This window comes from Corynebacterium nasicanis (assembly GCF_042658165.1).
Classification (GTDB): domain Bacteria; phylum Actinomycetota; class Actinomycetes; order Mycobacteriales; family Mycobacteriaceae; genus Corynebacterium; species Corynebacterium nasicanis.
On sequence record NZ_JBHSQE010000009.1, the window covers coordinates 275,809 to 331,718 of the forward strand.

52 protein-coding genes, 4 tRNA genes and 1 other RNA gene (2 of these 57 only partly in view) are annotated in these 55,910 nt (G+C 68.2%); 33 read left to right on the plus strand and 24 right to left on the minus strand.

What is annotated here, in order from left to right; genetic code table 11:
* The 3 genes from mgtE to ACFPUZ_RS10005 form a co-directional block, all read left to right on the plus strand.
* Positions 1–828, plus strand: the 3' portion of a protein-coding gene (gene mgtE / locus ACFPUZ_RS09995) for a magnesium transporter (RefSeq protein WP_377001767.1). The gene continues 531 nt to the left of window position 1, outside the view; only the last 828 of its 1,359 coding nucleotides appear in the window; its start codon lies off the left edge, out of view; it ends in the stop codon at positions 826–828.
* 248 nt (positions 829–1,076) lie between these two features.
* Positions 1,077–2,681, plus strand: a complete 1,605-nt coding sequence (locus tag ACFPUZ_RS10000; protein WP_377001768.1) for an SLC13 family permease — start codon at positions 1,077–1,079, stop codon at positions 2,679–2,681.
* 84 nt (positions 2,682–2,765) lie between these two features.
* Positions 2,766–2,838 (plus strand) — tRNA-Arg (locus ACFPUZ_RS10005).
* A 65-nt stretch (positions 2,839–2,903) separates the two neighbouring features.
* On the opposite strand, the gene ACFPUZ_RS10010 is transcribed toward ACFPUZ_RS10005, so the two are convergent.
* The gene (locus tag ACFPUZ_RS10010; RefSeq protein ID WP_377001769.1) at positions 2,904–3,911 is read right to left on the minus strand and encodes a prephenate dehydrogenase; all 1,008 of its coding nucleotides are present in this window, start codon (positions 3,909–3,911) and stop codon (positions 2,904–2,906) included.
* A 37-nt stretch (positions 3,912–3,948) separates the two neighbouring features.
* On the opposite strand from ACFPUZ_RS10010, the gene ACFPUZ_RS10015 reads away from it, so the two are divergent.
* The 6 genes from ACFPUZ_RS10015 (at position 3,949) to tgt (ending at position 9,131) form a co-directional block, all read left to right on the plus strand.
* A complete protein-coding gene (locus tag ACFPUZ_RS10015; RefSeq protein WP_377001770.1) occupies positions 3,949–4,446 on the plus strand; it encodes a tRNA adenosine deaminase-associated protein in 498 nt (165 codons plus the stop codon).
* A 41-nt stretch (positions 4,447–4,487) separates the two neighbouring features.
* Complete coding sequence (locus ACFPUZ_RS10020; RefSeq protein WP_377002255.1) at positions 4,488–4,919, plus strand: nucleoside deaminase; 432 nt, start codon at positions 4,488–4,490, stop codon at positions 4,917–4,919.
* 67 nt (positions 4,920–4,986) lie between these two features.
* Positions 4,987–5,196, plus strand: a complete 210-nt coding sequence (locus ACFPUZ_RS10025) for a CsbD family protein (RefSeq protein ID WP_377001771.1) — start codon at positions 4,987–4,989, stop codon at positions 5,194–5,196.
* Between the two features lie 61 nt (positions 5,197–5,257).
* A tRNA-Ser gene (locus ACFPUZ_RS10030) sits at positions 5,258–5,345 on the plus strand.
* A 103-nt stretch (positions 5,346–5,448) separates the two neighbouring features.
* A complete protein-coding gene (locus ACFPUZ_RS10035; RefSeq protein WP_377001772.1) occupies positions 5,449–7,890 on the plus strand; it encodes an MMPL family transporter in 2,442 nt (813 codons plus the stop codon).
* Positions 7,887–9,131, plus strand: a complete 1,245-nt coding sequence (tgt, locus tag ACFPUZ_RS10040) for a tRNA guanosine(34) transglycosylase Tgt (RefSeq protein ID WP_377001773.1) — start codon at positions 7,887–7,889, stop codon at positions 9,129–9,131. The genes ACFPUZ_RS10035 and tgt overlap by 4 nt, the downstream gene beginning before the upstream one ends.
* Here the strand turns inward: tgt and ACFPUZ_RS10045 are convergent.
* The gene (locus tag ACFPUZ_RS10045; protein ID WP_377002256.1) at positions 9,125–9,772 is read right to left on the minus strand and encodes a queuosine precursor transporter; all 648 of its coding nucleotides are present in this window, start codon (positions 9,770–9,772) and stop codon (positions 9,125–9,127) included. The genes tgt and ACFPUZ_RS10045 overlap by 7 nt on opposite strands.
* Before the next feature lie 206 nt (positions 9,773–9,978).
* Between ACFPUZ_RS10045 and ACFPUZ_RS10050 the strand changes: the two genes are divergently transcribed.
* The 4 genes from ACFPUZ_RS10050 to aqpZ all read left to right on the plus strand — a co-directional run bounded on the left by ACFPUZ_RS10050 (position 9,979) and on the right by aqpZ (position 13,822).
* On the plus strand, positions 9,979–11,619 hold the full coding sequence (locus ACFPUZ_RS10050) for a Rib/alpha-like domain-containing protein (RefSeq protein ID WP_377001774.1): 1,641 nt from the start codon (positions 9,979–9,981) through the stop codon (positions 11,617–11,619).
* 70 nt (positions 11,620–11,689) lie between these two features.
* On the plus strand, positions 11,690–12,595 hold the full coding sequence (gene gluQRS, locus ACFPUZ_RS10055) for a tRNA glutamyl-Q(34) synthetase GluQRS (protein WP_377001775.1): 906 nt from the start codon (positions 11,690–11,692) through the stop codon (positions 12,593–12,595).
* A gap of 22 nt (positions 12,596–12,617) precedes the next feature.
* The gene (locus ACFPUZ_RS10060; RefSeq protein WP_377001776.1) at positions 12,618–13,046 is read left to right on the plus strand and encodes a PAS domain-containing protein; all 429 of its coding nucleotides are present in this window, start codon (positions 12,618–12,620) and stop codon (positions 13,044–13,046) included.
* A gap of 20 nt (positions 13,047–13,066) precedes the next feature.
* Positions 13,067–13,822, plus strand: coding sequence for an aquaporin Z (aqpZ, locus tag ACFPUZ_RS10065; RefSeq protein ID WP_377001777.1), 756 nt, complete (start codon positions 13,067–13,069; stop codon positions 13,820–13,822).
* Positions 13,823–13,974: 152 nt separating this feature from the next.
* On the opposite strand, the gene ACFPUZ_RS10070 is transcribed toward aqpZ, so the two are convergent.
* Positions 13,975–14,063: transfer RNA gene (locus ACFPUZ_RS10070), tRNA-Ser, on the minus strand.
* Positions 14,064–14,197: 134 nt separating this feature from the next.
* Here ACFPUZ_RS10070 and ffs point away from each other — a divergent pair.
* The 5 genes from ffs to ACFPUZ_RS10095 all read left to right on the plus strand — a co-directional run bounded on the left by ffs (position 14,198) and on the right by ACFPUZ_RS10095 (position 18,568).
* An RNA gene (ffs, locus tag ACFPUZ_RS10075) (signal recognition particle sRNA small type) lies at positions 14,198–14,294 on the plus strand.
* 79 nt (positions 14,295–14,373) lie between these two features.
* Positions 14,374–15,645, plus strand: a complete 1,272-nt coding sequence (locus ACFPUZ_RS10080; RefSeq protein ID WP_377001778.1) for an aspartate aminotransferase type Ic — start codon at positions 14,374–14,376, stop codon at positions 15,643–15,645.
* A 1-nt stretch (position 15,646) separates the two neighbouring features.
* On the plus strand, positions 15,647–16,165 hold the full coding sequence (locus tag ACFPUZ_RS10085; RefSeq protein ID WP_377001779.1) for a suppressor of fused domain protein: 519 nt from the start codon (positions 15,647–15,649) through the stop codon (positions 16,163–16,165).
* Between the two features lie 18 nt (positions 16,166–16,183).
* Positions 16,184–18,196 carry a DNA polymerase III subunit gamma and tau gene (locus ACFPUZ_RS10090; protein ID WP_377001780.1) on the plus strand — a complete coding sequence of 671 codons (2,013 nt, stop codon included), beginning with the start codon at positions 16,184–16,186 and terminating at the stop codon, positions 18,194–18,196.
* Between the two features lie 48 nt (positions 18,197–18,244).
* Complete coding sequence (locus ACFPUZ_RS10095; RefSeq protein WP_377001781.1) at positions 18,245–18,568, plus strand: YbaB/EbfC family nucleoid-associated protein; 324 nt, start codon at positions 18,245–18,247, stop codon at positions 18,566–18,568.
* A 1-nt stretch (position 18,569) separates the two neighbouring features.
* On the opposite strand, the gene ACFPUZ_RS10100 is transcribed toward ACFPUZ_RS10095, so the two are convergent.
* Entirely contained in the window at positions 18,570–19,232 is a 663-nt protein-coding gene (locus ACFPUZ_RS10100; protein ID WP_377001782.1) for a DUF6891 domain-containing protein, read from the minus strand.
* Positions 19,233–19,324: 92 nt separating this feature from the next.
* Here ACFPUZ_RS10100 and recR point away from each other — a divergent pair, with 92 nt between their 5' ends.
* Entirely contained in the window at positions 19,325–19,981 is a 657-nt protein-coding gene (gene recR / locus ACFPUZ_RS10105; RefSeq protein WP_377001783.1) for a recombination mediator RecR, read from the plus strand.
* On the opposite strand, the gene ACFPUZ_RS10110 is transcribed toward recR, so the two are convergent.
* The 4 genes from ACFPUZ_RS10110 to ACFPUZ_RS10125 all read right to left on the minus strand — a co-directional run bounded on the left by ACFPUZ_RS10110 (position 19,978) and on the right by ACFPUZ_RS10125 (position 24,276).
* Positions 19,978–21,114 carry an HNH endonuclease signature motif containing protein gene (locus tag ACFPUZ_RS10110; RefSeq protein WP_377001784.1) on the minus strand — a complete coding sequence of 379 codons (1,137 nt, stop codon included), beginning with the start codon at positions 21,112–21,114 and terminating at the stop codon, positions 19,978–19,980. The genes recR and ACFPUZ_RS10110 overlap by 4 nt on opposite strands.
* A 100-nt stretch (positions 21,115–21,214) precedes the next feature.
* Entirely contained in the window at positions 21,215–21,979 is a 765-nt protein-coding gene (locus ACFPUZ_RS10115) for a type 1 glutamine amidotransferase (protein WP_377001785.1), read from the minus strand.
* A complete protein-coding gene (locus ACFPUZ_RS10120) occupies positions 21,972–23,237 on the minus strand; it encodes a Mur ligase family protein (RefSeq protein ID WP_377001786.1) in 1,266 nt (421 codons plus the stop codon). The genes ACFPUZ_RS10115 and ACFPUZ_RS10120 overlap by 8 nt, the downstream gene beginning before the upstream one ends.
* Positions 23,238–23,253: 16 nt before the next feature.
* Positions 23,254–24,276 (minus strand): exonuclease domain-containing protein, encoded by a 1,023-nt coding sequence (locus tag ACFPUZ_RS10125; RefSeq protein ID WP_377001787.1) that lies wholly within the window; start codon positions 24,274–24,276, stop codon positions 23,254–23,256.
* An 86-nt stretch (positions 24,277–24,362) separates the two neighbouring features.
* On the opposite strand from ACFPUZ_RS10125, the gene ACFPUZ_RS10130 reads away from it, so the two are divergent.
* Positions 24,363–24,989, plus strand: coding sequence for a MerR family transcriptional regulator (locus ACFPUZ_RS10130; protein WP_377002257.1), 627 nt, complete (start codon positions 24,363–24,365; stop codon positions 24,987–24,989).
* Here ACFPUZ_RS10130 and leuA read toward each other — a convergent pair.
* Positions 24,986–26,833 carry a 2-isopropylmalate synthase gene (gene leuA / locus ACFPUZ_RS10135; protein WP_377001788.1) on the minus strand — a complete coding sequence of 616 codons (1,848 nt, stop codon included), beginning with the start codon at positions 26,831–26,833 and terminating at the stop codon, positions 24,986–24,988. The two genes, ACFPUZ_RS10130 and leuA, sit on opposite strands and share 4 nt — an antisense overlap.
* Before the next feature lie 799 nt (positions 26,834–27,632).
* On the opposite strand from leuA, the gene ACFPUZ_RS10140 reads away from it, so the two are divergent.
* Positions 27,633–28,730: a hypothetical protein gene (locus ACFPUZ_RS10140; RefSeq protein ID WP_377001789.1), complete on the plus strand. Its 1,098-nt coding sequence runs from the start codon at positions 27,633–27,635 to the stop codon at positions 28,728–28,730.
* On the opposite strand, the gene ACFPUZ_RS10145 is transcribed toward ACFPUZ_RS10140, so the two are convergent.
* The gene (locus ACFPUZ_RS10145) at positions 28,731–29,585 is read right to left on the minus strand and encodes a DMT family transporter (RefSeq protein ID WP_377001790.1); all 855 of its coding nucleotides are present in this window, start codon (positions 29,583–29,585) and stop codon (positions 28,731–28,733) included.
* 128 nt (positions 29,586–29,713) lie between these two features.
* Here ACFPUZ_RS10145 and ACFPUZ_RS10150 point away from each other — a divergent pair, with 128 nt between their 5' ends.
* The 3 genes from ACFPUZ_RS10150 (at position 29,714) to ACFPUZ_RS10160 (ending at position 33,764) form a co-directional block, all read left to right on the plus strand.
* Positions 29,714–30,979 (plus strand): aspartate kinase, encoded by a 1,266-nt coding sequence (locus ACFPUZ_RS10150; protein WP_377001791.1) that lies wholly within the window; start codon positions 29,714–29,716, stop codon positions 30,977–30,979.
* Between the two features lie 29 nt (positions 30,980–31,008).
* Entirely contained in the window at positions 31,009–32,040 is a 1,032-nt protein-coding gene (locus tag ACFPUZ_RS10155) for an aspartate-semialdehyde dehydrogenase (RefSeq protein WP_377001792.1), read from the plus strand.
* A gap of 155 nt (positions 32,041–32,195) precedes the next feature.
* Positions 32,196–33,764: a Rib/alpha-like domain-containing protein gene (locus ACFPUZ_RS10160; protein WP_377001793.1), complete on the plus strand. Its 1,569-nt coding sequence runs from the start codon at positions 32,196–32,198 to the stop codon at positions 33,762–33,764.
* A gap of 62 nt (positions 33,765–33,826) precedes the next feature.
* On the opposite strand, the gene ACFPUZ_RS10165 is transcribed toward ACFPUZ_RS10160, so the two are convergent.
* Positions 33,827–34,384 (minus strand): RNA polymerase sigma factor, encoded by a 558-nt coding sequence (locus ACFPUZ_RS10165; RefSeq protein ID WP_377001794.1) that lies wholly within the window; start codon positions 34,382–34,384, stop codon positions 33,827–33,829.
* A 143-nt stretch (positions 34,385–34,527) separates the two neighbouring features.
* Here ACFPUZ_RS10165 and ACFPUZ_RS10170 point away from each other — a divergent pair, with 143 nt between their 5' ends.
* The 3 genes from ACFPUZ_RS10170 to ACFPUZ_RS10180 all read left to right on the plus strand — a co-directional run bounded on the left by ACFPUZ_RS10170 (position 34,528) and on the right by ACFPUZ_RS10180 (position 37,471).
* Entirely contained in the window at positions 34,528–36,078 is a 1,551-nt protein-coding gene (locus tag ACFPUZ_RS10170; protein ID WP_377001795.1) for a catalase, read from the plus strand.
* A 117-nt stretch (positions 36,079–36,195) separates the two neighbouring features.
* On the plus strand, positions 36,196–36,837 hold the full coding sequence (locus ACFPUZ_RS10175) for an Ltp family lipoprotein (protein ID WP_377001796.1): 642 nt from the start codon (positions 36,196–36,198) through the stop codon (positions 36,835–36,837).
* Between the two features lie 49 nt (positions 36,838–36,886).
* On the plus strand, positions 36,887–37,471 hold the full coding sequence (locus ACFPUZ_RS10180) for an Ltp family lipoprotein (protein WP_377001797.1): 585 nt from the start codon (positions 36,887–36,889) through the stop codon (positions 37,469–37,471).
* 1 nt (position 37,472) lies between these two features.
* On the opposite strand, the gene ACFPUZ_RS10185 is transcribed toward ACFPUZ_RS10180, so the two are convergent.
* Genes ACFPUZ_RS10185 through ACFPUZ_RS10210 form a run of 6 tightly spaced genes read right to left on the minus strand, consistent with a single transcriptional unit; the run spans position 37,473 to position 43,349 of the window.
* Positions 37,473–37,817 carry a Na+/H+ antiporter subunit G gene (locus ACFPUZ_RS10185; protein ID WP_377001798.1) on the minus strand — a complete coding sequence of 115 codons (345 nt, stop codon included), beginning with the start codon at positions 37,815–37,817 and terminating at the stop codon, positions 37,473–37,475.
* The gene (locus tag ACFPUZ_RS10190; protein ID WP_377001799.1) at positions 37,817–38,089 is read right to left on the minus strand and encodes a cation:proton antiporter; all 273 of its coding nucleotides are present in this window, start codon (positions 38,087–38,089) and stop codon (positions 37,817–37,819) included. Before ACFPUZ_RS10190 ends, ACFPUZ_RS10185 begins: the two co-directional genes overlap by 1 nt.
* Positions 38,086–38,505, minus strand: coding sequence for a monovalent cation/H+ antiporter subunit E (locus ACFPUZ_RS10195; RefSeq protein ID WP_377001800.1), 420 nt, complete (start codon positions 38,503–38,505; stop codon positions 38,086–38,088). The genes ACFPUZ_RS10190 and ACFPUZ_RS10195 overlap by 4 nt, the downstream gene beginning before the upstream one ends.
* Position 38,506: 1 nt before the next feature.
* Positions 38,507–40,030 carry a monovalent cation/H+ antiporter subunit D family protein gene (locus ACFPUZ_RS10200; protein ID WP_377001801.1) on the minus strand — a complete coding sequence of 508 codons (1,524 nt, stop codon included), beginning with the start codon at positions 40,028–40,030 and terminating at the stop codon, positions 38,507–38,509.
* Positions 40,030–40,407, minus strand: a complete 378-nt coding sequence (locus ACFPUZ_RS10205) for a cation:proton antiporter subunit C (RefSeq protein WP_377001802.1) — start codon at positions 40,405–40,407, stop codon at positions 40,030–40,032. The genes ACFPUZ_RS10200 and ACFPUZ_RS10205 overlap by 1 nt, the downstream gene beginning before the upstream one ends.
* Positions 40,404–43,349, minus strand: coding sequence for a DUF4040 family protein (locus ACFPUZ_RS10210; RefSeq protein WP_377001803.1), 2,946 nt, complete (start codon positions 43,347–43,349; stop codon positions 40,404–40,406). The genes ACFPUZ_RS10205 and ACFPUZ_RS10210 overlap by 4 nt, the downstream gene beginning before the upstream one ends.
* Before the next feature lie 120 nt (positions 43,350–43,469).
* Between ACFPUZ_RS10210 and ACFPUZ_RS10215 the strand changes: the two genes are divergently transcribed.
* Positions 43,470–44,855 carry a hypothetical protein gene (locus tag ACFPUZ_RS10215; protein WP_377001804.1) on the plus strand — a complete coding sequence of 462 codons (1,386 nt, stop codon included), beginning with the start codon at positions 43,470–43,472 and terminating at the stop codon, positions 44,853–44,855.
* A gap of 8 nt (positions 44,856–44,863) precedes the next feature.
* Here the strand turns inward: ACFPUZ_RS10215 and ACFPUZ_RS10220 are convergent, their stop codons facing one another.
* The 4 genes from ACFPUZ_RS10220 to ACFPUZ_RS10235 form a co-directional block, all read right to left on the minus strand.
* The gene (locus ACFPUZ_RS10220; RefSeq protein WP_377001805.1) at positions 44,864–46,162 is read right to left on the minus strand and encodes an amidase; all 1,299 of its coding nucleotides are present in this window, start codon (positions 46,160–46,162) and stop codon (positions 44,864–44,866) included.
* 8 nt (positions 46,163–46,170) lie between these two features.
* Complete coding sequence (locus ACFPUZ_RS10225; RefSeq protein ID WP_377001806.1) at positions 46,171–47,283, minus strand: iron-containing alcohol dehydrogenase; 1,113 nt, start codon at positions 47,281–47,283, stop codon at positions 46,171–46,173.
* Positions 47,284–47,422: 139 nt separating this feature from the next.
* A complete protein-coding gene (locus ACFPUZ_RS10230) occupies positions 47,423–48,373 on the minus strand; it encodes a VOC family protein (protein ID WP_377001807.1) in 951 nt (316 codons plus the stop codon).
* A gap of 352 nt (positions 48,374–48,725) precedes the next feature.
* Entirely contained in the window at positions 48,726–49,349 is a 624-nt protein-coding gene (locus ACFPUZ_RS10235) for a TetR/AcrR family transcriptional regulator (RefSeq protein WP_377001808.1), read from the minus strand.
* A 154-nt stretch (positions 49,350–49,503) separates the two neighbouring features.
* Here ACFPUZ_RS10235 and mhpA point away from each other — a divergent pair, with 154 nt between their 5' ends.
* Positions 49,504–51,105, plus strand: a complete 1,602-nt coding sequence (gene mhpA / locus ACFPUZ_RS10240; RefSeq protein ID WP_377001809.1) for a bifunctional 3-(3-hydroxy-phenyl)propionate/3-hydroxycinnamic acid hydroxylase MhpA — start codon at positions 49,504–49,506, stop codon at positions 51,103–51,105.
* Between the two features lie 184 nt (positions 51,106–51,289).
* Here the strand turns inward: mhpA and ACFPUZ_RS10245 are convergent.
* Both ACFPUZ_RS10245 and ACFPUZ_RS10250 read right to left on the minus strand, forming a co-directional pair.
* Positions 51,290–51,366, minus strand: a tRNA-Pro gene (locus tag ACFPUZ_RS10245).
* 73 nt (positions 51,367–51,439) lie between these two features.
* Positions 51,440–52,348, minus strand: a complete 909-nt coding sequence (locus ACFPUZ_RS10250; RefSeq protein WP_377001810.1) for a metallophosphoesterase — start codon at positions 52,346–52,348, stop codon at positions 51,440–51,442.
* A gap of 35 nt (positions 52,349–52,383) precedes the next feature.
* Between ACFPUZ_RS10250 and ACFPUZ_RS10255 the strand changes: the two genes are divergently transcribed.
* Entirely contained in the window at positions 52,384–52,857 is a 474-nt protein-coding gene (locus ACFPUZ_RS10255) for a GatB/YqeY domain-containing protein (protein WP_377001811.1), read from the plus strand.
* A 12-nt stretch (positions 52,858–52,869) separates the two neighbouring features.
* Here the strand turns inward: ACFPUZ_RS10255 and ACFPUZ_RS10260 are convergent, their stop codons facing one another.
* Positions 52,870–55,224 carry a transglycosylase domain-containing protein gene (locus tag ACFPUZ_RS10260; RefSeq protein ID WP_377001812.1) on the minus strand — a complete coding sequence of 785 codons (2,355 nt, stop codon included), beginning with the start codon at positions 55,222–55,224 and terminating at the stop codon, positions 52,870–52,872.
* Positions 55,225–55,371: 147 nt separating this feature from the next.
* Between ACFPUZ_RS10260 and ACFPUZ_RS10265 the strand changes: the two genes are divergently transcribed.
* The 3 genes in view from ACFPUZ_RS10265 to ACFPUZ_RS10275 are tightly spaced (at most 24 nt apart) and all read left to right on the plus strand, a layout consistent with a single transcriptional unit that may run on beyond the window.
* On the plus strand, positions 55,372–55,707 hold the full coding sequence (locus tag ACFPUZ_RS10265) for a WhiB family transcriptional regulator (RefSeq protein WP_377002258.1): 336 nt from the start codon (positions 55,372–55,374) through the stop codon (positions 55,705–55,707).
* 24 nt (positions 55,708–55,731) lie between these two features.
* Positions 55,732–55,887, plus strand: a complete 156-nt coding sequence (locus ACFPUZ_RS10270; RefSeq protein ID WP_143337501.1) for a DUF4177 domain-containing protein — start codon at positions 55,732–55,734, stop codon at positions 55,885–55,887.
* On the plus strand, positions 55,887–55,910 hold the start of the coding sequence (locus ACFPUZ_RS10275) for a RidA family protein (protein ID WP_377001813.1). Its footprint extends 438 nt past the window's final position; only the first 24 of its 462 coding nucleotides appear in the window; the start codon lies at positions 55,887–55,889; the stop codon falls past the right edge of the window. Before ACFPUZ_RS10270 ends, ACFPUZ_RS10275 begins: the two co-directional genes overlap by 1 nt.

The following is a 55,910-nucleotide window of genomic DNA, read 5'->3' on the forward strand; positions in this document are numbered from 1 at the left end:
ATCACGCGGGACCGGAAGCTCGTGGGCGTCACCTCGCTGCGGGACCTGTTCACGGCGGAGGGGGCCACGCCGGTGACCGATCTCATGGTCACGCCGGTGTTCGCGCACGCGCAGGACGAGGAGGAGGCCACCGCCCGCTGGTTCGTGCCCCTGGACATGCTGGCGATGCCGGTGGTCGACGAGTCCGAGCGGCTCGTCGGCATGCTCACCTTCGATGACGCCGCCGACATCCTCGAGGAGGCGGATTCCGAGGACACCGCCCGTTCCGGCGCCCACGAGCCGCTGCAGCAGCCCTATCTGTCGACGCCGCTGGTGAAGATCGTGAAGTCGCGCATCGTGTGGCTGCTGGTGCTGGCGGTGTCCGCGCTGCTCACCGTCCAGGTGCTCGACACCTTCGAGGACACCCTCGCCGCGGCGGTGGTGCTCAGCCTGTTCATCCCCCTGCTCACCGGCACCGGCGGCAACACGGGCAACCAGGCGGCGACGACCGTCACGCGTGCCCTCGCCCTCGGCGATGTGCGTCCCCGGGACGTCGCCGCCGTGGCGTGGCGCGAGATCCGGGTGGGCTTGCTGCTCGGCGCGGTGCTCGGCGCGCTGGGTTTCGTGCTGGCGACGCTCGTCTACGGCCTCGACATCGGTCTGGTCATCGGGTCGACCCTGCTGCTGGTGTGTACGTTCTCGGCGACGGTGGGCGGGGTCATGCCGATCATCGCCAAGAAGGTGGGGGCGGATCCGGCGGTGTTCTCCAACCCGTTCATCTCGACGCTCTCGGATGCCACGGGTCTCATCATCTACTTCCTCATCGCCAAGTCGGTGCTCGGGCTCTAAGGAGCCCCGCTCTGCGGGGTCACCCCCGAATTAGTTCCCACTCCCCCCGGACAGGGGGGAGTTTCTCTTTGTTGGGGGCATGTTTCGCCAGGTGAACGTGGGATTTCTCAGTTCAGTGGCCTGCCGCACAGGATTGGCCAATTGTGTGGCCTTCCATTTATGTAGCACATAGGAAGTGCTTTCTTATGAGGCGAGTACTTCACACATTCCTGTCCACAAACACACAGCAGAAGGATCGTGCACCCACCATGAGCACTCCTCACTCCGACGTGGAGACCCGAAAGGACGAGGTCCAGGTCGAGCCGACCCCCGGCGACCTCACCGAGTCCCGCGATCCCCGCGAGTGGTACCGCCAGGCGTTCGGTATCATCCTCGGCCTGGCCCTGGCGGCCCTCGTCTTCTTCCTCTTCCCCAACAATGCCGCGGAGACCGTCCTGCAGTCCTCCGGCGCGGACCCCGAGGTCGAGTACAACCACATGGCGATGCGCATCGTCGCGGCCACCACCATCTGGATGGCCGTGTGGTGGATGACCGAGGCCATCCCCCTGGCCGCCACCGCCCTCATCCCCATCGCGGTGTTCCCCCTGGCCAACGTCGCCACGTTCGCCCAGGTCGGCTCCCCCTACGCCAGCGCCACCATCTTCCTCTTCCTCGGTGGCTTCCTCCTGGCCCTGGGTCTGCAGCGCTGGAACGTCCACCGCCGGATGGCTCTCGCTGTGGTCATGGCCGTGGGTACCAGCCCGAAGCGCCTGGTCCTCGGCTTCATGATCGCCACCGGCTTCCTCTCCATGTGGGTGTCCAACACCGCGACCGCCGTTGTCATGCTGCCCATCGGCCTGTCCGTGCTCTCCCTGACGGCCGGCCTCGTCGGCGGCATGCGCAAGCAGAAGAAGTTCGCCACCGCCCTCATGCTGGCCATCGCCTACGCGGCGTCGATCGGCTCCCTGGGCACCCTCATCGGTACCCCGCCGAACGCCCTGCTGGCCGGCTACATGAGCGAGGCCCACGGCGTCGTCATCGGCTTCGGCCAGTGGATGATGGTCGGCGTGCCGGTGGCCGTGGTCTTCACGATCATCGCCTGGCTCGTCCTGGTCACCGTGTTCAAGCCGGAGATGGACGAGATCCCGGGCGGCCGTGAGCTCATCCGCGAGGAGATCAAGAAGATGGGTCCCTGGACCCGCCCGCAGATCCTCGTGACCATCATCTTCGTCGCCGCCGCCCTGTCCTGGGTGTTCATCCCGCTGATCATGGACTGGACCGGCTCCACCCTGGCCTACAACGACGCCATCGTCGGCGTCATCGCCGGCCTGCTGATGTTCACCATCCCCGCCGACGGCAAGACCGGCGTCCGCCTCCTCGACTGGAAGACCGCCAACGAACTGCCCTGGGACGTCCTGCTCCTCTTCGGAGGCGGCCTCTCGCTGTCCGCCATGTTCACCAACACCGGCCTGTCCCTGTGGATCGGTGAGGTGGCCAAGGGCCTGCAGGTCCTGCCCACCTTCCTGCTCATCGGCGCCGTCGCCCTGCTGGTGCTCGTGCTCACCGAGTTCACCTCCAACACCGCCACTGCCGCGACCTTCCTGCCCATCATGGGTGGCGTCGCCGTCGGTATCGGCCTCACCGGGGCCACCGAGATGAACGTCCTGCTGCTCACCATCCCGGTCGCCCTGTCCGCCACCTGTGCGTTCATGCTGCCGGTGGCGACCCCGCCGAACGCCATCGCCTTCGGCTCGGGCTACGTCAAGATCGGCGACATGATCAAGGGCGGTATCTGGCTCAACCTCATCGCGGTTGTCCTCATCACCCTGGCGTCCTACTTCATCGCCGTGCCGGTCTTCGGTCTCATCGTCTAAAACGGCTGTGAGCTGCTGATTTGTCGCTTCCGACAGCTGCCGTGTAATGTTACTTTTCGTTGCACGGCAGCAGCCGGACAGCAAGCGCCCGTAGCTCAACGGATAGAGCATCTGACTACGGATCAGAAGGTTGGGGGTTCGAATCCCTCCGGGCGCACAACAGGACCGGCCACCGCAAGGTGGCCGGTCTCTTTGCTTCTCGACGCCCCGCCCGACCGGGGCCTAGAAAATGTCGATCCGCGCGCCCAGCGACTCCGCCTGCACCAGCTGCCCGACCCACCCGGCGGCGCCGGGGTGCAGGCGCAGCAGCGGCCGGGAGGAGATCTTCACGGGGGAGACGGATTCCCCGCGGGCGCCGTGGCGGGCCTCGAAGCGAACGCGGGCGGCGTAGCCGGCGTCGGCCAGCTGGGAGATGTCGGGGCGGGGCTTGGCGAGGGAGGCGCGGGCGTCGTTAAGCAGGTCGAGCGCCTCGTCGAGGGCGGTGACGACGGCGTCGGCGTTGGTCTCGCACATGGCGCGCACCAGCGAGGGCTGGGTACCGGCGACGCGGGTGGAGTCGCGGAAGCTGCCGGCGGCGAGGGACTGGGCGAGGGCGCCGCCGTTGTCGCCGACGATGGCGAGCACCTCGGCGAAGACGTGGACGAGGTGGGAGATGCGGGCGACGGCGGCGTCGTGGTGTTCGACGCGGGCGGGGATGGCGTCGGCGCCGACGGCGCGGATCATGAGGACCACGTCGGTCCACAGGGAGATCCATTCGTCGGAGGCGTCGGGGGCGTGGTCGTAGGTGATCACCCAGGCGGCGCGGGTGAACAGGCCTTCCTGGGAGGCGGACCAGCCGGAGTCGGCGGTGCCGGCCATGGGGTGTCCGCCGACGTAGCGGTCCTGCAGGCCGCGCTCCTTCACCAGGGTGTACACCTCGGATTTCACGGAGACGACGTCGGTGAAGCCGCAGGAGGGGGCGTGGTCAACGATGGCGTCGAGCATGCCGGGGATGGCGGGCATGGGGGCCGCCATGACGATGAGGGCCTTGTCCTGCTCGGCGCGCTGCAGGGTGGCGATGAAGTCGTCGGAGGCGTCGAAACCGGCCTCGCGGGCGGCGCGGGCGCCGGCGCCGGAGCGGTTGTAGCCGTACACGTCGACTCCGCGGGCCGCGAGGTCGCGCAGGAGGGAGCCGCCGATGAGGCCCAGGCCGAGGATGCAGATGGGGCGGGTAACGTTCGTCGAGGTCACCTGACAAGTGTCCCACAACGCGACTAGTCTCACCGGTATGGAACACGAGGAGTACGGCCCGAGCTTCGCCGTCACCGTCACGCGTCTCGACGGTCAGTGGCAGGTGCGCGCCTACGAGGATGATTTCTCCTCTCTGCAGACCTCCGTCCGGGCGGTGCGCGCCCTGCGGAGCGAGGGTCCGGCGTTCGCGTTGCTGTGCGTCGACGACGACTATTTCGTCATCGTCCGCCCCACGCCGAACGGTGTGCAGGCGCTGGTGTCCGACGCGACGATGGCGGTGGACGATGATTTCGCGGCGGAGATCCTCACCGAGCTCGACGCGGAGATCCCTGATCTCGACCCGGATGAGCTCGATGACGTCGACGGGTGGCCGGACGGGGATTTCGAGCTGCTCACCGATATCGGCCTGAGCGAGGAGGTGCTCGGCGTCATCGCGGACGACGATGACCTGTGGCCCTCCCAGCAGCTGTTGCGGATCGCGGAGGAGCTGGGCTTCGCCGAGGAGCTCAGCGCGGCGGCGGGGCTCGAGGATTGATTCTGCCCCCCGAGAGTGGTCTGGTCCGGGCGGAGCGCCTCATGCGGCGCGCGCTGGAGGTGGCGCGGACGACGCCGGCGGGGGACGTGCCGGTGGGCGCAGTCCTCTTCGGCCCGGACGGCAGCGAACTGGCGGCCGCGACGAATCGGCGCGAGGCCGATAGTGATCCCACCGCGCATGCGGAGGTGCTGGCGATTCGGAGGGGCGTCGAGAAGCATGGCGATGCGTGGCGCCTGAGCGGCTGCACGCTCGTGGTGACACTCGAGCCGTGCACGATGTGCGCGGGCGCGGTGTTGGGCGCGCGGGTGGGCGAGCTCATCTTCGGGGCGTGGGAGCCGAAGACCGGCGCCTGCGGCTCGCTTATCGACGCCGTCCGGGCCCCCGGCCAACTCCATCGCCCGGAGGTGCGCGGCGGGGTGCTCGAGGAGGAGTGTGCGGCGCTGCTGGCGGGCTTCTTCGAATCGTTACGGTGATGTTATGCGCGGTCCGGCATGTGTCATTACAGTGGGACGCACATCACACCTACAGAAAGGTCATGACATGAGCATCGGTGACAAGGCAGAGAAGCTCGGCGGCAAGATCAAGGAGGGTGTCGGCAAGCTGACCGACAACGAGCGCCTCGAGGCCGAGGGCAAGGCCGACCAGACCAAGGCCGACATCAAGGAAGGTGTCAAGGAGGCCGGCGACAGCGTCAAGGAGGCCGGGGACCGCATCCTGGGCTCCGCGCAGGACGCCAAGCGCGAGCACTAATTTGGCAGGCCGCGACACGCTCGTTTAGTCTTGACCGAGGTCGTCTCTTCGACCCGAACAAGGTGGCGTGTCCGAGCGGCCGAAGGTGATCGCCTCGAAAGCGATTGTTGGGTAACCCCCAACCGAGGGTTCAAATCCCTCCGCCACCGCAGCTGAAGGCCCCGACTCCCGGTCGGGGCCTTCGTTCATGTCCGGGGTGCTCGGTAGACTGGCCGTGTTTGGTTGTCTCCCACCTGAGGAAGCCCATTTACCGTGGCTAAATTTCTGTTCAAGCTGGGCCGTTGGTCCTTTCACCGCAAGTGGATCGTCATCCTCCTGTGGCTGGTGACGCTCGCCGGTGTCGCCGGCGCCGCCGCCGCGCTGCAGAAGCCCTTCTCCAACGAGTTCTCCATCGGCGGCACCCCCTCGATCGACGCGACCAAGCTCCTGGTGCAGAAGTTCCCCGAAGGGGGCAACCCCGTCAACGCGGCGAGCGTCACCGTCGTCTTCGCCGCTCCCGAAGGGGAACAGCTGGCGGATCCGGAGAATTCGGCGGCGATCGACCGGGTGGTGGACCACATCCGGGAGACGCTGCCGGACCTCACCGGCACGGAACGTTTCGGCAACCCCGTCGTCGTCTCACCCCAGCTCCAGCAGGGGATCATCGACCAGATGACCGCCCAGGGGCTGCCCGAGGAGACCGCCCGGGATGACGCCTACAACCTGCGGATGCTCTCCGACGACGGCCGGATCGGCTACACCACCTTCACCATCGACGTCGCCTCCTCCATGGACGTCACCGATGAACACCGCAAGGTGGTCAACGCCGCCATGGACATGGGGCGTGAGCAGGGCATCGAGGTCGAGGCCGGCGGCGCCGGTTTCGGCGACCCCATCACGGTGAAGACGACGAGTGAGATCATCGGCCTGGCGATCGCGTTCGTGGTGCTCATCGTCACCTTCGGTTCCCTCATCGCCGCCGGGCTGCCCGTGCTCACCGCGGTCATCGGCGTGGGTATCGGCGCGCTGGTCATCATGATCGCCACCGCCTTCGTCGAACTGAACAACATCACCCCCGTCCTCGCAGTGATGATCGGCCTGGCCGTGGGCATCGACTACGCCCTGTTCATCCTCTCCCGCTACCGGGCGGAGAGGGAGCGGATGCCCGCCGACGAGGCCGCCGGCATGGCCGTGGGCACCGCCGGTTCCGCCGTCGTGTTCGCGGGTGCCACGGTCATCATCGCGCTGGCGGCGCTGACCATCGTCAACATCGAGTTCCTCACGGCCATGGGCCTGTCGGCGGCCTTCACCGTCTTCGTCGCCGTGCTCGTGGCGCTCACCTTCATCCCGGCGCTGCTCGGGGTGCTCGGCGACCGCACCTTCAGGTGGCGCGTGCCCTTCGTGGCCGGCAACCGCAGGCGCCGCCGCGCCCGGCCCACCATGGGCAACCGCTGGATCCGCTTTGTGCGCCGCGCCCCCGGGCTGGTCATGGCCGTCGTCGTGCTCTCCCTCGGGGCGATGACCTACCCCGTGTTGTCCATGGAGCTCTCGCTGCCCTCGGACTCCACCTCCAACCGCGACACCACGCAGCGCAAGTCCGCCGACCTCATGGCCGAGGGCTTCGGGGCCGGCGTCAACGCGCCCTTCCTCGTCATCGTCGACGCCGACAACGTCAACCCGGACGCCCCGGCCCTGGCGCCTCTCGTGCAGGCGCAGGGGGAGTCGGTGGATCGTCGAGAAGCGGCGGAGACCAGCTCCTACCTGTACACCGTCGGCCAGCTGAAGAACGTGGGCGGGGTGCGCCACGCCCAGCTCATCGACATGAACGCGGACACCAACGCCGCGCAGATCCTGGTGACCCCCTTCACCGGGCCCGACGAGCAGTACACCATCCAGGTCTCCCACGCGCTGCGCGAACAGGGTGAGCAGATCGCGGACGCCACCGGCGCGGACATCGGCCTCACCGGCCTGACCGCCGTGCAGATGGACATCACGGAACGGCTCTCCGGCGCGATGCCGATCTACCTGGGCATCGTCGTCGGGCTGGCGATCTTCCTCCTGCTCGGCGTGTTCCGTTCGGTCATGGTGCCGCTCGTCGCCGGGCTCGGGTTCCTGTTGTCGGTGGGCGCGGCCTTCGGCCTGACGGTGCTCGTGTGGCAGGAGGGGCTGTGGGACCTGGTGAACACCCCCGCGCCGCTCATCTCCTTCATGCCCATCTTCCTCATCGGCGTCACCTTCGGCCTGGCGATGGATTACCAGGTATTCCTGGTCACCCGCATGCGGGAGCACTACATCAACCTGCGCGTGAAGGCCCACGCCGACCCCGACCCGGACGTCCCGCGTTCCGTGTCCCGCCTCGACGCGGTGGAGGAATCCACCATTGTCGGTTTCACCCGCGGCGCCCGCGTGGTCACCGCCGCCGCGCTCATCATGATCGCGGTGTTCATCGCGTTCATCGACCAGCCGTTGCCCTTCATCCAGATCTTCGGCTTCGCCCTCGGTGTCGGCGTCTTCTTCGACGCCTTCTTCATCCGCATGGCGCTCGTGCCGGCGACGATGTTCCTCCTGGGCAACGCCACCTGGTGGATCCCCCGCTGGCTCAACCGCCTCATCCCCCGCATGGACATCGAGGGCACCGCCCTGGAGAAGGAGTGGGAGGAAAGGCACGCCGCTGAACTGCAGCATCGCAAGGAAATGGAGAAGGTCACCCCATGACGGACCTGTCATTCACGCTCGGCACCGAACTCGCCTCCGGCCCCGGCCGGCACGGGCGCACGGGTGTCATCCACACGCCCCACGGGGACATCGCCACCCCGGCGTTCATCCCGGTCGCCACGAAGGCCACCGTGAAGACGCTCACCCCGGAGCAGATCACCCAGACCGGGGCGCAGGCGATCCTGTCCAACGCCTACCACCTCTACCTGCAGCCGGGCGCCGACATCGTCGACGAGGCCGGGGGAGTGGGGCGTTTCGAGAACTGGTCCGGCCCCACCTACACCGATTCCGGCGGATTCCAGGTGATGAGCCAGGGCGTGGGCTTCCAGAAGACCCTCACCATGGAGCAGAAGGACGGCCAGGACTGGGGCCGCGAGAAGAAGAACATGGCGCGCGTCGACGAGGACGGCGTCGACTTCGTCAGCTTCATCGACGGCTCTCGGCACCGCTTCACGCCCGAGATCAGCATGCAGATCCAGCATCAGCTCGGCGCGGACATCATCTTCGCCTTCGACGAGCTGACCACGCTCATGGACACCCGCGCCTACCAGGAGGCCTCCGTCGCCCGCACCCACCGCTGGGCGGAGCGCTGCATCGACGAGCACAACCGGCAGACGCAGCTGCGCACCGGTCGGCCGTTGCAGTCGCTGTGGGGCGTCGTCCAGGGCGCGCAGTACGAGGACCTGCGTCGCCAGGCCACCCGTGATCTCGTCTCGCTTTCCGACGCCCGCGTCGCCGCCGGGCAGCGTGGCTTCGGGGGCTACGGCATCGGTGGTGCGCTGGAGAAGGAGAACCTGGGCACGATCGTGGGGTGGGTGTGCGATGAGCTGCCCGTCGATAAGCCCCGGCATCTGCTGGGCATCTCCGAGCCGGACGACATCTTCACGGCCGTCGAGGCCGGGGCGGACACCTTCGACTGCGTGGCGCCCACCCGCCTGGCGCGCCGGGGTGGTGTGTACACCCTCGACGGGCGGCTCAACCTCGTCAACGCCGGGTTCAAGAGGGATTTCCGGGGCATCGACGAGGAGTTCGGCGGCTACGTCTCGGAGAACTATTCGCGGGCCTACCTGCGGCATCTGTTCAAGGCGAACGAGTTCCTCGGGATGACGCTGTGCACCATCCACAACCTCAGTTTCATGATCCGGCTGGTGGACAACATCCGCGCGTCCATCGAGGGCGGGTACTTCGAGGATTACCGCGCGGAGTTCATGGGGCGTTACTACGCCAGCAAGCGTCAGTAACCCTCGCGCTTTTTCACCCAGCCGATGACGGCGTAGGTCACAGGCAGGAGGGCCACCTCGATGAGCGTCTTCCAGAGGAAGCCGACGACCACGTAGTTGAGGAGGTCGGAGGCCGTCGCGATACCGATGACCGGGGCGGCGATGAGGCAGAACAGGAGGGTGTCGCCGAATTCGCCGACCACCGTCGAGCCGATGAGGCGGGCCCACAGTGATTTCTCGCCCGTGCGCTCCTTGATCTTCACCAGCACCCACGAGTTGAGCAGCTGCCCCACGAGGTAGCCGGCGAGCGAGGCCAGCACGATCTGCGGCACGAGGCCCAGGACGTGGGCGAACTCGGACTGGGAGGGGTAGAAGTCGGCGGCGGGCAGCCAGATGGCCACGTAGAAGGAGACGACGGCCAGCAGGGTTACCGCGAAGCCGGTGAGGATGGCGCGCCGGGCGGCGCGGAAGCCGTAACACTCGGCGAGGACGTCGCCGAGGACGTAGGCGAGCGGGAAGAGGAAGAAGGCGCCGTCGGTGATGAGCGGGCCGATGGCCACGCCCTTGGTGGCCAGGATGTTGGAGATGAGGAACACCGCGACGAAGAACGCCACGATGATCGGGTAGTAGGTGCGTTGCAGGGGGATGACACGGGCGGTCATCCCCTGCCCAGGTGCGGGTTCGGTGTTAGTCACGGGGGAGATCGTCGCATACCGGTGGGTGTCGGCGCGACTACCCCCGGAGGACACTTGTTATGTCCAGAGTTTCTGCAGTAGGTAACTACTTTCCGCGGCGTCTTGCGGGGGTGAGTCTGTAGAAAGGCTGCGGAGCCGGGGAAATTGATCGGACATTGATCCATAATGTCTGCATGATTTTCTCCCGCTCTGTGGCCGGCGTAGCCGCCCTCGCCCTGGCTGCCACGACAGCCCTCACCGCCCCGGCCGCCTCCGCGCTGCCGACCACCCCGGTCACACCGCCCAACGGAACGGCCGGGACCTGCGACGTGACCCTGTCGACCAAGTCCAACGTGCCGGGATCCGCCGGTGGGCAGAACCTCAAGTCGATCCCCGGGACCCTCGCCATCGGCGTGCAGAATTGGGCGACCGGTGACGCCCCCGGATTCCGCCCCTTCATCCGGGCGGTCGGTAACGCCGAGCGGTGGATGACCGACACGAACGTCTCCTTCGTCACCACCGGTGGGGAGGGCACCTACTCGGTCCGACCCCACAATGATCCGCTGCCGGCGACCCTGTTCACCGTCCCGATCAGCCACGCCTTCGACCCGGTGCCGGGTGCCAACGGCAACTTCACGGCCGATCTCGGGGACTTCAACGCCCGGGCCGTGGGCTGGGGTGCGCACCAGACCAGCGCCGCCCTGTGGTACGTGCAGGGTCCCGCTGGGGCGCTGGCCAACGGCGCCTCGGTCGACGGGGAGTTCACCGTCACCACCACCCTGCTGCCCTGGCCGCAGGAGAACGCCGACTGCCAGCCGCTCGGGGTCGCCGCTGACGCCCCGCGGACGGTCGTCGCCGACAACTCGCCGCAGGACACCGGTGCCCGCGTGACCGAGGGTGACGCCACGGACCACGCCCGCATGAGCGGCATCGTCTATCTGCCCGGCACGGACACCCCGGTCGAGGGGGCTGTCGTGACCGTCAACCCGGACGGCACCGTCTCCGTCTCCCTGCCCCCGGCGGCCCGCGCCCTCGGCACCGCGCTGGAGATCCAGCTGCGCGCCAACCCGCGCGAGGACGACGCCCAGTGGGAGGCCTACAACGTCTCCTGGAACGTCGGCGAGCGCTTCACGGTGAACCTCGGCGACCAGGCGGCGGCACACAACCCCGGGTACCGCCACGCGGTGACCCACCCGGCGGTGGCGATCACGCTGCAGCAGAACTACGACCTCACCATGCCGGCCGGCACCGTCTACGAGATCGTGGACGCGCCCCAGACCGACCCGGTCTCCGACGAGTGGACCTACGTGGTCGACCGCACCACCGGTGCCCTCACCGTCACCCCGCCGGCAGGCGCGAAGGTCGGCGACTACATCGTCGTGCCCGTGCGCGTGACCTACCCCGACGGCACCAGCGAGACCATCGACGGACACGTGACGGTCGTCGAGCCGGGCACCGCCCCGGGTGGCGATGACGGCAGCTCCGTGGACGGTCGTTGCATCGCGACCGCCGGGGCCGTCATCACCCCGCTGGTCCTGCTGGCCCCGCTGGCCGCCGCCTCCCAGATGGAGATCCCCGGGGTGTCCCCGCTGATCCGCCAGCTGCAGGCGCAGCTCCAGCGCGCGAACACCGACCTGCAGCGCGGCCTCGGTATCCACAACCCGGAGATCGTCCGCCTCGTGGAGCAGATCAACGGAGCCCTCGGCCCGGATGCCGTCCGCATCCTCGGCGGAGCGGGCGTCGCCGCCCTCAGCCTGCTGGCCATCGGCGTCATCGCCGACGCCTGCCTCCCGGGTGAAGGTGGATCCTCGGGATCCTCGCTCTCCAGCGAGTAGGTTTCGCCCCTGACCGACCCGTCCACGCAGCAGCGTGGGCGGGTTCCGTCATTCCCGCTACCCTGGAACCATGAGTGAGCATGCCGGCCGTTACGCCCCGTCGCCTTCCGGAGACCTGCACTTCGGCAACCTCCGCACCGGACTCATCGCCTGGCTCTTCGCCCGGCGCACGGGCCGGACGTTCCTGCTGCGGGTGGAGGACATCGACACGCAGCGGTCGACGATCGACTCGGCGCACCGCCAGATCGACGACCTGCTCACCCTCGGCCTGACCTTCGACGGCGACATCCTCTATCAGTCGGAGCGCTTCCCGGCGTATCAGCGGGCGCTGGACATGCTCACCGCGCGCGGCCTCGTCTACGAGTGCTACTGCTCGCGGAAGGACATCCAGGATTCGGCCCGCGCCCCGCACACTCCCGCCGGGTCCTACCCGGGGACCTGCCGGGACCTGTCGGAGGGGGAGCGGGAGCAGCGGCGGCAGGCTCTCGCGCAGGAGGGGCGCACCCCGGCGCTGCGCCTGCGTGCCGACGTCGACGAGTTCACCATCCGCGACTTCTACCACGGCGACTACACCACGGAGGTCGACGATTTCGTCCTCCGGCGCGGCGGGCAGGCCCCGGACTGGGCCTACAACCTGGCCGTCGTCGTCGACGACGGGTTCCAGGGCATCGACCAGGTCGTGCGCGGCGATGACCTGCTCTCCAGCACCCCGCGGCAGGCCTATCTGGCGACCCTGCTGGGTCTGGAGGTGCCCGAATACGCCCACGTGCCGCTGGTGGTCAACGCGCAGGGCCAGCGCCTGGCCAAGCGGGACGGCGCCGTGACGCTGCGGGAGATGCTTCTCGACGAGCCGGTGCACCGCGTCGTCGAGAAGCTCGCCGCCTCGCTCGGCTACCCGGGCGTGAACACCCTGCTCAAGCTGCGGGATGCCTTCGATCCGGCGGATCTCCCGCGCGAACCCCTGGTGTGGCGCTGATCACTCGCGTAGATTTATCCGTATGAACCAGGAGAAAATAGCCGCGCGTATCATCGCCGACACGCTCGACGCGGTCATCTACTGCGACCGCTCAGGTGACATTCAGCTGTGGAACGCCGGGGCGGAGCGCATCTTCGGGTGGACTGCCGCAGAGGCGGTGGGCCGCAACCTCGACCTCATCATCCCGGAGAAGCACCGCGCGGTGCACTGGCAGGGGTGGGAGCGGGTCATGGAGACCGGCGAGACCCGCTACGGCGCCACACCTCTCGCCGTGCCTGGCCTGCACAAGGACGGCTCCACCATGTCGCTGGAGTTCACCATCACGATGCTTACCGATCCCACCGGCCGCATCGAGGGCATCGCCGCCATCCTCCGCGACGTCTCCGTCCGCTGGCAGCGCGAGAAGGAGCTGCGCGCGCGTGTCCGCGACCTGGAGTCGCGGAACTCTTAACGGGGACTAAGATCCCCGTCATGCAGAAAAACCTCGTTCCGCGTCTCGCGGCAGAATTCCTCGGGACCTTCGTCCTCGTCTTCGGTGGCGCCGGCAGCGCCATCTTCGCCGCCTCCGTCCTCAGCGGCGACAACCCGAACGTCAACATGGGCATCGGCTTCCTCGGCGTCGCCCTCGCCTTCGGCCTCACCGTGCTGACCATGGCCTACGCCGTCGGCCACATCTCCGGCGGCCACTTCAACCCCGCCGTCACCCTCGGCGCCGTCCTCGCCGGGCGCGTCGAGCCCGCGGCCGTCGTCCCCTACTGGCTGGCCCAGCTCGTCGGTGGCGTGGCCGCTGGCGGTGTGCTCTACCTCATCGCCTCCGGCAAGGAGGGCTTCTCCGCCGTTGAATCCGGCTTCGCGACGAACGGTTACGGCGACCTCTCCCCGAACGGCTACTCCCTGGCTGCCGTCCTCATCGCCGAGACCGTGCTCACCGCGATCTTCCTCTACATCATCCTCGGCGCCACCGACCGCCGCGCCCCGCAGGGCTTCGCGCCGGTCGCCATCGGCCTCGCGCTGACCCTCATCCACCTGGTGTCCATCCCGATCTCCAACACCTCCGTCAACCCGGCCCGCTCCCTCGGCGTCGCCGTCTACGCGGGTTCCGAGCCCCTCATGCAGGTCTGGGCCTTCTTCCTCGCCCCGCTGCTCGGCGCCGCCATCGCTGGTGTCACCTACAAGTTCATCTTCCCCGACCAGTCCGATCACCTCCTGGAGGAGATCGGTTCCTAGGTACCCGGCGGCCGCCGAGCTGACATCGCCTGAGCGTTTCCCCAGGAGGGGGCTGAATTCGGGCGTTGAAGTCAGCCCGGCGGGCGGACCCGGCAAAGAGTCAGGCCCTCACCGGGAACAACTTCCCTGGTGAGGGCCTGACTCAAAACACTTGGCGGAGGATGTGGGATTTGAACCCACGAGGGTATTGCTACCCGCACGCGTTCCAGGCGTGTGACATAGGCCGCTAGTCGAATCCTCCTGAGCACTGCAACCGTGGTCGCTGTGTTCTCGTGAAACAGTACACAACATCGGGCCGGAAACACAAATTGCAGGTCAGGGGCGTCGATAAGCGGCGCAGTTGGCTCCCGCGGGCCGGGATGGGTTAGAGTTGTCCGCAGGATCCCGTGCGGCGTTTATCTTGTGAACTCCCCCAGGGCAGGAATGCAGCAAGGGTCAGCGAGCTCTGACGGGTGCGCGGGATCCCCTTTTTGATTCGGGGGAATCTCATTGGGCGCGAATAACGTCTACCATTGTGGCCGAACACTCCCGATGGAAAGCAGGCCCTTCTCGTGACGCTTCTCGACTTCGAATCCGACCGCCTCGCCGACTTCGCGGCGCAGGTCCGCGCAGATTACGACGATCTTCAGGCCAGGAACCTCAAGCTCGATCTCACCCGCGGTAAGCCCTCCTCCGAGCAGCTCGACTTCTCCGAGGCACTGCTGGCGCTGCCCGGTGAGGGTGACCACCGGGACGCCGCCGGCGCGGATGTCCGCAACTACGGCAACCTCGAGGGCATCCGCGACATCCGCGCGATCTGGGCCGAGGTCCTCGGCGTCGAGGAGAGCCTGCTGCTCGCCGGCGACTCCTCCTCGCTGAACATCATGTTCGACCTCATCAGCTGGTCCTACGCCTTCGGCAACAACGATTCCCCGCGCCCCTGGAGCGCGGAGGAGAAGGTCCGCTGGATTTGCCCCGTCCCCGGCTACGACCGCCACTTCACCATCACGGAGCAGTTCGGCTTCGAGATGGTCACCGTGCCCATGCTGGAGGACGGCCCCGACGTGGAGGCCATCCGCGAGCTGGTGCAGGATCCGCAGGTCAAGGGCATGTGGGCGGTGCCGGTCTTCGGCAACCCCACCGGCATCACCTTCTCCGAGGAGGTCTGCCGCGAGCTGGCCGCGATGGAGACCGCCGCCCCGGATTTCCGCATCGTGTGGGACAACGCCTATGCCGTGCACACCCTCACCGATGAGTTCCCCCCGATCCACGATGTCGTGGGCATGGCCGCCGCGGCCGGGAACCCCAACCGTTTCTGGGCCCTGTCCTCCACCTCGAAGATCACCCTGGCCGGCGCGGGCGTGAGCTTCCTGTACTCCTCGCGGGAGAACCTCGACTGGTACCTCTCCGTGGCCGGGGTGCGCGGCATCGGGCCGAACAAGGTCAACCAGCTGGCCCACGCCCGCTACTTCGGGGACGCCGAGGGCGTGCGCGCCGTCATGCGGAAGCACGCCGGTTCGCTGGCCCCGAAGTTCACCCGGGTCCTGGAGATCCTCGAGCGTCGCCTCGGCGAGTACGACGTGGCCCGCTGGACCACCCCGCAGGGCGGGTACTTCATCTCCCTCGACGTCATCGACGGCACCGCCTCCCGCGTGGTGGAACTGGCCAAGGAGGCCGGGATCGCGCTGACGGGCGCCGGTTCCTCCTTCCCGCTCAAGGACGACCCGAACAACCGCAACATCCGCCTGGCGCCGTCGCTGCCGCCCGTCGAGGAGCTGGAGGTCGCCATGGACGGCGTGGCGACGTGCGTGCTGCTGGCGGCCGTCGAGAAGCTCGGCGCCTGACATGAACCGCGCGGACACCGTCCACTGGATCGGTCAGCTCATCCCTGGTGAGCTGGACGTCGCCGAGGACTCCGCCACGGCGGATCTCGGCGACGGGCAGACGGTGGCGGTGACCCTCGGTTTCGCGGATGTGGACACCGGGCTCGTCTCCGTCGACGAGGGGCTCGACGTCCGCTCCGAGCTCGTCGTCGTCGCGCGCGCGGAGGCGGAGACGTTGCGGGGGGTGCTGCGCGCGGCCGTCGAGAAGCTCACGAAGGCCGGGGGGATCCTGCCCGCCCAGCCGGGGACGATGCTCCCGGGGCTCGTCGAGACCGGCAGCGTCGAGCACGCGCTGTTCGTCCCGCCCTATCTGTGGGGCGGGGAGACGCCGCGCGTCACCGAGGAGGAGCGCCTGACGGTGCTGCTCCAGCTGGTCATGCTCACCGACGCCGAGTACGCCTTCGCCGTCGAGGAGGGTCCGGGCGCGCTGCAGCAGGCCCTGGGAGAGGCCGGGATCGATCTTCTCGACTGGCACCGCTAGCCGGGTAAGGTTGGCGCCGTGGCTCTCTACCGGAAATACCGTCCCGCCTCCTTCGCCGAGGTCGTCGGCCAGGAGCAGGTGACCCGCCCCCTGTCGGTGGCCCTCGACTCCGGCCGCATCAACCACGCCTACCTCTTCTCCGGGCCGCGCGGCTGCGGAAAAACGTCCTCGGCGCGCATCCTCGCCCGCTCCCTCAACTGCATCGAGGGCCCCACCTCCACCCCCTGCGGTGTGTGCCCCTCGTGCGTGGCGCTGGCCCCCGGAGGGTCGGGCAACCTCGACGTCACGGAGCTCGACGCCGCCTCCCACCGCGGCGTCGACGACATGCGTGAGCTGCGCGATTCCGCCATCTTCGCGCCCGCCGAGTCCCGTTACCGCGTCTTCATCATCGACGAGGCGCACATGATCACCCGCGAGGGTTCCAACGCGCTGCTCAAGATCGTCGAGGAGCCGCCGGAGCACCTCATCTTCATCTTCGCCACGACGGAGCCGGAGAAGGTCATCGGCACCATCCGTTCGCGCACGCACCACTACCCCTTCCGCCTGCTCACCCCGCAGTCGATGCGCGGGCTGCTGCAGCGCACCGTGGAGGCCGAGGGCGTGCACGTCGACGACTCCGTGTACCCGCTGGTCATCCGCGCCGGCGGGGGATCGCCGCGCGATTCGCTCTCCATCCTCGACCAGCTCATCGCCGGCTCCGGCCCCGCGGGCCTGACGTACGAGACCGCGTTGCCGCTGCTGGGCGTCACCGACCTCTCGCTTATCGACGCCGCCGTCGACGCCCTCGCCACCGGCGACCGCGCCGCCCTGTTCCAGACCGTCGACGACGTCATCGAGGCCGGCCACGACCCCCGCCGTTTCGTCGAGGACCTCCTCGAGCGCCTCCGCGACCTGCTTATCCTGCAGGCCGTGCCCGACGCCTTCGACCTCGGGCTTGTCGACGCCTCCACCGATCGCGCCCCCGTCCTCTCCGCCCAGGCCGGCGGATTCACTGGCGCGCAGCTCGCCCACCTCGCGGCGACCGTCAACGAGCGCATCGCCGACATGCGCGGGGCGACGTCCCCGCGCCTGTTGCTGGAGATCCTCTGCGCCCACCTGCTGCTGCCCGCCGCCCCCGTGCAGGGCGCCGGGATCGTGGCCGCTGCACCGGCACCGGCACCGGCGCCTGCTCCCGCTGCGGCCCCGAGCGAGGGCAAGATCTTCGAGCGTCCCTCGGTGCGTCGCGCCAGGGAGGAGGCGGAGAAGCAGGCGCCCGCTCCCAAGCCCGAGCCCGAGCCTGCGCCCAAGCCTGAGCCTGCCGTCGATCCCGTCGAGGCGATCCGTTCCCGCTGGTCCGCCATCCGCGAGGAGGTCAACCGGCAGAACAAGGTCGCCGCGATCATGCTGGCGGAGGCCCGGGTGCTCGGCATCAAGGACGACACCCTCGTGCTCGGGCACAACACCGGGGCGCTGGCGGAGCGGCTCAATGCGGAGTCGAATAATGCGGTGATCGCGTCGGTGGTGTCGGCGGAGGCGCGCCGGGAGCTGAAGGTCCATTGTGTCATCGGTACCGACGCCAAGGCCGCGGGTTTCACCCCGACTCCGAAGAAGGAGACGTGGAATCCGCAGACCCCGGAGCCCGCACAGGAGAGCCCCGAGCCGCCTGAGGAGCCCGAGAGTCCGGCCCCCACTGAGCCCGGCCCGTGGGGGAAGCCGCGGGCGCTCGGCGGAACGGTCGCCGCAGCGGTCGTCGATACGCTGGCCCCCGCGCCCACGGTGACCGAGCCGGACAGCACGCCCTCCTGGCAGCGGATTGCCGAACGTGGGCGCGCCAACGCCGCCCGGCAGGCCCCTGTCGAGGAGGTTCCGCTGCCGCCGGAGCCGATGGACGATCACGAGGCTCCGCCGGAGGAGCCGACGCGGGCGTCGAGAAGCGAGGAGGAAGAGGAGATGCTGCAGGCGGCGCAGGAGCCGGGCACCCTCGACCGGCGGGACGCGACGACGATCGCGGTGGAGCTGCTGGCGCAGGAACTCGGCGCGCGTCGCCTGTGAGTCGGTAGACTTGCCGACGTCGAACTCAACCCCACGAAAGGCATTCTCATGACCCAGCCGGATATGTCCCAGCTCCTCGCCCAGGCCCAGGAGATGCAGGCCAAGCTGCAGCAGGCGCAGGAGGAGATCCTCGCCACCGAGGTCACCGGTGAGGCCGGCAACGGCCTCGTCAAGGTCACCATGACCGGTGGCGGCGTGGTCACCAACGTCGTCATCGACCCGCAGGTCGTGGACCCGGAGGACGTGGACACCCTGCAGGACCTCATCACCGGCGCGCTCCACGCGGCGCACGAGCAGGCCGGCAACCTCGCCGCCGAGAAGATGGGGCCGCTGTCCCAGGGCGGCGACCCCTTCGGCGGGATGCTGGGCTAAATCAGATCGACGCGAAGAAGTCGACGTCGGTGAGCAGGATCCGGGTGGACAGCTCCTCGTTCCACTCGACGCCGATGCCGTGTCGACGCAGCAGGGGGATGACCTCGTCGCGCATCAGCGCGACGGTGAGGCGCTCATAGGTGGCGGACTGCTCCGCCTCGCTGAGCGCCTCCCACTCTTCCTCGCTGAGGTACGCGCCGAGGAACACGCCGTACCCGATGTAGGTGGCACGGTCCGCGACGAGCCGCTCGGTGTCCTGCTCGTGGTAATAGACGAATCCGCGGGCCCCGGGCTGGACGTCGAGCTCCTCGCCGATCTCGGCGTGGCCGCAGGTACCGCAGCAGGAGAAGTCCTCGCGGGCGATGACGCCGATGGTGGCCAGCTCCGCGAACGCCTCGGTGAGGCGCGAGGTGGGCCGGGCGCCGAGATCCGCCAGCTGTGCCCGGCGCCACGCGATGAGGGAGTCGACGTAGGCGGCGGCCTCGTCCTCGTCGACGTCCGGCGCCTCGTCCTCGACGGCGTCGAGGTAGGCGGCGGCGTCGGATTCGCCGCGCACGAGCAGGGACCAGAAGTGGTCCTCCAGAAACTCGCGGGTCTCCTCGTCGGCGGGCCAGTGGGCGGGGATGTCGAGGCCGGAGGGTCGGGTGTTCCAAGGGTGCGTCATGGTGCGCATTCTGCCACGGCGGGGCGGGTGCTGCCGGGCGTGTGCCGGGCAGGCACTATCCTCGTAGCGGACCACCGAAGAAAGGGCTCGACGTGTTTGAAGGACCGCTGCAGGATCTCATCGACGAGCTCTCCCGCCTGCCCGGCGTCGGCCCGAAGAGCGCGCAGCGCATCGCCTTCCACCTGCTGGCCGTCGAGCCGGACGACATCAACCGCCTCACCGCCGCGCTGGAGGCCGTGCGCGACGGCGTGAGCTTCTGCCGCATCTGCTGCAACGTCTCCCGCCAGGAGGTGTGCCGGATCTGCGCCGACTCGGGCCGGGACCGTGGGATGATCTGCGTCGTCGAGGAGCCGAAGGACATCCAGGTCATCGAGCGCACGGGTGAGTACCGCGGCCGCTACCACGTGCTGGGCGGCGCGCTCGACCCGCTGGCCAACGTCGGCCCGAAGGACCTGCACATCACCGAGCTGCTGCAGCGCATCGGCGGGGTCATGCAGGACCGCGAGCTCGCGGACTCCACCCCGGACACCCCGCTTTTCGACGCCGCCCCCGTCATCCACGAGGTCATCCTCGCCACCGACCCCAACACGGAGGGCGAGGCGACGGCCTCCTACCTGGGGCGCCTGCTCAAGGATTTCCCCGACCTGGTGGTCTCCCGCCTGGCGTCGGGCATGCCGTTGGGCGGGGATCTCGAATTCGTCGACGAATTGACCCTGTCCAGGGCTCTCAGTGGGCGACTGCAGATTTAGGCGTTGTTGAGGAGTCCCATGGCGGAGAGTTTCCGGATGGGGTGGATGTTGGCCCGTGGTGGCCCGCCATCCGGTGGGTGATGCAACACCCCACCCGGGTGGCGTTCCAAACGGCCGTGGCGGGGCGGGGCGTCCGGGTCATCATCGTTACGCGCGTTATGCACCTTGCAGGCCATCGACATGTTCTTGATGTTGGTCTCCCCACCCTCCTTCCAGGCTTCCAGGTGATGCACCTGGCAGAAATCAGCTGCCGTCGTACACCCGGGTACGGGGCACAGGATCGTCTCCGCGGCCAGCAGCATGCGCTGCTTGAAGGTGGCGCTGCGTTGGTTGCGGTAGAGATCGACCGGGCCTTCGACGGGGTCGTAGATACCGACGAACCCGTGGGTGGCCATCTCATGGGCCACCAGCTCCGCACCGGTGATGGTGGTGCCATCAGTCAACCCGAACACCGTGTCATCGCCCTCCCGGCGCAAGACCTTTGCGTAGTCGGGTACGGCCATGACGACATGCGGGGCCAAGGGTTGATTGGTGGCCTCCCCAGTGCTGCCCATGATGTGGGAGTAGAGAGCATCGGCCATGGCCTGCTCGTGGCTCAACCCCTTATCCGCTGCCCGCAACGCAGAAGCCGTCGGTGTGAGATGGGACAGCATCGCGGCGATCTCCCGTTCCGGGCGGGTCACGGTGAAGGTTCGCATGCCGTGGCCGTCGGTGTTCTTGCCCCCGCGTAGGGCGCGTTTGCCGTAGGCCTTGGACGCGGCGTCTTTCACCGTGCGGTTGAGGTCGCGCACCTGGGTGGCTGCCGCCCGGTCGATCTCCGCGACCGTGCCGCGTAGGCCGCACAGCTGCACGCGGAGTTCCTCCACGGTCACCGAGGCCCCGCGCAGCAGGGAGCGGAGGTGTTTTTCGATGACGATCACCGCGTCCAGCGACAACTCGGAGGCCGCCTCCCGTGCGGCCTGTTGGAGTTTCTTGTACCTGGTGGCCCCGTAGTAGGTGAAAGCCAGCTTCTCCCACAACAACGCATCGCGCACCCCGAGGGCATCAAGCTGCGCGCGGGTGACCGCCCGGGAGGAGAGCTCCTCCAGGACGGTCATCGCCCGCAGGGCTGCCAGCGCGTCGAGGGTGTTCATGCCCCGGACACTAAACCGGAAACACGCAGGCGTCGATAAGAGGAAGCAGCGGCCTGTGGACAACTACCACTTATCCACAGAAACGGCCTTTCCGGTCGCACTACCGGTTGACAAATCGCAGGCGCTCCAGGCGCAGCTTGTCCACGACCCCGATCTCCAGCGGTTCGAGTTCCGCCAGCGCCACGCCCATGGCGCGGGCCAGCAGAAGGTCCGCCAGCTGCGGGTTGCGGGCCAGGACGGGGCCGTGCAGGTAGGTGGCGATGACGCTGCCCTGCACCGCCCCCTCGGCGAAGCGCTGGCGGGTGCCGTCGGAGACGTCCGCGGAGGCGGCGACGTCGCAGTTGCCGGTGCCGCGGCTGACGCGGCCGAGGGGTTCGGCGCCGGGGCCGAGCAGGGTGGCGCCGAGGTGGTTCTCGAAGCCGGTGAGCGGTTCGGTGAGGTCGGCGGTGATGCCGGCGCGGGTGGGGGTGGTGGCGATCTCCCCGATGGCGCGGGCCTGGAGGGAGACGGTGGTGGCGTCGATAAGGCCCAGCCCGTCGACGACCCGTCCGCCCGCGCGGAAGGACTCGCCGAGGACCTGCAGCCCCGCGCACACGGCGAGGATGGGGCGCCCGGCCCAGGCGGCGCGGGTGAGGCCACCGTCGGCGGCGAGGTGTTCGGCCGCCAGGATCTGGGCGGTGTCCTCGCCGCCGCCGAGGCAGTAGACGTCGAGGGATTCGGGGACGGGTTCGCCGAGGCGGATGGAGTGGATCTCGGCGTCGAAGCCGCGCATGCGGGCGCGCTGGCGCAGGACGAGGGCGTTGCCGTCGTCGCCGTAGGTGCCCAGGACGTCAGGCAGGACGAGTCCGATGCTCAGATCAGCCACGGGTGGTCTCCTTCTGCAGCGCGGCCTTCAGATCGCGGAAGGCGGTGTAGTTGGCCAGGACCTCGATGCGGCCGGGCGGGCACGCGAGGAGGGCGGTGAGGGGGTCGGGGATGTGCTCGTGGGAGATGTCGGCGTAGGTGAGGCGCACGGCCAGGTCGGTGCCGCGCTCGCCGGAGGCCTTGACCTCCAGGCCCTCGAAGTCCTCGAAGCGGACGTCCCACAGCCAGGAGAGGTCCTCGCCGTCGGCGACCTGGCCGTTGACGGCGATGACCAGGCCGTCGGCGGAGCGGTCGACCATGGAGAGGGCCTCCTGCCAGCCGGCGGGGTTCTTGGCCAGGAGGAGGTGGATGTCGCGGTCGCCGAGGCGGATCGTCGAGTAGCGGCCGGCGACGTTGTCGACGGATTCGGCGGCGGCGACGGCGTCGGCCAGCGGGATGTCGAGGGCCTCGGCGGCGGCGGCGATGGCCTGCGTGGCGTTACCGCGGTTGGCGCGGCCCGGGAGGCGCAGGTGGAGGGCGGAATCCCCGTGTGGGGAGGACAGGCCGTCGTCGGTGATGGTCCAGGTGGGGGTGGGGCGGCGGAAGACGCGGCCGTCGGGAAGCGGTTTGACGGCCCACCAGTCGTCGACCTCGCGGACGACGTGGCCGCCGGTGCGGGGGCAGGACACGGAGTCGCCGAGCCAGCCGGCACCGGCGGAGACCCAGATGACATGCGGGGCGTCGTAGGCGACGGAGGTCATGAGGACGTCGTCGCAGTTGGCGATGACCACCATGTCCGGGTGCGCCATGACCGCGGAGCGGAGGGCGCGCTCGATCTTGTTGATCTCCCCGACGCGGTCGAGCTGGTCGCGGGTGAGGTTGAGCAGGACGAGGGCCTGCGGGCGGAGGCGCTCGGCGACCGCGGGGACGTGGAGTTCGTCGACCTCGAGGACGATGTGGGAGGCGTCCTTGCCGGCCAGGAGGGCGGAGATGATCCCGGCGTCCATGTTGTCGCCGCCGTCGTTGGTGGCCACGGTGTGCCTGGTGCGCACGGCGGCCGCCAGCATCCGGGTGGTGGTCGACTTGCCGTTCGTGCCGGTGACCAGCATCGTCGGTCGCCCGCGCCCCAGATTCTCCATGATGGACGGGTCGATGGCGTTGGCCACGAGGCCGCCGATCATCCCGCCGGCGCCGCGGCCGGTGAGACGGGAGGCGGTGGTGGCCAGCGTGGCGGCGGTGGTGGCCGCGGTGGATCGCAGGCGACGCAGGACAGAACTCATGGCCACCACAGTAGTCCTAGCGTCCGGCGCGGTCCTGTACCCGCGTCACCGCGTCGAGGAACTCGGTGTCGCTGAGCAGGGGGATTCCCTTGCGCACCGCGTGCATCGCCTTGCCGCGCAGATTCTCGGTGTCGTTGCACACCATGACGCTGGTCGTGCGGGTGAGTTTCTCCGAGTAGACCAGCTCGGCCTTCATGCTGGCCTCGATGAGGCGGTCCGGGTCCATCTCCACCTCGGGGGCGACGACAACCTCCATGCCGCGCACCAGGTTCCGCCCGGGCACGTGCACGCCCGGGTTGGGGTGCGGGCGGGGGGCCTCCATGGCGTCGACGCGCACATGCGAGCGCTGCAGCCCGAAGCGGTCGGCCCGCAGCTCCCCGGGCGTGGTCTCGGCGAGGTCGCCGCGGTCGCGGATCTCGAAGAAGACGTCGATGAGCAGGTCGTTGATCTCGCGCGTCGTCTCGTGCTCGGGGCGCTGCGCGCGGGCGACGGTGGCCACCGGCGAGGGGGCGTCGATGTCGAGGGCGGCGGCCAGGTTGCCCAGGCGGATGTCGGGCAGGGGGATGCGCTGGCGGCGGGCCGTCGCGAGCGTATCGACGATCGCCACCGGCTTCGGCACGTGCCCCACCCGCTGCCGCCGGCGGCGACCCCGGCCCCGGCTGCGCCCCCGGGAACGGTTGGAACGGGCGGCCGCGTTCATGGCGCGGCGGGCCTCGGAGACGATGAAGCCCCACGCGCGGGGGGCGTTGTGGACGACGAGGACGCGGTCGTCGAGAAGCTCGTCGAGGGTGCGCAGCACCTGGGAGAAACGTCGGCCCTCCGCGACCTCCTCGTGGGTGAGACCGTGGAAGTGGTGCGGGCCCGGATCGCTGCCCGGGTCGAGCACGGCGTGGAACTCCTCGCCGATCTCCCCGTCCTCGTTGAAGGTGAGGACATCGACGGCCACGAGACGCGCCGTCGACGGGTGGATCCCGGTGGACTGCGTGGTGAGCGCGACAAACGGGAACGCGGGCTCGGAGTCACCGTGGGGAATGGTCATTGTTCAGAGTCTAGTGCGTGGGCGGGCGGGGGCTACGATGTGGGACAGCAGCCAACGTGAATGAAAGGGGTCGGTGGCGCATGCGGATGGCGGAACTGAGCAGCACCAGTGGGGTGAGTATCCCCACGATCAAGTACTACCTGCGTGAGGGGCTCCTGCCGCCGGGTAGGCACACCCGGGCCAATCAGGCCCGCTACTCCGAGGTCCATCTCACCCGCCTCAAGCTCATCGCGGTGCTCAGCGGCATCGCGCGGCTCTCGCTGGCGGAGATCAAGGTCATCCTCGCGGAGTTGGAGGGCCCGGGCAGCGTCATCGACACGATGGCCGCCATGCAGAACGCCCTGGCCGGGCGCCCCTCCCGGGAGGCCGAGCCCCACACGGAGGAATCGCGCGCGATCCTCGACGCCATCGTCGACGAGCGGCAGTGGATCGTGCGCCGTGACTCCGCCGCCTACGAGGCCGCCGTCCGCGTCCTCGCCGAGCTGCACACCACGGATCTCCACTGGGACGGCGCCATGATCGCGGAGTACGCCGCCCACGCCGAGGCGATGGGGGCGCTCGACGTGCAGACCCTCAACTTCAACGGTGCCCCGGACGATCTGCTCGTGCAGATGGTCCGGGGCACCCTGTTGCGGCGTCAGCTTGTCGACGCCCTCGTGCTCCTCGCCCAGCAGCACTCTACGCGGGTGCGGCTGGGCGTCGAGAAGCCTTAGACGCCGCCGGCCAGGACGGGGGCCTGGGTCTTGAGCGCGCGGTTGACCGCGGAGGTCAGCGCCTTGATGGAGGCCCGGGTGATGGAGCCCGCGATGCCGACGCCCCAGGCGGCGGAGCCGTTGACGGTGGCGTAGATGTAGCAGGCGGCCTCGGCGTCGTCGCCGGAGGAGCGGGACTGCTGGGAGTAGAACTGGACCTCGGCGTCGATGCCCAGCTGCTCCAGGGCGTTGGCGTACGCGGCGACGGGGCCGTTGCCGGTGCCGGTGATCTCCTTCTCCTCACCGCCGTGGATGACGGTGGCGGTGACAGAGGCCTCGTCGGTGTCGGTCTCGGCGTTGACGATGCGGATGGAGATCTCCTCCACCGGCTCGGTGACATCCAGGTACTCGGTGGCGAAGACGTCCCACATCTCCTTGGAGTTGACCTCGCCGCCCTCGGAGTCGGTGATCGCCTGGACGACGCCGGAGAACTCGGCCTGCATCTGACGCGGCAGGTTGATGCCGTGATCCGTCTTCATGATGTAGGCGACACCGCCCTTGCCCGACTGGGAGTTGACGCGGATGACGGCCTCGTAGTCGCGGCCCACGTCCTTCGGGTCGATGGGCAGGTAGGGGACCTCCCAGACGGCGGTGCCCAGCTCCTCCCAGGTGACCTCGGTGTTGTTCGCGCCCGGCTTGACCTTGTCGGCCATGGCGTCCAGGCCCTTGTTCACGGCGTCCTGGTGGGAGCCGGAGAAGGCGGTGAAGACCAGGTCGCCGCCGTAGGGGTGGCGCTCCGGGACACGCAGCTGGTTGCAGTACTCGACGGTGCTGCGGATCTGGCGGATGTCGGAGAAGTCGATCTGCGGGTCCACGCCCTGGGTGAGCATGTTAAGGCCCAGGGTGACCAGGCAGACGTTGCCCGTGCGCTCGCCGTTACCGAAGAGGCAGCCCTCGATGCGGTCGGCGCCGGCCATGTAGCCCAGCTCGGCGGCGGCCACGCCCTCGCCGCGGTCATTGTGCGGGTGCAGGGAGAGGATGACGGAATCGCGGCGGTCCAGGTTGCGGTGCATCCACTCGATGGAGTCGGCGTAGACGTTCGGGGAGATCATCTCGACGGTCGACGGCAGGTTGATGTTGATCGGGTTGTCCGGGGTGGGGCCCATGACGTCGATGACGGCGTTGCACACCTCCAGGGCGAACTCCAGCTCGGTGCCGGTGAAGGACTCGGGGGAGTACTGCCAGCGCCAGTTGGTGCCCGGGTAGTCCTCGGCGATGTCGAGGATGAGCTGGGCGGCGTCGACGGCCAGCTGCTTGATGGCCGGCTTGTCCTTGCGGAACACCACGCGGCGCTGCAGCTCGGAGGTGGAGTTGTAGAAGTGGACGATGACGTTCTTCGCGCCCTCGCACGCCTCGAAGGTGCGGCGGATGAGGTGCTCACGGGCCTGGACCAGCACCTGGATGGTGACGTCCTCCGGGATCATGTCCTTCTCGATGATCTCGCGCACGAAGTCGAAGTCCGTCTGCGAGGCGGAGGGGAAACCGACCTCGATCTCCTTGTAGCCCATCTGTACCAGCAGGTTGAACATGCGGCGCTTGCGCTCCGGGCTCATCGGGTCGATGAGCGCCTGGTTGCCGTCACGCAGGTCGACGGCGCACCACTGCGGGGCGTGGGTGATCTTCTTGTCCGGCCAGGTGCGGTCCGGCAGGACGATGTCCTCGACCTCGTCGGCGAAGGCGCGGTAACGGTGGACCGGCATGGAGGAGTTGCGCTGCTTGTTCCAGGAGGGCTGGCCTTCGCGGCGGGCGCCGTCCGGGGTGCGGATCTCGGAGGGGGCGGAGATGAACGAGTCGTTCGGTGACATCGGAGTTTCCTTTTCGGGTCTGTCTGTGGCGACTGGGCCACCAGGGGCCGTCAACGGCCTTCACTGTAGTGGCCCGTGTGGTCTCACCGCTGCTGAATCGGGCTTTCAGCGGGAGCAGCGACCGGCAACACCAAACTCCGCGACGGGGTGCCGGTCGCTTTTCTAGTGGACCTGGGACCCGCCGCGGCGAAGAAGAAGGAGATTCGCGCGGGAGAACATGCTGTGAAGTCTACACAGCGGGCCCGGCGGTGCAACGCATTTCTGCGAAGAAAGGGAAAACCCCTGGCCAGCCCTCTCGTGGAGGGTGGACAGGGGTGCGGTCTGAGTGAATCAGAACTTGGAGGACAGGAACGCGAACGGTGCCTGCACCCACTCGAAGAGGAACTCGAAGGGGGAGGTGACCCAGTTGATGGCGAAGGAGCTGAAATCCATGAGATGGATCCTTTCGATTGACTTGCGGTACAACAGCTATGTTATCGCGCCGATCTCCGGACGCAATGTGTTCCGCCTGAGAAGTTATTGGCAGGGCGGGGCCGGGACACAGGCAAAAAGGAAACCCCCTGGCCACGGGGGTCAGGGGGTCGAATCGTGCAGCTCAGAAGTGCGAGCTGGCGGTGCGGAAAGGCCACTGGATCCAGTTGAAGAAGAACTTGAAAGGATCGATGAGCCAGTTGACGATTTCGGTGGAACCATGAAACATACGGTGCTCCCTTCCGTAGACAATGGGACTGCCTCTTATTGTACGGAATGCATCTCATTGCATCAATGGTGTCGCCGGGGCCGGGATAGGATGACGTGCGTGATCGTCCGTGTGCTTCTCGACGCCACCCTCGCCTTCCTCGTCGGCGCCGCCTTCCGGGTGGGCACCCTCGGCGTGTTCGCCCGGGCGAACGGGGAGTCGGTGCCGGGGCTGCTCGGGCAGTGGGATGCACAGTATTATCTGGCGATCGCCGAGTACGGCTATGTCGCCGCCCCCATCGCCACCGATGTTCCCGTCGAACAGCGCACGCTGGCCTTCTTCCCGGGGTTCCCGCTGCTCGTGCGGGCGGTCCACGACCTCAGTGGCCTCGACTATCCCGCCGCGGCGGCGCTGGTCAATGTGGTGGCCGGGGTGGCGATGACCGCTGGGGCGATGATGCTCGCGCGCCGCCTGGGCGCCGACCGCTGGGGCCGCCTCGGGGCGGGCATTCTCGTCTCCGCCGCGCCGATGTCCATCACCTTCTCCATGCCCTACTCCGAGGCCCTCTTCGGGGCGCTCGCGTTCTGGGCCCTTGTCGCGCTTCTCGACGCCCGCTGGGCCTGGGCCGCCGGCCTCATCCTGCTGCTGGGCACCACCCGCCTCACCGCCGTGGCCCTCATCCTCGTGTTCGCCCTGGCTGTGGTGCTCCGCGCGCGCCGGGACGTCCGCGCCTGGGTGTGCCTGGCGCTCACCCCGTGGTCCCTGCTCGCGTACGTGGCCTGGGCGAGCTGGCACACCCGGGAGGTGGGCGGCTACTTCGGCATCCAGGCGCAGGGGTGGAACTCAGGTGTCGACGGCGGCGTGGCCACCGCCCGCTGGGTGTGGGAGGTGCTCACCACCGGTTCCGAGGGCGGCTACCTGCTCACCGTCGCCGTGATGCTGGGTGCCGTGGTGGGGCTGGCGGCGGCGTGGGGCCGGCTGCCGTGGGAGGTGTGGTGCTTCGCGGCGCTGCTCATGGCGACGGTGCTGCTCTCTGACGGCATCATGCATTCCCGGCCGCGCCTGCTGCTGCCGACCGTGGTGGTGCTCCTGCCGTGGGTGTTGCGGGGTGCGGTCGCGCTGCCGCGGTGGGGGAGGGTCCTCGCGGCGGCCGCCTGGGTGTTGTTCGGGGCCTGGTACTCCGCCTACATGCTGGCGGTGTTCCCGTGGGCCATCTGATCAGCTGACTCCCTTGCGGGAGAGCACCACCGTCGAGGCGACCATGGCGATGAAGGCCAGCGCCATGAACAGCCAGCCGGAGACGGTGGACACCTGGAATTTCTCCCCCAGCACGAGGTAACCGAGGGAGAAGGCGACGATCGGTTCGGAGATCGTCATGGCGGGCAGGGAGCTTTTCAGGGCACCGGCGTTGAAGGAGTACTGCTGGACGATGGTGCCCAGGGTGGCGCCGAGGATGAGTCCGTAGGTCTCCCAGTTGGTGACGATCGCCCACACCCCGCCGTGGACGAAGATGTCCACGAAGGCCTTGCTCAGCACCGCGACGTAGCCGAAGAGGGCGCCGGTGACCACGCCGAGCAGGAGCGCCTTCTCGCGGCGGATCTGCTTCTGGGCCACCCGCTCCAGGGTGATGAGCACCACGGCCCCGACGAGCAGCGCCGGCAGCCAGCGTTCCAGCGGGGGCTGGGGGTCGCCGGGCAGGGGACGGCCGAGCATGACGAGCACGGTGACGCCGATGGTGAGGGTGCCGGCCCAGAAGAGTTCGTGGGCGGAGATGCGGCGGCCGTCGTAACGCGCGGCGAGCGGGAGGGTGAACATGAGCGAGAGCACGAGCACGGGTTGCACCACGAGCAGGGTGCCGAAACCGAGCGCGACCACCTGCAATCCGTAGCCGAGCAGGGCGGTGCCGGTGCCGGCCCACCACAGGGGCCGGGAGATCGCGTTCCAGAAGGGCGAGCCCTTGAGGGAACCGTCGGCGGGGGCCTCCTCGGCGATGCGATGGCGCACCACAGTGCCCCACGCGATGGTGAGGGCGGAGGCCAGTGCGAACAACACGGCCAGCAGATTGCTGTGCACTCAATTAACCATAGTGAACGCACCTGAAGGTGCAGGGTGGGGCACGCGCACTCAACTACTCGGAGGGCCGCGGCTACGGGTACGATGAAGCAGAACTTTGGCACCCCAGACGAAAGGCGGCCCACGCGGTGGCTCTGATCGTTCAGAAATACGGAGGCTCCTCCCTGGAGACGGCGGAGCGTATCCGCGCTGTCGCCGAACGGATCGTCGCCACGAAGAAGGCCGGCAATGACGTCGTCGTCGTGTGTTCCGCGATGGGGGACACCACCGACGAGCTCCTCGACCTGGCTGCCCAGGTCAACCCGGTGCCGCCGGCGCGCGAGATGGACATGCTGCTCACCGCCGGTGAGCGCATCTCCAACGCCCTGGTGGCCATGGCGATCGCGTCGCTGGGCGCGGAGGCGCAGTCCTTCACCGGCTCGCAGGCCGGCGTGCTCACCACCGAGCGGCACGGCAACGCCCGCATCGTCGACGTCACCCCGGGCCGGGTCCGCGAGGCGCTCGATGAGGGCAAGATCTGCATCGTCGCCGGTTTCCAGGGCGTGAACAAGGACACCCGCGATGTGACCACCCTCGGGCGCGGCGGCTCCGACACGACGGCCGTCGCCCTGGCCGCGGCCCTCGAGGCCGACGTGTGCGAGATCTACTCGGATGTCGACGGCGTGTACACCGCCGACCCGCGCATCGTCCCGAACGCGCAGAAGCTGGAGAAGCTCTCCTTCGAGGAGATGCTCGAGCTGGCGGCGGTCGGGTCGAAGATCCTGGTCCTGCGTGCCGTGGAGTATGCGCGCGCTTTCAATGTTCCCCTGCGAGTTCGCTCGTCTTACAGCAATGATCCCGGCACCCTCATCGCCGGGTCGATGGAGGATATTCCCGTGGAAGAAGCAGTTCTCACCGGCGTCGCTACCGACAAGTCCGAGGCCAAGGTCACCATCCTGGGCATCCCCGACCGTCCGGGCGAGGCCGCCACGGTCTTCCGCGCGGTCGCCGACGCCGAGATCAACATCGACATGGTGCTGCAGAACGTCTCCTCCCTCGAGGACGGCACGACGGACATCACCTTCACCTGCCCCCGTTCCGACGGCCCCCGCGCCATGGAGCTGCTGAAGAAGATGCAGAAGAACAACGGCTGGTCGAACGTGCTGTACGACGACCAGGTGGGCAAGGTCTCCCTCGTCGGCGCCGGCATGAAGTCCCACCCGGGTGTCACCGCCGACTTCGCCGAGGCGCTGCGTGACGCCAACGTCAACATCGAGCTCATCTCCACCTCGGAGATCCGCATCTCCGTGCTCACCCGCGAGGCCGACATCGACGCCGCCGCCCGCGCCCTGCACGAGCGTTTCGAGCTCGGCGGCGACTCCGAGGCCACCGTCTACGCCGGTACCGGCCGCTAGCTTCCCCTTCTAACAGGAGTTTCATTCTTATGACCACCATTGCTGTCGTCGGTGCCACCGGCCAGGTCGGTCGCGTCATGCGGTCGATCCTCGAGGAGCGCAACTTCCCGGCCGACACCGTCCGTTTCTTCGCCTCCCCCCGTTCCGCGGGCACCACCCTGGAGTTCCGCGGGGAGGAGATCACGGTGGAGGACCTCACCCAGGTCACCCCGGAATCCGTCGCCGATGTCGACATCGCCCTGTTCTCCGCGGGCGGTTCCACCTCCCGCGAGTGGGCCCCCGTGTTCGCCGCGGCCGGGGCCACCGTCATCGACAACTCCTCGGCCTGGCGCAAGGACGAGGAGGTTCCGCTCGTCGTCTCCGAGGTCAACGGCGCGGAGGCGAAGACGCCTGCCAAGGGCATCGTCGCTAACCCGAACTGCACCACCATGGCCGCCATGCCGGTGCTCAAGCCGCTGCACGACGCCGCCGGCCTCGTTCGCCTCCACGTCTCCTCCTACCAGGCGGTGTCCGGTTCCGGCCTGGCCGGTGTGGAGACCCTGGCCAAGCAGACCGCCGAGATCGGCGACCGCAACGTCGAGCTCGTCCACGACGGTTCCGTCGAGGCGCCGGGCGACCTGGGCCCCTACGTCGCGCCCATCGCCTACAACGCCCTGCCCCTGGCCGGCGCGCTGGTCGACGACGGCTCCCTGGAGACCGACGAGGAGCAGAAGCTGCGCAACGAGTCCCGCAAGATCCTGGGCATCCCGGGTCTGCGCGTCGCCGGCACCTGCGTCCGCGTGCCCGTCTTCACCGGCCACACCCTCACCATCCACGCCGAGTTCGAGCGTCCCATCACCGTCGAGGAGGCCACGGCGCTGCTTGCCGACGCCCCGGGTGTCTCCCTCGTCGACGTCCCCACCCCGCTGGCGGCCGCCGGCCGGGACGAGTCCCTCGTCGGTCGTATCCGTCAGGACCAGTCCATTGACGACAACAAGGGCCTCGTCCTCGTCGTCTCCGGTGACAACCTGCGCAAGGGTGCCGCGCTGAACACCGTCCAGATCGCGGAACTGCTGGTCTGACCCTCTTCTGTGGGTGCCCCTCACCCCCGTTGCCTTTCCCTTTCCCGGGTGGGTAACGGGGGTGAAGTGTCTAGACTCCCAGGTTGTTGTGGACACTTTTCCATGGTTTCCTATCGGGGTTGACACTATGTCTTAAGACTCGTTTTGGGAGAGCTATGCTGCAGTTCAAGAAGAGGGCGGTGTCGGTTGCCGCCGCCGTCATGATCGGGGCCTCCGCCTCGCTGGTGCCGGTACTGACCCCGGTCGCCCAGGCCCAGGAGGCCACGGCGCCGGTCCCGCAGGAGACCGTCAAGGTCGCCGGCATCGACTACCCGCTGGGCCGCTACACCGACGGCAAGCTCGTCGCGGTGGGCACGTCCCCGCACATCAAGGGTGACCAGCTCACCGGCGTGCCGGTCTACGAGTTCAACGGCGAGACCTACCCGATGAGCCTCGAAATCAGCCCGAACACCAACGTCAACGGCGAGCAGGTCTACCGCTGGGTGGTCAACTCCAAGGACGGCAACCGCTCCACCGACTGCAAACTGGACTTCGTCTCCTCCGGTGTGGCCGACCGCGGCCTGGTCCACTGGTCGATCAACGGCTTCCTCTACAGCCCGGTCGCCAGCCCCGACTCCCAGTACGTGACCACCAGCGTCCAGCACTTCGGCGACGCCTGGCGCATCCCCTTCGCCACCGGTCAGGCGCTGTTCAACGTCCGCATGGAGATCGAGTTCCCGCGCGACCTGCCGGCCCCGACCCGTGCGGATGCCACCGTGTTCACCCCGGCCATCACGCTGCCCCTGGAGACCGGCGGCACCCTGGATGTCCCCGAGTGGACGACCGGCACGCCCACCCCGCGCTGGAACCCGCCGCCGACCTACGCCGTGGACTGGGAGGTCGTGCCGACGGGCGACCCCTACCGCGTCGAGCTGGTCATGCCCTACGTGGAGGAGGGCTCCGTCGCGACGATCCAGTACAACCAGCCGAACCAGGTCGCCGATGTCCCGGTGACCACGCTGAAGATCACCGCCGACAAGTTCTGCTACGAGCCCGCCGTGGTGCAGCAGGGTGGCGAAGAGACCATGGATCCGCCGACCAACTCGGCGGCGGATGACAGCGTCCTCACCGGTGTCACCTACTCCCGCACGGATGCCACCCCCGAGTGGGCTGAGGTCCGCCCGGACGGTTCCATCGTCCTCAAGCCGGGCCTGGACGTGCCGACGGGTGACTACACCTTCCCCGTCAACATCCACTACCCCAACGGTGAGACGACGCAGACCGTCGCCGAGGTGAAGGTCATCCCGGCCGGTGCGCCGACGCCGACGCCCACCACCGACCGCTGCGTGCCGACTGTCCTGGCCGCCGGCATCCCGCTGGCGCTGCTCATCCCGGTGGCACTGGGCCATGAGCTCAACATCCCGGGTCTCGACGTTCTCAATGCGCAGGCCCAGGAGGCCATCCGCAACGCGAACAACCAGCTGCAGCAGGGCCTCGGAATCCACAACTCCGAGCTGGCCGCGCAGGTCGAGCAGCTGAACCGTCAGTACGGTCCGCAGCTCGCCGAGGCCGCCCGCGGCGTCGGCATCGTGGCCGTCGGACTGCTGGCTGCCGGCGCCATCGCCGACGCCTGCGGCGAGGAAGGCAGCTCGGGTTCCTCGGGCAGCTCCGCCTTCAGCGAGGCCTCCTCGGATGAGGATGACGCCCCGACCGACCAGAACGGCGGCACCGGCGGCGGTTCCTAAACCGGACGCCCGCTGACCAGAACCTCACCCCACCCGGGGTGAGGTTTTGTCGATTCGGGGGGTCAGTCGGCCTGGGGGGCGTCGATAAGATCTTTGCGGGCGCGGGCGACGCGGGAGCGGATCGTGCCGACCCGGACGCCGGCGATCCGGGCGGCCTCCTCGTACGTGTACCCGAGGACCTGGGTGAGGATGAGTGCTTCTCGACGATCTGTGGGGAGGGCGTCGATAAGTGCCCGCGCGTCGATCCACTCGGACCAGGCGGAGGCGTTGGCGCCGTCGACGGGGGTGGTGGCCGCGGCGTCCTCGTACTCCGTGACGGATTTGCGGGGGCGGGCCATGTCGTGGCGGATGTTGTCCACCCACACGCGGCGCGCGAGAGAGAGCAGCCAGGTGCGTGCGGAGGAGCGGGCGGCGAAGCGGGGGAGGGCACTCATGACGCGGAGGTAGGTCTCCTGCGTGAGGTCGTCGGCGATGTCGCGTCCGCCGAGGTGGGCGAGGAGGCGCCAGACGTCGTCCTGGGTGGCGCGGATGAACTCCGTGAGGGCGCCGCGGTCACCGCGCCCGGCGCGAAGCGCGAGGTCGGTGACTCGGGCATCGTCATGGGCGGAGTGCTTCGTCACGCCTAGTGAGGTTACCAGGGCAAACGGCGGAGACCTGAGTCGATGCGTAGCCTGGGGGTTGCGCGGCTCACAATATGGGCCTAGGCTATCAACCAGCGTCCACCCATAGGTGGAATTGATTATCGATCATGAAAGAGGGAACGATGAGCGACCAGAACTCCAAGGCCAACGACATCGTCGAGCGCGGGCTGCGCCCGAAGGTCACCGGACACACCACCCGCCACAACGGCGCCCCGGTGCCCTCCGAGAACATCTCGGTGACCGCCGGGCCGCAGGGCCCGAACATTCTCAACGACATCCACCTCATTGAGAAGCTCGCCCACTTCAACCGCGAGAACGTCCCGGAGCGCATCCCCCACGCCAAGGGCCACGGCGCCTTCGGCGAGCTCCACATCACCGCCGACGTCTCCCAGTACACCAAGGCGAAGCTCTTCCAGCCGGGCACCGTCACCCCGATGGGTATCCGTTTCTCCACCGTCGCCGGTGAGAAGGGCTCCCCGGACACCTGGCGCGACGTGCACGGCTTCGCCCTGCGCTTTTACACCGAAGACGGCAACTACGACATCGTGGGCAACAACACCCCGGTGTTCTTCCTCCGCGACGCCGTGAAGTTCCCCGACTTCATCCATTCGCAGAAGCGCCTCGGCCGCAACGGCCTGCGCGACGCCGACATGCAGTGGGACTTCTGGACCCGCACCCCGGAGTCCGCCCACCAGGTCACCTACCTCATGGGCGACCGCGGCACCCCGACCACCACCCGCCACATGAACGGCTACGGCTCCCACACCTTCCAGTGGGTCAACGAGAACGGCGAGGCCTTCTGGGTCAAGTACCACTTCCTCTCCCGCCAGGGCGTGGAGAACTTCACCGCCGCCGAGGCCGAGGAGATGGCCGGCAAGAATGCCGACCATCACCGCCAGGACCTCTACGAGGCCATCGACCGCGGCGACTACCCGATCTGGGACGTCAAGGTGCAGATCATGCCCTTCGCGGACGCCGAGAAGTACCGCTGGAACCCCTTCGACCTGACCAAGACCTGGTCCAAGAAGGACTACCCGCGTATCGACGTCGGCCACTTCGTGCTCAACCGCAACCCGCGCAACCACTTCGCGCAGATCGAGCAGATCGCCCTCGACCCGGGCAACCTCGTCCCCGGTATCGGCCTGTCCCCGGACCGCATGCTCCAGGCCCGCGCCTTCGCCTACGCGGACCAGCAGCGCTACCGCATCGGACCCAACTACCGTGACCTGCCGGTGAACCGTCCGCTCAACGACATCAACACCTACAGCAACCGCGGTCCGATGGCCTTCTTCTTCGACGACGAGGATCAGCCGACCTACACGCCGAACCGCTACGACAAGGGTGCGGGCTACCTGGACAACGGCGAGGACTCCTCCTCCAACCATCAGTCCTACGGTCAGGCCGACGACATCTACGTCAACCCCGATGCCCACGGCACCGACCTGGTGCGTGCCGCCTACGTCAAGCACCCCGAGGACGATGACTTCGGCCAGGCCGGCACCCTCTACCGCGAGGTGCTCGACGAGGCCGCCAAGCAGCGCCTCGCCGAGAACATCGCCGGTGCCATGCAGGGCGTCACTGAGGCCACCGAACAGCGTGTCTACCAGTACTGGACCAACGTCGACGAGGACCTGGGCCAGCGCGTGAAGAGCGCCTTCGCCGCCACCAAGTAACACACCTCGGCACCGCCCGCCCCCGCCTTCCCGCGGGGGTGGGCGGTGTCTGTGATTCCGGATACCTGTTCGTATGCTGTGCGTCTCATGTCCGGGGCAGCGGGCAGAATGCAGGCCATGAAGACAATCACCTCCCTCCCCCTGCTCCTCGTCGGCGCGCTGCTGCTCGGTGCCTGCTCCCCGGCCGAGCAGGAGGTGGTCCTGGTCACGGAGACCGTGACCGCGACCAGTGCCAGCCCGCGCCCGACCGCCGCGCGGCAGACGGCTGAGCCGGCGGTGGCGGCGACCACGACAGCGACAGCGACGGAGACCACGCCCACCACCGCCCGCGGGGGCGACCGCCAGCAGGAGGCGGCTCTGGCCTCGGCCCGTCAGTATCTGAACTATTCGAACTTCTCCCGCCAGGGACTCTACGAGCAGCTCCTCTACGAGCAGTACCCGCCGGAAGCCGCCGAGTACGCGGTGGACAACGTCCGGACCGACTGGAACGCCAACGCAGTCGGGGCGGCGCAGGACTATGTGGCCTACTCCGGCTTCTCCCGCAGCGGGCTTTATAGCCAGCTGGAGTACGAGGGCTACACCCCCGCGCAGGCGCAGTACGGCGTGGATAACGTCCAGACCGACTGGAACGCCAATGCACTCCGTACCGCGCGTTCCTACCTTGACTTCAGTGCCATGTCCGACGGCGAACTCTACGACCAGCTGATCTACGAGGGCTATACCCCCGATCAGGCGTCGTACGCGCTCAACAATCTGTAGGCGCCTCCATTCCGCAGCAACCAAGTCCGCCCGGTGCGAATATGAGGGTATGCGCCGCCTCGCCCTTGTCCCCGTCCTCCTGCTGCTCAGCGCCTGCGCGCTGCCGTCGCCCGTCCCCCCGACTCCGACGACGGAGGTGGTGACGGAGACGGTCACGGCGTCGCCACGCAGGGCCCCGGCGCCGACCACCTCCACGGAGACGCAGCGATTCGCCCTCGAGCGGGCCCGCGAGCTCAACAGCAATGAGATCTACTCCGCCACCGGACTGGAGTTCGAGCTCATCACCGAGGGGTTCAGCCGCGCGGATGCCCGGTGGGCTGTCGACAATCTGGGGGAGGACTGGAACGAGAACGCCGTCGCGGCCGTCCACGAGCTCAACCAGTTCACCATGAACTCGCGGGCCAGCATGCTCCGCGATCTCAAGCAGGGCGGTTTCACCCAGGACGAGGCGCAGTACGGGGTCGAGCACGCGTGGGTGGATTACCGGGAGAACGCGCTGCAGACCGCCACCTGGATCTCCACCGAGCACATGGCCCCCGAGGAGCTGCGCCAGCTCCTCGTCGAGGGGCACGGCTTCCTCCCGGAGGAGGCCGACTGGGCGGTGGAGAATCTCCACCCCGTGGGCGTCGGCTGAGTCAGGCCCCCGGCTGGTAGGCGCGGTCCTCCGCGTGCTTCTTATCGACGACCGTCACGCCGTAGATGGAACGCCCGATGTAGTAGGAACCGACGGAGGCGACGATCCACACCCCGGCGATGGCCAGCAGCGCGCGGACGAGGTTGTGCAGGTCGAAGCCGGTGGTCGACCAGTCGATGAGCAACTTGGACAACAGCAGGAGCGGGAACCCCACTCCGATGACCGGCCCCAGCAGGTTGACGCGGGTGAGGGCGTCGGGGGCGCGCCACATGGCGACGGACGTGGTCACCACCATGAGGGTGGCGATGATGACGAGGATCGAGACGATGATCTCCGGGATGCTCATTATCGACGCCCCCTCGAGATGATCCGCGCCATCGACAGCGTCGGCAGGACGCCGCCGGCGATGGCGGCCAGCAGCGCCACCTCATAGCCGATGGAGGTCGGGTGGGTGAGGGTCCAGGTGAGGAAGATGCAGATCATCGTGTAGAAGATGAGGTCCGCCAGCACCGCCCGGGTGAGTTCGTCCGCGGTGCGCAGCACGAGCACCAGCCCGGACAGCAGGGTGGCCGCCATGATGGCGATGCAGACGGTGAGGATCCACTCGAAGGGGGTCACTTGGTCTTCTCCTTCCGGTGCGTCGGGTACTCGTAGAACTTCGGGTCGAGCGCGGTGGCCGAGCCCTGGCCGGGGACGCCGTGGTCGATCGACTTCACGTGCGGGGCCATGCGCTCCTCCATGTCGGCGAGGCCGGCGACGACATCGGCCGGGTCGGCACCGAACGCAGCCTGCACCAGCAGGATGTGCGGCTCACCCGCGTGCTCCGGGGCGCGCAGTCCCAGCGAGAGCGTCGAGGGGGTGGCGGTGATGGAGGTGGTGAACCAGAAGATCTGCCACTCGCTGCGCACGCGCAGCGGATAGCGCACCACCACCGGGTCATAGCCCGCGTCGGGCCGGAAGCCCGCCCACGCGACCTGGAAGCCGGCGACGAAGATCTCCTTGATCAGCCAGGGGATGTAGATGAGGACGTGCATGTCAGCGGCCTCCCTGGAGGTCGGTCATGTCGGGCACACCGATGGGGTTCTCGCCGAGGACGGCGGCCGCGTAGCCGTCGACGTCGAGGAGACCTGCGGTGGCGGTGAGGGTGGCGTCGATAAGCGGGCCCGCGAGCAGGAACATAGCCAGCGAGCCGACCATGAGCACGGCCGAGGGGGCGATGAGGCGGCCGGAGACGCGCAGCTCACGGGGGTAGCGCTGCATCGGCTTGCCCCAGAACACCTCGCGCCAGACGCGCAGCATGGACAGCAGCGCCCCGAGGGAGGCGACCACGATGACGGCGATGACCAGCCAGGCCCACCAGTCGGCGGCGCGGGTGATCTCGACGACGAGGAGCACCTTGCCCCACATGCCGGAAAAGGGCGGGAAACCGACGATGGAGAAGGCGCCGGCCGCGAAGAGGGCGGCGACCAGCGGATCGCGGCGCGCCAGGCCGGAGAGCCGCGTGAGCAGCCCGGTGGCGTAGGTCTCCTCGATGGCGCCCGAGGTGAGGATGAGCGCGCCGACGGTGATCATGTGGTGCAGCGTGTACAGCAGGCCGGCGGCCAGGGCGCGTTGCGGATCGTCGCCGGTGAAGGCCAGCATGACGAGGATGAAGGGCATGCCGTTGATCATCTGGTAGCCCAGCACTCGGCGGATGGAGTTCTCCGCGAGGCCGGCGAAGGCGCCGACCAGCATGGAGACGACCATGAGGGCGATGATGAGCCAGTTCCAGCGGTCCTCGAGATCGAAGATGTTCACGTAGATGCGGTAGAGCATGTACACGGCCACCTTGGTGTGCAGGCCCGAGAACAGACCCATCACCGCGGCGGAGGATTCCGGGTACGTGCGCGGCAGCCAGGTGTGGACGGGGAAGACGCCGGCCTTCGCGCCGATCGCGATGATGACCAGGCCCATCGCGACGACTGCCGGACCGTTCCCCGCTGCGGCCCCCTGCAGCGCGGCGATGTTGACCGAGCCGGTGACGCCGTAGAGCACGCCGACGCCGATGAGCAGCAGCGTGGAGGCGGCCAGGTTGACCAGCACGAAGGTGCGGCCCCCGGCCAGGCGCGCCCACGTGCCCGACATCGCGATGAGGCCGTAGGACGGCAGCAGCATGACCTCGATGAACACGAAGAAGTTGAACAGATCCGCGGTGAGCAGCGCGCCGTTGACACCCGTGATGAGGATGAGCGTCAGCGAGGCGTAGTAGCGGGAGACCGTCTCCCCGGAGATGGTGGCGAACCAGTTGGCGGTGGCCGCCACGATCATCGTGGTGACGATCATGATGGCCGCGAAGGTGTCCGCCGCGAAGGGGATGGCCACGCCACCGACGTAGAGGCCGACATTGTGGGCGATGGGTCCGTGCGCGGCGGTGTGGGCGAACAGCCAGCCACCGGCGATGATGCCGAGCACGGGGATGCCGATGTGGAGCACGTCGCGGGCCCAGCGCCACGGCAGGAGCACCGCCACGGCCGCGGTGAACAGCGGGACGGCGGCGAAGAGCGGGAGAGTCCAGTCCATTAGTTGCCTCCGTTACCGGCCGCACGGCCCAGGGTGGCGACGGGATCGACACCGATGTTGTCGTCGGCCGGCTCCGGGACGTCGGTGTCGTCGTCGCGGCCCAGGGCGGCCAGGGTGAGCAGAATTGTGGTGGTGGCCATGGCGATGACGATCGCCGTGAGCACGAAGGCCTGCGGCAGCGGGTCGGCCGCCACGTCGAGCGCGGTGCGGTCCGGGAAAGGCTCCCCGCGCCATGCCCCCACGCCGGAGGCCAGCAGGGTGAGGTTGGCGGCGTGGCCCAGCAGGGACATGCCGAAGACGATGCGGACCATGCCGCGCTGCTGGATGAGGTAGACGGACCCGGTGACCAGGATCGCGATGGTGAGGGCGAGAATCATCGGGCGGTCTCCTCGGTGCTCGGGGCGGCGGGATCGGCTGCGGGATCGGCGACGAGCACCGAGCGCGGGGCGTCCGCCGGGTTGATCGGCGCGGGGAAGGCCTCGGCGTGCTCCGCGTCGGGCTCGACGGGCGGAGTGGCGGGGAGGGGACCGGTGTCGTCGATACGCGCGTAGTCGAGGTCGTTGACGTCGACGCCGGGGCGCAGATAGCCGCCGAGGGCGTTGATCGCCATGGTGAGCATGCCCAGCACGGCCAGGTAGATGCCCAGGTCGAAGATGAGCGAGGTGGTCATGTGCTCACCCAGGATGTAGCCGTGGATGGCGTAGAGGAAGGAGCCCTCGAGCAGGCCGATGAAGCCCGCGCCGACGGCGGTCATGATGCCGACGCCGGTGAGCCACACCGGGGTGGACTCGCGGAAGACGATGCCGTCCTGCCCCTTGGACAGGTAGGCCAGGCCGATGGCCCCACCCATGATGAGGGCCGCGACGAAGCCGCCGCCCGGATCCTGGTGGCCGCGCATGAACACGAGCACGCTGAGCAGCACCAGCACCGGGATGACCAGCACGATGACCTTGCGCATCGGGATCGAGTTGAGCTGCGACTGCCCGAAGGGCGCCGGGCGGGTGCCCTCCTTGAAGGGGTGGCGCGGCATGGAATGGGCGACGGCGGCGATGACGATGGCCGCCATGCCCAGCACCGAGAGCTCGCCGAGGGTGTCCAGGGCGCGGAACTCGACGAGGATGGTGGCCACCACGTTCTGGCCGCCGGTGATCTCCGGGGCCTCGGTGAGGTACCACATGGCCAGCTCGGAACGCTCGCGGCGCCCCAGCAGGGCGAACACGCCCCCGAAGGCGACGACGCCGGCGGCCAGCGCGATGAGCAGCGAGCCGATCTGGCGGCGGCCGGACTTCACGCGGGGGAAGAGGTTCGGCTGGTAGCGCAGGACCATCATGATGACGATGACGGTGAGGGCCTCGACGGTGAGCTGGGTCAGCGCCACGTCCGGGGCGCCGAGCAGCATCATCTGCAGGCTCATGCCGACACCGACGGTGCCGATGAGCACCGCCGCGGACAGGCGCGAGTTGGTGAGCGCCAGGCCCACGACGGAGACCGCGATGATGACCAGCGGGATGAGGTCCCAGGGGTTGTCCAGGCCCGCCGTGCGGGGGGCCGGGGTGATGCCGTCGACGCCGGGGGAGAGGAGGGTCGCGCCGCCGAGGACGATGACGCACAGCACCAGCGGCAGCAGGTGGCGCGAGGGGTTGTGGGTGTTGGCCAGGGAGCCGAAGGCGCGGCCGAGGAGGGTGGAGGCGCGGACCCCGGACTCGAGGAGCTGGTTGCCGGAGCCGGGGAACATCCGCCGCCCCTCGAGCAGCGGCCACAGGCGGCGGCGGAACACCACGCCGAGGATGCCCAGCGCCAGCACCGCCAGGGAGATGAGCAGCGGGGTGTTGACCCCGTGCCACAGCGCCAGATGCGACTCATGCGGGGCGCCGATCGAGGCGGTGACGGCGTCGAGGGGGGCGTCGGCGAAGGAGACGAGGAAGGCCAGGGGCAGGGAGAGCAGACCCGGGAGGGCGGCCGGCAGCCACAGGGAGACGGGGGCCTCGTGGACGCCGGACATGTCGCGGGGTCCGTCGAAGAAGGCGCCGAAGACGATCTTCGCCGAGTAGGTGAAGGTGAGCAGCGCGCCGATGGCCGCGAAGAACAGCAGCACACCGGAGTAGGGGGCGTCCTGGAAGGCGGTGAGCATGCCCTCCTTGGAGAGGAATCCCAGCAGCGGCGGCACGGCCGCCATGGAGGCGGCGCCGATGACCACCGAGCCGAAGGTGAAGGGCATGCGGTCCCACAGACGGCCGAGGCGGCGGATGTCCCGGGAGCCGGCCTCGTGGTCGATGACACCGATGAGCATGAACAGGCTCGACTTGAACAGGGCGTGCGCGGCGGTGTGCACCACGGCCGCCGCCAGGGCGAAGGGGGTGCCCACGCCGATGGTGGCCACGATCCAGCCCAGGTGGGAGACCGTGGAGTAGGCGGTCAGCTGCTTGAGGTCCGTCTTCTGCACCGCGAAGGCCGCCGACATGACGGCGGTGGTCATGCCGACGATGATGAGCAGGCCGTTCCACACGGCGACGTCGTGGAAGACGGTGGAGAAGCGCAGCAGCAGGTAGATACCGGCCTTGACCACGGCCGCGGCGTGCAGGAACGCGGAGACCGGGGTGGCGGCGGCCATCGCCTCGGGCAGCCAGAAGTGGAAGGGCAGCTGGGCGGACTTGGTGAACGCGGAGACGGCCACCAGCACGGCCAGCCCGGCGGTGAGGCCCGGTCGCTCCGCCCAGAAGTCGGCCGCGAGGATCGCGGAGAGGCGGGTGGTGCCCGCGGTGGTGGCGGCGACGGCCACGACGACCAACAGGGTGAGCCCGCCGATGAAGGTGAGAATAAGGGTGCGGATCGACCCGGCCTCGCCGGCCGAACCCGAACGGGCGATGAGCAGGAAGGAGGCCAGGGACACCAGCTCCCACGCCAGGAACAGCAGGATGACGTCGTCGGCCAGCACCAGCAGCAGAATCGACAGCGTGAACGCCGTCATGATGGTGTAGAAACTGGTGTTCCCGCGGCCCTTCGGCAGGTAGGCGGCGGAATAGATGAACACCACGGCGCCGATGACCAGGGCCAGCAGCGCGAAGAAGACGCCGAGGGCGTCGCCGCGCAGGGACACCGCGACGTCCATGCCGGGCGCGACGACGTCGCTCACCCAGGCCTGTTCGAAGGTGAGGGGGCGGCCGTCGATGACGCCGGGCAGTTCCCGGCCGAGGAGCGCCGCCCCCGCGAGGAAGAGGGCGGCCAGTGGCCACCCTGCCTTTCTGTCCAGGAGCCGCACCGCCGGGGCGGCCGCCGCCACCGCTGCAGCGGCGAGCGTTATGACGAGGATGAGGGTCACAGGGAAACCACGCTCTTAGGAGATCGGGTACAGGTCAAGAATCCCAATTGACGTTACCAGTCGGCCCCGACGGTGCGCCTACCCCATCTGGCACCCCTTCTACCGTTAGTTTCTTAAGTCATGAGCCCGTCCCTCCGCCACTGGATCACCGCGCTGCTGCTGGTGGTCCCCCTGGTCATCGGCGCGGCCGTCGCTGCCGCCACCCACCTCGACCCCGCCTCCGCGTGGAGCAGCGGGGAGGAGCCGGCCGCCGCCCCCGTTGCCGTCAGCTCCCCGGAGCTTGTCGACGCCCGACGTGCCGCCGGCGAGGCGGGCGTCCAGGCGGGGTTCCTCACCACCGGAACCGGGGAACTCGCCGACGGTGTCGCCGAGATGAAGACGGGCGCCGCGGAGCTGCCGACCCAGTTCAACGAGGCGGTCGTCGGGGCCCAGCAGCTGCACCAGGGCCTCGTCGAGCTGCAGGCCGGCGTCGGGCAGCTGGGCACCGGCGCGGGCGAGGTGGCCGACGGCGTCGGCGGGGCGGTCGACCAGGTCATCGGCCTCGGGGCGCTGCGGGGACAGCTGCTCCTGGCCATCGACGACACCCTCCACAACCTGCAGGGGGTGCGCGATCCCGAGGTCGTGCAGGCCCGCGAGCAGCTCACGGGCCTGCGGGGCCAGGTGGAGGTCCTCGAGCTCGACGGGGAGATGGCGCAGCAACTGCAGGCGCTCAAGGAGGGCTCCCGGGAGATCGCCAACCAGCTCGGCGTCCCCGGCTACGCCTTCCACGACGGCGTCTACTCCGCCACCCGCGGCGCCCAGGACCTCTCCGCCGGGCTGACCCAGGCGCAGGGCGGGGTCGGCGACGCCGTCTCCGGCGTCGAGGCGCTCGAGGAGGGCACCCAGCGCATCGACGACATGGCCACCCGCACCCAGGACCGCATCAGCGCCGTCCAGCGCGCGCTGCCCGTGGCTCCGGCCGCCACCGGCGAACCGGCCGCGGCCGTCGGCCCCTCGCTGTCGCCGCTGTTCGCCCTGCTCATCGCCGCCCTGGTCATGGTCGGCGGAGCCTTCGCCGGCGCTTATCGACGCCCCCTTCTCCTCGCCGTCGCCATCCCCGCCCTCACCGCCGCCGGGGTGCTGCTCCTGTGGCTCGTCGGCGGCGGCCTCGAGGCGCGGGTGCTGGCGCTGTCCGTCCCCGTCCTCGCGCTCGGCGCGCTGGCCGCAGCCGTGGTCACCCGCCAGCTCGTGCAGCTTTTCGGCGCGCTGCCGGGCTCGCTGGTGGCCGGGGTGCTCGGCCTCGTGCAGCTCGGCGTCGTCGGCTGGGTGTGGAAGACGCTGACCACCACCGAGGTCTCCGCCGCCTGGCAGGTCGCCGCGAACCTCTCCCCGCTGAACTGGGCCACCGCCGGGCTGACCGCGGCAGGCAACGCCGGGACTCCCGGGGTCCTGTGGCTCTCCCTCGGGGTGCTCGGCGCGATGGCCGTGTCGGGCCTGGGTGGGGCGGTGCTGGAGCGGCGTCGATAAGCGGGGTCTTAAAAGGTGGCGATGATCGATTCCACCCACTCGGCGGCTGCCAGGAGCTGGCGGTCCCGCCCCGGGGCCGCGATCAGCTGGAGGGACACAAAATCCCGCCCCGGCACGGGGAGGGCGATCGCGGGAAAGCCCGTCAGACTGGCCAGCCCGCAATAGGTCATCACACCGCGGCGAAAAGCCGCGAGGGCGACGGGATCGTCGACGTCCTCGATGGCGATGGGGAAAGCTCCGCTGGTCGGCAGCAACAGCACGGAGTCGCCGAGCAGGTGGCCCAACAAAGAACGCATCCGGGACCGGTCGAGTGTCGCCTGCAGATAGTCCTGGAGATCGTTCGATTCCGCAGCCTGCAGCCGGTGGCGGAGGAGGGGGCTGTAGGCGTCGTGGGCCGCCGGCCACCACCCTTCCTCCTTATGTACCTGCAGGGCCTCCGTGGTCACGATGTCCCCCAGCAGCTCGTAGATCCCCTGCTCCGGCAGCGACACCTCAGTGGCATTCAAGCGCTCCGCGACCTTCCTCAGCTCGGTGTCGATGGCAGGTTCCACGGCCACCCCGTCGAGCCTTTTCAGCCACATGACGTGCGCCTCGCGCGGGTCTGCGGGCTCGACATCGACGTTCAGGGCCGCCAGGGTCGTCCTGGTGTCCGCCACGCTGCGCGCGATGATGCCCACCGTGTCCAGGGAGGGCGCCAACCGCGTGACGCCGACGCCGCTGAGGGAACCGAAGGTGGGTTTGAAGCCGACGACTCCGCAGAAGGCGGCGGGAATGCGCACGGAACCCGTGGTGTCCGTCCCGACCGAGACAAACACGTCCCCCGCGGCGACAGCCACCGCGGAGCCACCCGACGACCCGCCCGGCGTCAGCGTGGGATCGAGAGGATTCCTCGTCGGCCCGAAGTGGGCGTTCTTCGAGGTGATTCCGAAGGCGAACTCCTCTGTCGCCACCTTCCCGAGAATGAGGGCGCCCTGGGATTTCAGGAGGGCGACCACCGCGGCATCGTCGCGTGCCCGAGAGTGAAAGGCCTGTCCCGAGCCGTTGGTGGTGCGCATGCCCGCGACATCGATGATGTCCTTGACGGCGACCGGGACTCCTTCCAGAAGGCGCATCTCACCAGCGTCGATGCGGGCCTGTGACTCCGCCAGATTCGCAGGCTCCTCGCTGGTAATCCAGGCGTTGAGGGAGACATGGCGATCCCTGCTGCTCCACGCCTCATCCACCGTGCCCCGGACGGTCGCGGTGCCCTCCCGGTAGTTCGTGTGGAGTTGCAGGATCGAGGGAAGATCGCTCCTGACAGTATTCATGTCTGCTCCTACTGCACGGAGACGAGCAGTTGCTGCAACCGTTCCCGGCGGGAAGCCGCGGATTCCTCCGGCCCCAGGACGGCCAGGGAATCCGGGAATTCCCGTGCCACCTCCTCCGCGAGGATGTCGACGTCGCTGCCTTCCAGACCCAGCTGGGTCAAGGTGGTCGGCAACCCCAGGTCGCTCACCAAAGCCCGCATGAGTGCACCAGCCTGCTGCGAGCCGGGGTCGCCGCCTCCCGCGAGTGCCTGGGCGATCCTGCTCAGGTCCACCGCGCCGGAGCGGTGCACCGCATCCATGACAGCCGGCAGGGCGACACCCGAGGTCAGACCGTGTGACACGTGGAATCGGCCGCCCAGGGCATGCCCGATCCGGTGGCTCAACCCCAGGGTCATCGAGGCCGGGAAGGGATAGCAGTGCCAGGCAGCGACCAACGCCCGCTGCCGATTATCGACGCTCGGTTCCGACGCTTCCTGTCGCAGAGCAGCGGACATGCGACGAATCCCGCCCAGCAGCAGCTCTTCGAGGAACACATTCGGCCCCGTGGCGATGAACGCCTCCACCGCATGATCGAGTGCCTTGAGGCCCGTGCTCACCCAGAGCTGGTCCGGGGTGTGGCGCGCCCACTCGCCGTCCAGCACGATCTCGTTCGCCACGACATCGGATCGCACGAAGCTCTTCTTCCGCGTCGTGCCGTCCTCGGTCACGGTCACGCCATAGAAATGGGCGAACTCGGCGCCGGACAAGGTGGTCGGCACTGCCACGAAGGAGGGACGTCTCCTGCCGGCATCGCTCACCTGGGCCAGGGCGGCCTTGATCAGGTCAAAGACGGATCCACCTCCGATACCCAGAATGTAGTCCGGGGTCGTGGCCTGCAGGGAGGCTGCCAGTTCCTCGACCAGATCTGCCGGCACGTGCGCTTGTGCAAAGACGGTGTCCACTGCACCGGCATGGGTTGTGAGGGCCTCGAATTCCCCGCTTCCTGCGAGGTTGCGGTGCAATGACCTGCTGGTGACCAGGCACACCCTGCTCCCCGCGAACTTCTCCGAGACCTCGCGCAAAGCGCCGACCCCGCTGGTGATCTTCTCGATCGGAAGAAAATTCAGTGTATCCGTGCTCATGTCGTGCCGCCTTTGTGTGTGGTGATGATGGCACTGAGGGAAGCGGGAATGGGCAATTCCATTCCCGCTTCCCTCAGTGAGTTCGTACTTGTGGAAGGGCGCATGAGCGCGGTGGCCATGCCCCATTCCTCAGGGACTCTCAGGCCTCAATCGTCTCGAGCTGCGACAGGATCTCCTCGCGGCGCGACTCGAACTTGCCCGGCAGCTGGAACTTGGTGCCCAGCTCCTCGGGGGACTCGTCGCAGTTCCAGCCACCTGCCTCGTCGGTGATCGCCAGCTCGAACAGGGAGCCGGAGGGTGAGCGGACGTAGACGGACTTGAAGTACTTGCGGTCCTTGAGCTCGGAGATATCGGTGTATCCCGAGCCCTCGATCTCGAGCTTCACTGCGTCCTGGTTCTCCGCGTCGCCCATGTTGAGCGCGAAGTGGTGGATTGTTCCGTCGCCGTAGATCCAGCTTCCCTGCGACTCATGGCGGTTGACGTTCATCTCGCAGACGCCGCCGGAGTTCTCGGCACCGATGGTGACCTGGTAGCTGTCGCCGTCGGTCAGCACGTCGTTGTGGGTGAAGAAGTCCTTGATGAACTCGACGTTGGCCTCGGGGCTGAAGCAGTCGACGCCCATGCCGTAGGCGCCGTGGATGGCGAACTCCTGGGGAACGTCGGTGCCGCGGTAGCCCTCGCGAGGATCACCCGCCACAGCCACGAACTGGTAGTCGATGCCCGCCGGATGCTGGAATGCCAGCCGCTCGGTGCCGAAGCGCTCCAGCGTCCGGGTCTCGACGTTGCCGTTCTCCAGGCGACGCCGCCAGAAATCGATGGAGTCCTCGGGAACCGAGAGAAGAATTTCCTTGGACTGGTTGGTGCCCCGACGTCCCTTGATGCCGGCCTGGCCGAAGGGGAATGTCGTCAGGATCGAGCCCGGCTCGCCGTTCTGGTTGGAGTAGTACAGGTGGTACACGGGGGTGGTTCCGTCGAAAAGCACGGTTCGCTTGATGAGGCGCATGCCCAGCAGCTTCGTGTGAAAATCGACATCCTCCTGGGCTCCTCCCACGCACATGGTCAGGTGGTGTCCGCCGGCTACAAATGTCATCGTGATCTCCTCCTCGTGGTTTTGTAATGCTGATCACTGGCATCAACATAGGCCCGCTCACGACGCCCAAACAAGGGCCTCCGGGCGGCCGGAACTCCAAAAGTGAATGAGTATTCACCGGCGAATGGCCATTCACCTGCGACGATGATGGTGTCGCGCGGAAAATCTTTCGCCACCCCCGCCGGACTACCCCCGAAACGCGAAAAACGGGCCCGTGTGGGCCCGTAGATGCTGCTTAACCTGCATTTTTAGGGATCGGGGACGCCGGAGGCCCGATGTGTGTCGATTGTCGGCCCTGGAAGGCGATGGCTTCGCTTGGCCTGGTCGGTTCCCGGGTTGCGGGACTCGGCTCTCAGGCGCTGAGCGTGGGAAGCGGCCTGTTGGTCACTTCCGTGGCGTCATCGTGGGTCACGCCCACCATGCGGAGCATGGCGCGGGCGAAAAGCTTGTCGCAGCGGCCCGGGTGCTCATCGTTGAGCTCGCCCTGCAGTGCCGAGACGAGCGCGCCGAAGGTGCAGTTCACGGCGAGGTCGACGTCTTCGATCATGAAGCGGCCCGCCTCGATTCCGCGTACGAGATCTCGCCGGCATCGGCGGCCCATGGTGCGCATGAGGGCGGGGTGTGCGGCGCCCATCTGCACGAAGAGGCCTCCCCACACCCGGTCCGTCAGGGCATGCAGGACGAGGTGGCGCAGCGAACCTGCGTAGGTCTCGGCGGGGTCGTCCAGGACCGAGAGGTGACGGTCGAGGGCCGCGCCCACCTGCTCCATGGATTCTTCCGCGACCGCGGCCAGAAGCTCATCGCGGGAAGGGAAGTAGTTGTAGAAGGTTCCGGTGCCGATGTCGGCGGCCTCGGTGATCTCGAGAACGCCCACGTCGTGGAAGCCGCGCTCGGAGATCAGCACCTGCGCAGCCTCCATGATCCGCGCCCGGGTGCGTTCCCGGCGCAGAGTCCTTCGATCGGTGCTCCCTGCCATAACAAAAAACCTAGTTGATGAGGCGAAAGGGCATGACTCGGGGGTGGGTGGGGGGTGTCGCCTACGAAGTGAACCCTTGCTCATATGTGAATCATCATTCACTATCTAGCGCAGACCCTATGGCCCACATCACTCGCGGAAGGAACACTTCGCAATGTCACAGACCTTTGATGCCGACGTCGCCATCGTGGGCGCAGGCCCCATCGGAACCCTCCTTGGTTTGCTCCTCGGGCAGAAGGGGCACACCGTCACGATCCTGGAAAAATGGCCCACTGCCTTCGCCCGCTCCCGGGCCTGCACCTTCGACCACGAAATCGCCCGCATCCTCGGGTACGTGGGAGTCGACTCGGAGAACGACTCCTCCATCGAGTACCACACGAAGGATCCCTACTCCTGGCGTAACGCCAAGGGCGAGACCCTCATGGAGATCGACTGGAGCAGCATGTCCGACTCCGGTTGGCGCACCCGCTACTGGTTCTATCAGCCCGACTTCGAGAAGCGCCTGCACGGAATCGCCGACACCATGGAGGGGGTGAGCATTCGCCGCGGATGGCACGTCGTCGGAATCGAGCAGGATGAGGACTCGGTGACCCTGCACGGCGAACTCACCTCCAACCCGGAGGTGGAGAATCCGGACAATCCGAAGGAACAACTCCGCGCCCGCTACGTCATCGGAGCGGATGGCGCCAACAGCTTTGTCCGCCAAGCTCTCAACCTCGAGATGAATGACCTGGGCTTCTTCTTTGACTGGCTCGTCCTGGACGTCCAGCCGACCCAGGAACTCGAGCACGGGCCGGTCCACTGGCAGCTGTGCGACCCGAAGCGTCCCACCACCATCGTTCCCGGTGGTCCGGGGCGTCGTCGCTGGGAGTTCATGGCCCTGCCCGGCGAGGACCTCCAGGAGATGGTCACCGAGGACAACGCCTGGAAAATGCTGGAGCCGTGGGGCGTCACCCCGGAGAAGGCCATCCTGGAGCGCACGACGATCTACCGCTTCCAGGCCCGGTGGGCCGAGGAATGGCGGCGGGGCCGGGCATTCATCGCGGGTGACGCCGCGCACCTCATGCCACCGTTCGCCGGTGAGGGCATGTGCGCGGGGGTGCGGGATGCCCTCAACCTCTCCTGGCGCCTGGACCTGGTGCTCAAGGGCAAGGCGGACGACAAGCTGCTCGACACCTACGAGCAGGAGCGCCGCGACCACGCCCGTGACTACATCGACTTCTCGATGGAACTGGGCCGCGTCATCTGTATTCCTGATGAGGAGGCGGCTGCTGAACGCGATGCGCGCATGATCGACGAGATGAAGAACTGGGACGGCGTACCCCGCAACGCAGACGTCGCCCAACTCGGCCCCGGAGTGTGGCAGGCAGACAGTCCCCTGGGCGGGGACCTGGGTAAGCAGGGAATCGTCCAATACCAGGGCAGGACCGGGCGATTCGATGATGTGGTGGGACGCGGCTGGAGCGTCATCGGCATGAACTCACGGCCGGTAGACGTGCTCGATGAGAGGCAGCTGTTCGTGCTCGACACCATCGGCGCGCACTCCGTGAGTATCGGTTCGGAGAGCGGCACTGTTGACGTCCTGGACAAGGACAGGCTCTACGAACGGTGGCTGACGGAGGCCGGAGTGAAGTACGCCATCCTGCGCCCGGACTTCTACGTCTACGCCACCGCCCGGGATGAAAGGGAACTGGCGCAGCGCATCGATGAGCTTGCCCAGCTCCTGCATCTGGTGGAAGCGCCCGTCCTGAGCTAGCTGCCTCCTTGAGGGGGCAGTGGGTATGGCTGCCGGGCCGCTGGCCTCGCGGCGTGCCCACACCGTGCCCACATCCGCGCCCACACCTCCCCACGTTCCCCCACATCTACCTGGGGTTTCCCTAGGTAGGGAAAAACCCCCTCGCTCCGCGTTTCCGCTGGTGAGAGGGGGTTTTCTACGTGAGTGGTCGGGATAACAGGATTTGAACCTGCGACCTCTTCGTCCCGAACGAAGCGCGCTACCAAGCTGCGCCATATCCCGGTGTTCCGCAGATCAACTCCGCGGTACCTGGAATACCTTAGCCCACATTCACAGCGGGCGGCAAAACGCCAGGTCAGGAGGCGATCTCGGTGATGCGCAGCAGGGTGGCGGAGGGGCGGCAGAACAGGCGCAGCGGCACGAACTTGGAGGTGCCCAGGCCGTTGGTCACGTGCATCTTCATGCGGCCGAAGTCGTGCAGGCCCTGGACGCGAGCGCGGTCGATGCCGCAGTTGGTCACGATCGCCCGGGAGCCGGGCAGGCAGAGCTGCCCGCCGTGGGTGTGCCCGGAGAGGGAGAGCTGGTAGCCGTCGCGCTCGAACTCGGCGAGGACGCGGGGCTCCGGGGCGTGGAGGAGCGCCAGGGAGAGGTCGGCGTCGGGGTTGGGGGGGCCGTCGATAAGCGAGTAGTCGTCGAGGTCATGATGCGGATCATCGACGCCCGCGGCGGCGATCCGCACGGGCCCGACCTGGAACTCCAGACGCTGATGCGTGGCGTCCTGCCAGCCGCGTTCGATGAAGGCGGCGCGCATGTCGCGCCACGGCAGGTCGATGTAGGAGGGGATGCGGCGCAGGCCCACCAGGTAGGAGAACGGGTTGGGCAGCTGCGGCGCCCAGTAGTCGTTGGTGCCGAAGACGAACATGCCCGGGCGGTTGAGCAGCGGGCCCAGGGCGCGGAGGACGTCGGGGACGGCGCGCTCGTCGGAGAGGTTGTCGCCGGTGTTGACCACCAGATCCGGTTGCAGGGCGTCGAGCGCGGAGACCCACGCTTCCTTTGTCTCCTGGCCGGGGATCATGTGCAGGTCGGAGAGGTGGAGCAGGCGGAATTCCCCGCGTCCGCGCAGCGTGCCGGGCGGCAGCAGGGGCACGGTGATGTCCTTGAGCTCGAAGCGACGCAGCTCGGTGTTGCCCCACACGGCGAGGCCGATCCCGGCGAGGGCGGCGGTGCCGGCGGCACTGATCAGCGAGAAGATGGTCTTGTTCACCCGCACCACCTTAGCGGCAGAGTAGCGTGGTCCCCATGAGTGAGCTGAAGGACAAGATCCGCGCCGACCTGAAGACCGCGATGCTGGCCAAGGACAAGGGCCGCACCGGCACCATCCGGATGCTGCTGGCCGCCATCCAGGGGGAGGAGACCACCGGCGCCAAGCACGAGGCGAGCGACGAGGAGATCCTCAAGGTCATCGCCCGGGAGATCAAGAAGCGCCGCGAATCGGCGCAGATCTACACCGACAACAACCGCCCGGAACTGGCCGAGACCGAGCTCGCCGAGATCGCGGTGCTCGAGGACTACCAGCCGGCGCAGCTCGATGACGCCGCTGTCGCCGCGCTTGTCGACGCCGCCGTGGCCACCGTCGCCGCCGACGCCGGCGTCGCGCCCGCCGAGGTGTCCATGAAGCAGATGGGGCAGGTCATGAAGGTCGCCACCGAGTCCGCCGCCGGTCAGGTCGACGGCAAGCGCCTGTCGACGGCCGTGCGCGCGGCGCTGGGCTGATCGCCTGGCTGATCAGAGCCCGAGGGCGTCACGCAGCTGGTTGGTCATCTCGTCGATGTCCTCCTGCGAGATCTCGGGCAGCGGGAGGGGGGCCCGCGGGGTGGGGGCCGGGGTGTAGCCCCGGGAAATATCCAGGATGACGGTGCCGCCCGGCTGGAGCAGTCCGTCGGGGCGGGCCTGCTCGACGCGGCCCCGCGGCTGGGAGCCGTCGACCGTGCTCACCTGGACCCGGTAGCCCTGCCCCTCGAGGGTCTGGCGGGCCTGGGTCTCGGTCATGCCCACCACCTGCGCCAGGACGGCGTGGGTGGTGCCGAGGTCGTAGCGCGCGTCGTGTCCGGAGAGGCCCCCGTTGAGGGCGGCGGGTACCTGGTTGGCGGTCTGGAACCAGGAGTAGGCGGCCTCGCTGCCGCCGAAGAGATCGCCGTAGCCGCACTGGCGCACCGGCGCGGTGCACAGCGGGGAGGAGGAGGTGCCGTCGTTGTAGATGTAGGGCGCCGCCGCGAAACCGCTGTTGAAACCGAGGAATGCGGAGGACAGATGGGACTCCGTGGTGCCGGTCTTGGCGGCGGCCTGCCCGCCCCACCCGTTCGCGGCGGCCGCACGGGCGCCGGTGCCGGTGATGAGGTCCTCGGACATGCCGTCGGCCAGGGCGTGGGCGACGCCCTCCTCCATGACCTGCTCACAGGCGGGCCTCTCGAGGAAGATTTCCTGGCCGTCGCGGTCGGTCACCGAGACGATGGGATTCGGCTCGCACCAGCGGCCGCCGGAGGCGAGGGTGGCGCCGACGTTGGAGAGCTCGAGCGGGTTCACGGCGGTGGGGCCCAGGGTGTAGGAACCGAGGTTGGCGTTTTTCATGTAGTCCGCGATGGAGCTTTCGCCGTCGTAGGTGCCCGGGGTCTCGTAGCTGCGCAGGCCCAGCTTGACGGACATGTCCACCACGGCCGGGACCCCGACCTGCTCGATGAGCTGGATGAAGGTGGTGTTGGGGGAGTGGGCCAGCGCCTCCCGCAGGGTCATCTGCTCCTTGTAGGTACCGGAGTTCTCCACGCAGTAGGTGTTGGGCGGGCAGTTCCGCGCGCCGCCGGTGCCCAGGCCGCGGGCCTCGTAGCGGGTGGGGACGGGCAGGACCGTCTCCAGGCCCATGCCCTCCTCGAGGGCGGCTGCGGCGGTGAAGATCTTGAACACGGAGCCCGCGCCGTTGCCCACCAGGGAGCTGGGCTGGGGCAGGACGGTCTCGCCGGCCTCGAGGTGCAGGCCGTAGTTGCGGGAGGACGTCATGGCGAGAATGTTGCGGGACTCCTGGCCCGGCTCCACGACGTTGATCACCTCCGCCACGCCGACGGTCATGGGGTCGACGTTGCGGCTGGCGGCCGCGCGGGCGGCGTCCTGCACCTGCGGATCGAGGGTGGTGGTGATGGTGTAGCCGCCCTCCATCAGGCGCTCCTTCTCCACCCCCTTGGACTCGAGGTACGTGAGGGCGTAATCGCAGAAGAAACCGCGGTCCCCGGCGGCGATGCAGCCGTTGGGCAGGGTGGCGGGGGAGTCGAGCACGCCGAGCGGCTCGGCGATGTAGGCCTCCGCCTCCTCCGCGGTGATGATCCCCTGGGCGGCCATGGCCTGCAGCACGGTGTCCCGGCGCTGGGTGGCGCCTTCGAGGTTGGTGTACGGATTGAGGTACTCCGAGGACTGGACCATGCCGGCCAGCAGCGCGGACTGCGGGACGCTGAGCTCGGCGGCGCTGATGCCGAAGTAGGTGCGGGCGGCGGCCTCGATGCCGAAGGAGCGGTTACCGAAGGGCACCAGGTTGAGGTAGCGGGTGAGGATGTCGTCCTTGGACAGGTTGCGGTCCAGGTCGGAGGCCATGCGCATCTCCCGCAGTTTGCGGGGGATGGACTGCTCGACGGCCGCGGCCTGTTCGGCCTCGTTCTCCGCCTCGATGAACAGCAGGTAGTTCTTCACGTACTGCTGGTTGATGGTCGACGCACCCTGCTCGACGCCGCCGGCGAGGACGTTGGTGGCCATAGCGCGCACGGTGCCCTGCATATCGACGCCGTCGTGCTCGTAGAAACGGTGATCCTCGATGGCGACGATCGCGTCCTTCATGTGCTGGGAGATCGCGTCGTTGGCCACGGGGTAGCGGCGCTGGTTGTACAACCACGCCATCGGCTGCCCGGTGGCGTCGGTGATGGTGGTCACCCCGGGGGTGGTGCCGTCGGTGAGGTCCGCGAGGTTCGACTGCATGGTCTCGTTGGTTCGGGCGACCCCCACGCCGGTGATACCCGCGACGGGGGCGAGGGCGACGGCACCCGCTACACCTGCGACGATGGCGGCGGCGGTGATATTGGCCAGGGATTTCCACACAGACACGCCTCTTACCCTACGCAGTGGAGGGGGGTGGTGGGAACTAATGATTGCCCCTGGAAGTGTGACGTATTCGACTTAGTGTGAAGACTGTGAATACACTTACACGCAGAAAGACCACGCCACTTCCGGCCTGTCTGATTGGAGAGCATGATGGCAACCCCGCTTGCAGGAGAGACCCTCCGTTCCCCGTTCGAGCAGCAGTCCGTCTGTTACGAGCGCGGAGAGTGGATCACTCACGCCAAGTGCCGGGCCGGTGACCCGGACGCCCTGTTCGTCCGCGGTGCGGAACAGCGCAAGGCCGCCGTCATCTGCCGGCACTGCCCGGTGGTCACCGAATGCCGCGCGGATGCCCTCGACAACAAGGTGGAGTTCGGCGTCTGGGGCGGGCTGACCGAGCGGCAGCGTCGCGCTCTGCTGCGCAAGAACCCGCACATCACCAACTGGGCCGAGTACCTGTCCTCCGGTGGAGAACTCAACGGCATCTGAGACCGCCGCGGGTAGTGTGGTGCCATGACCAATTGGGAATACGCCACTGTTCCGCTGCTCAGCCACGCCACGAAGCAGATCCTCGACACCTGGGGCGAGGACGGCTGGGAGCTCGTCACCGTCATCCCGGGACCGAACCCGGAGAATGTCGTCGCCTACATGAAGCGGGAGAAGAACTGATGTCTTCCGTCTCGCAGCGCCTC

Coding starts and splice junctions, on each gene's coding strand:
- ACFPUZ_RS10000 (WP_377001768.1), top strand. CDS start 1,077: ATGAGCACTCCTCACTCCGACGTGGAGACCCGAAAGGACGAGGTCCAG.
- ACFPUZ_RS10015 (WP_377001770.1), top strand. CDS start 3,949: ATGGAACACGAGGAGTACGGCCCGAGCTTCGCCGTCACCGTCACGCGT.
- ACFPUZ_RS10020 (WP_377002255.1), top strand. CDS start 4,488: ATGCGGCGCGCGCTGGAGGTGGCGCGGACGACGCCGGCGGGGGACGTG.
- ACFPUZ_RS10025 (WP_377001771.1), top strand. CDS start 4,987: ATGAGCATCGGTGACAAGGCAGAGAAGCTCGGCGGCAAGATCAAGGAG.
- tgt (WP_377001773.1), top strand. CDS start 7,887: ATGACGGACCTGTCATTCACGCTCGGCACCGAACTCGCCTCCGGCCCC.
- ACFPUZ_RS10045 (WP_377002256.1), bottom strand. CDS start 9,772: ATGACCGCCCGTGTCATCCCCCTGCAACGCACCTACTACCCGATCATC.
- ACFPUZ_RS10050 (WP_377001774.1), top strand. CDS start 9,979: ATGATTTTCTCCCGCTCTGTGGCCGGCGTAGCCGCCCTCGCCCTGGCT.
- gluQRS (WP_377001775.1), top strand. CDS start 11,690: ATGAGTGAGCATGCCGGCCGTTACGCCCCGTCGCCTTCCGGAGACCTG.
- ACFPUZ_RS10060 (WP_377001776.1), top strand. CDS start 12,618: ATGAACCAGGAGAAAATAGCCGCGCGTATCATCGCCGACACGCTCGAC.
- aqpZ (WP_377001777.1), top strand. CDS start 13,067: ATGCAGAAAAACCTCGTTCCGCGTCTCGCGGCAGAATTCCTCGGGACC.
- ACFPUZ_RS10085 (WP_377001779.1), top strand. CDS start 15,647: ATGAACCGCGCGGACACCGTCCACTGGATCGGTCAGCTCATCCCTGGT.
- ACFPUZ_RS10095 (WP_377001781.1), top strand. CDS start 18,245: ATGACCCAGCCGGATATGTCCCAGCTCCTCGCCCAGGCCCAGGAGATG.
- ACFPUZ_RS10100 (WP_377001782.1), bottom strand. CDS start 19,232: ATGACGCACCCTTGGAACACCCGACCCTCCGGCCTCGACATCCCCGCC.
- ACFPUZ_RS10110 (WP_377001784.1), bottom strand. CDS start 21,114: ATGAACACCCTCGACGCGCTGGCAGCCCTGCGGGCGATGACCGTCCTG.
- ACFPUZ_RS10120 (WP_377001786.1), bottom strand. CDS start 23,237: ATGAGTTCTGTCCTGCGTCGCCTGCGATCCACCGCGGCCACCACCGCC.
- ACFPUZ_RS10125 (WP_377001787.1), bottom strand. CDS start 24,276: ATGACCATTCCCCACGGTGACTCCGAGCCCGCGTTCCCGTTTGTCGCG.
- ACFPUZ_RS10130 (WP_377002257.1), top strand. CDS start 24,363: ATGGCGGAACTGAGCAGCACCAGTGGGGTGAGTATCCCCACGATCAAG.
- leuA (WP_377001788.1), bottom strand. CDS start 26,833: ATGTCACCGAACGACTCGTTCATCTCCGCCCCCTCCGAGATCCGCACC.
- ACFPUZ_RS10155 (WP_377001792.1), top strand. CDS start 31,009: ATGACCACCATTGCTGTCGTCGGTGCCACCGGCCAGGTCGGTCGCGTC.
- ACFPUZ_RS10160 (WP_377001793.1), top strand. CDS start 32,196: ATGCTGCAGTTCAAGAAGAGGGCGGTGTCGGTTGCCGCCGCCGTCATG.
- ACFPUZ_RS10170 (WP_377001795.1), top strand. CDS start 34,528: ATGAGCGACCAGAACTCCAAGGCCAACGACATCGTCGAGCGCGGGCTG.
- ACFPUZ_RS10175 (WP_377001796.1), top strand. CDS start 36,196: ATGAAGACAATCACCTCCCTCCCCCTGCTCCTCGTCGGCGCGCTGCTG.
- ACFPUZ_RS10180 (WP_377001797.1), top strand. CDS start 36,887: ATGCGCCGCCTCGCCCTTGTCCCCGTCCTCCTGCTGCTCAGCGCCTGC.
- ACFPUZ_RS10185 (WP_377001798.1), bottom strand. CDS start 37,817: ATGAGCATCCCGGAGATCATCGTCTCGATCCTCGTCATCATCGCCACC.
- ACFPUZ_RS10195 (WP_377001800.1), bottom strand. CDS start 38,505: ATGCACGTCCTCATCTACATCCCCTGGCTGATCAAGGAGATCTTCGTC.
- ACFPUZ_RS10200 (WP_377001801.1), bottom strand. CDS start 40,030: ATGGACTGGACTCTCCCGCTCTTCGCCGCCGTCCCGCTGTTCACCGCG.
- ACFPUZ_RS10205 (WP_377001802.1), bottom strand. CDS start 40,407: ATGATTCTCGCCCTCACCATCGCGATCCTGGTCACCGGGTCCGTCTAC.
- ACFPUZ_RS10215 (WP_377001804.1), top strand. CDS start 43,470: ATGAGCCCGTCCCTCCGCCACTGGATCACCGCGCTGCTGCTGGTGGTC.
- ACFPUZ_RS10220 (WP_377001805.1), bottom strand. CDS start 46,162: ATGAATACTGTCAGGAGCGATCTTCCCTCGATCCTGCAACTCCACACG.
- ACFPUZ_RS10225 (WP_377001806.1), bottom strand. CDS start 47,283: ATGAGCACGGATACACTGAATTTTCTTCCGATCGAGAAGATCACCAGC.
- ACFPUZ_RS10230 (WP_377001807.1), bottom strand. CDS start 48,373: ATGACATTTGTAGCCGGCGGACACCACCTGACCATGTGCGTGGGAGGA.
- ACFPUZ_RS10235 (WP_377001808.1), bottom strand. CDS start 49,349: ATGGCAGGGAGCACCGATCGAAGGACTCTGCGCCGGGAACGCACCCGG.
- mhpA (WP_377001809.1), top strand. CDS start 49,504: ATGTCACAGACCTTTGATGCCGACGTCGCCATCGTGGGCGCAGGCCCC.
- ACFPUZ_RS10255 (WP_377001811.1), top strand. CDS start 52,384: ATGAGTGAGCTGAAGGACAAGATCCGCGCCGACCTGAAGACCGCGATG.
- ACFPUZ_RS10265 (WP_377002258.1), top strand. CDS start 55,372: ATGGCAACCCCGCTTGCAGGAGAGACCCTCCGTTCCCCGTTCGAGCAG.
- ACFPUZ_RS10270 (WP_143337501.1), top strand. CDS start 55,732: ATGACCAATTGGGAATACGCCACTGTTCCGCTGCTCAGCCACGCCACG.